The organism is Leucobacter celer subsp. astrifaciens (assembly GCF_001273835.1).
Classification (GTDB): Bacteria; Actinomycetota; Actinomycetes; order Actinomycetales; family Microbacteriaceae; genus Leucobacter; species Leucobacter celer.
Genome location: NZ_JHEI01000144.1, coordinates 1 through 57,671, shown reverse-complemented (window position 1 = coordinate 57,671; position 57,671 = coordinate 1). Strand labels below are relative to the sequence as shown.

At 67.5% G+C, this 57,671-nt stretch carries 48 protein-coding genes, 3 tRNA genes, 3 pseudogenes and 1 other annotated feature (1 of these 55 running past the window's edge); of the genes and pseudogenes, 19 read left to right on the top strand and 35 right to left on the bottom strand.

The genetic code is table 11. The annotated features are described in order from the left end of the window. Window positions 1–658, bottom strand: partial view of a DUF2207 domain-containing protein gene (locus tag AMS65_RS15210; protein ID WP_053385029.1) — the 5' portion only. 2,474 nt of this gene lie to the left of the window's left edge; only the first 658 of its 3,132 coding nucleotides appear in the window; the start codon lies at window positions 656–658; its stop codon lies off the left edge, out of view. A gap of 54 nt (window positions 659–712) precedes the next feature. After that, on the bottom strand, window positions 713–1,273 hold the full coding sequence (locus tag AMS65_RS15205; RefSeq protein ID WP_053385028.1) for an adenine phosphoribosyltransferase: 561 nt from the start codon (window positions 1,271–1,273) through the stop codon (window positions 713–715). 180 nt (window positions 1,274–1,453) lie between these two features. Between AMS65_RS15205 and AMS65_RS15200 the strand changes: the two genes are divergently transcribed. Next, window positions 1,454–1,530, top strand: a tRNA-Arg gene (locus tag AMS65_RS15200). A 779-nt stretch (window positions 1,531–2,309) separates the two neighbouring features. On the opposite strand, the gene AMS65_RS15195 is transcribed toward AMS65_RS15200, so the two are convergent. Both AMS65_RS15195 and AMS65_RS15190 read right to left on the bottom strand, forming a co-directional pair. Next, window positions 2,310–7,355, bottom strand: a complete 5,046-nt coding sequence (locus tag AMS65_RS15195) for an SdrD B-like domain-containing protein (protein ID WP_157502341.1) — start codon at window positions 7,353–7,355, stop codon at window positions 2,310–2,312. A gap of 199 nt (window positions 7,356–7,554) precedes the next feature. Continuing rightward, window positions 7,555–8,772 carry a sigma-70 family RNA polymerase sigma factor gene (locus AMS65_RS15190; protein WP_162231778.1) on the bottom strand — a complete coding sequence of 406 codons (1,218 nt, stop codon included), beginning with the start codon at window positions 8,770–8,772 and terminating at the stop codon, window positions 7,555–7,557. 353 nt (window positions 8,773–9,125) lie between these two features. On the opposite strand from AMS65_RS15190, the gene AMS65_RS15185 reads away from it, so the two are divergent. Next, a complete protein-coding gene (locus AMS65_RS15185; protein WP_053385025.1) occupies window positions 9,126–9,419 on the top strand; it encodes a tetratricopeptide repeat protein in 294 nt (97 codons plus the stop codon). Between the two features lie 92 nt (window positions 9,420–9,511). On the opposite strand, the gene AMS65_RS15180 is transcribed toward AMS65_RS15185, so the two are convergent. Next, window positions 9,512–10,660, bottom strand: a complete 1,149-nt coding sequence (locus AMS65_RS15180) for a carboxylate-amine ligase (protein WP_053385024.1) — start codon at window positions 10,658–10,660, stop codon at window positions 9,512–9,514. 181 nt (window positions 10,661–10,841) lie between these two features. Between AMS65_RS15180 and AMS65_RS15175 the strand changes: the two genes are divergently transcribed. After that, complete coding sequence (locus AMS65_RS15175; protein WP_053385023.1) at window positions 10,842–11,201, top strand: hypothetical protein; 360 nt, start codon at window positions 10,842–10,844, stop codon at window positions 11,199–11,201. A 162-nt stretch (window positions 11,202–11,363) separates the two neighbouring features. Here the strand turns inward: AMS65_RS15175 and AMS65_RS15170 are convergent, their stop codons facing one another. The 6 genes from AMS65_RS15170 to AMS65_RS15150 all read right to left on the bottom strand — a co-directional run bounded on the left by AMS65_RS15170 (window position 11,364) and on the right by AMS65_RS15150 (window position 14,931). After that, window positions 11,364–11,873 carry a DUF6328 family protein gene (locus AMS65_RS15170; RefSeq protein ID WP_053385022.1) on the bottom strand — a complete coding sequence of 170 codons (510 nt, stop codon included), beginning with the start codon at window positions 11,871–11,873 and terminating at the stop codon, window positions 11,364–11,366. 113 nt (window positions 11,874–11,986) lie between these two features. After that, window positions 11,987–13,225, bottom strand: coding sequence for a baeRF2 domain-containing protein (locus AMS65_RS15165; protein ID WP_053385021.1), 1,239 nt, complete (start codon window positions 13,223–13,225; stop codon window positions 11,987–11,989). A gap of 126 nt (window positions 13,226–13,351) precedes the next feature. Then, on the bottom strand, window positions 13,352–13,654 hold the full coding sequence (locus AMS65_RS15160; RefSeq protein ID WP_053385020.1) for a Dabb family protein: 303 nt from the start codon (window positions 13,652–13,654) through the stop codon (window positions 13,352–13,354). Beyond that, window positions 13,651–13,950 carry a glutaredoxin family protein gene (locus AMS65_RS15155; RefSeq protein ID WP_053385019.1) on the bottom strand — a complete coding sequence of 100 codons (300 nt, stop codon included), beginning with the start codon at window positions 13,948–13,950 and terminating at the stop codon, window positions 13,651–13,653. Before AMS65_RS15155 ends, AMS65_RS15160 begins: the two co-directional genes overlap by 4 nt. A 301-nt stretch (window positions 13,951–14,251) precedes the next feature. After that, window positions 14,252–14,350: a 30S ribosomal protein bS22 gene (locus tag AMS65_RS18835; protein ID WP_005504750.1), complete on the bottom strand. Its 99-nt coding sequence runs from the start codon at window positions 14,348–14,350 to the stop codon at window positions 14,252–14,254. A 107-nt stretch (window positions 14,351–14,457) separates the two neighbouring features. After that, window positions 14,458–14,931 (bottom strand): ArsR/SmtB family transcription factor, encoded by a 474-nt coding sequence (locus AMS65_RS15150; protein ID WP_053385018.1) that lies wholly within the window; start codon window positions 14,929–14,931, stop codon window positions 14,458–14,460. A 194-nt stretch (window positions 14,932–15,125) separates the two neighbouring features. On the opposite strand from AMS65_RS15150, the gene AMS65_RS15145 reads away from it, so the two are divergent. Together AMS65_RS15145 and AMS65_RS15140 are read left to right on the top strand one after the other, a co-directional pair. After that, window positions 15,126–16,499 (top strand): TrkH family potassium uptake protein, encoded by a 1,374-nt coding sequence (locus tag AMS65_RS15145; RefSeq protein WP_053385017.1) that lies wholly within the window; start codon window positions 15,126–15,128, stop codon window positions 16,497–16,499. Next, window positions 16,492–17,157 (top strand): potassium channel family protein, encoded by a 666-nt coding sequence (locus tag AMS65_RS15140; protein WP_053385016.1) that lies wholly within the window; start codon window positions 16,492–16,494, stop codon window positions 17,155–17,157. The genes AMS65_RS15145 and AMS65_RS15140 overlap by 8 nt, the downstream gene beginning before the upstream one ends. A 141-nt stretch (window positions 17,158–17,298) precedes the next feature. On the opposite strand, the gene AMS65_RS15135 is transcribed toward AMS65_RS15140, so the two are convergent. After that, window positions 17,299–20,271, bottom strand: a complete 2,973-nt coding sequence (locus tag AMS65_RS15135; protein ID WP_075201035.1) for a cytochrome P450 — start codon at window positions 20,269–20,271, stop codon at window positions 17,299–17,301. A gap of 114 nt (window positions 20,272–20,385) precedes the next feature. Here AMS65_RS15135 and AMS65_RS15130 point away from each other — a divergent pair, with 114 nt between their 5' ends. Together AMS65_RS15130 and AMS65_RS15125 are read left to right on the top strand one after the other, a co-directional pair. Further along, window positions 20,386–20,865: an HtaA domain-containing protein gene (locus AMS65_RS15130; protein WP_053385014.1), complete on the top strand. Its 480-nt coding sequence runs from the start codon at window positions 20,386–20,388 to the stop codon at window positions 20,863–20,865. Beyond that, window positions 20,858–21,781, top strand: coding sequence for a LysR substrate-binding domain-containing protein (locus AMS65_RS15125; RefSeq protein WP_053385013.1), 924 nt, complete (start codon window positions 20,858–20,860; stop codon window positions 21,779–21,781). Before AMS65_RS15130 ends, AMS65_RS15125 begins: the two co-directional genes overlap by 8 nt. Window positions 21,782–21,791: 10 nt before the next feature. Here AMS65_RS15125 and AMS65_RS15120 read toward each other — a convergent pair whose 3' ends face one another. The 7 genes from AMS65_RS15120 to AMS65_RS15090 all read right to left on the bottom strand — a co-directional run bounded on the left by AMS65_RS15120 (window position 21,792) and on the right by AMS65_RS15090 (window position 29,406). Continuing rightward, a complete protein-coding gene (locus tag AMS65_RS15120) occupies window positions 21,792–23,132 on the bottom strand; it encodes an MFS transporter (RefSeq protein ID WP_053385012.1) in 1,341 nt (446 codons plus the stop codon). Between the two features lie 173 nt (window positions 23,133–23,305). Beyond that, window positions 23,306–24,709, bottom strand: coding sequence for an aldehyde dehydrogenase family protein (locus tag AMS65_RS15115; protein ID WP_053385011.1), 1,404 nt, complete (start codon window positions 24,707–24,709; stop codon window positions 23,306–23,308). A gap of 41 nt (window positions 24,710–24,750) precedes the next feature. Then, the gene (dctP, locus tag AMS65_RS15110; protein ID WP_053385010.1) at window positions 24,751–25,908 is read right to left on the bottom strand and encodes a TRAP transporter substrate-binding protein DctP; all 1,158 of its coding nucleotides are present in this window, start codon (window positions 25,906–25,908) and stop codon (window positions 24,751–24,753) included. 120 nt (window positions 25,909–26,028) lie between these two features. Beyond that, window positions 26,029–27,483 (bottom strand): TRAP transporter large permease, encoded by a 1,455-nt coding sequence (locus AMS65_RS15105; RefSeq protein ID WP_053385009.1) that lies wholly within the window; start codon window positions 27,481–27,483, stop codon window positions 26,029–26,031. A gap of 39 nt (window positions 27,484–27,522) precedes the next feature. Continuing rightward, the gene (locus AMS65_RS15100; protein WP_053385008.1) at window positions 27,523–28,068 is read right to left on the bottom strand and encodes a TRAP transporter small permease; all 546 of its coding nucleotides are present in this window, start codon (window positions 28,066–28,068) and stop codon (window positions 27,523–27,525) included. An 8-nt stretch (window positions 28,069–28,076) separates the two neighbouring features. Next, window positions 28,077–28,964, bottom strand: coding sequence for an NAD(P)-dependent oxidoreductase (locus AMS65_RS15095; RefSeq protein WP_053385007.1), 888 nt, complete (start codon window positions 28,962–28,964; stop codon window positions 28,077–28,079). 4 nt (window positions 28,965–28,968) lie between these two features. Beyond that, the gene (locus AMS65_RS15090; RefSeq protein ID WP_083451750.1) at window positions 28,969–29,406 is read right to left on the bottom strand and encodes a carboxymuconolactone decarboxylase family protein; all 438 of its coding nucleotides are present in this window, start codon (window positions 29,404–29,406) and stop codon (window positions 28,969–28,971) included. A gap of 216 nt (window positions 29,407–29,622) precedes the next feature. Here AMS65_RS15090 and AMS65_RS15085 point away from each other — a divergent pair, with 216 nt between their 5' ends. Continuing rightward, window positions 29,623–30,573, top strand: coding sequence for an AraC-like ligand-binding domain-containing protein (locus tag AMS65_RS15085; RefSeq protein ID WP_053385006.1), 951 nt, complete (start codon window positions 29,623–29,625; stop codon window positions 30,571–30,573). 187 nt (window positions 30,574–30,760) lie between these two features. Here the strand turns inward: AMS65_RS15085 and proC are convergent, their stop codons facing one another. Next, window positions 30,761–31,624: a pyrroline-5-carboxylate reductase gene (gene proC / locus AMS65_RS15080; RefSeq protein ID WP_053385005.1), complete on the bottom strand. Its 864-nt coding sequence runs from the start codon at window positions 31,622–31,624 to the stop codon at window positions 30,761–30,763. A gap of 78 nt (window positions 31,625–31,702) precedes the next feature. Between proC and AMS65_RS15075 the strand changes: the two genes are divergently transcribed. The 5 genes from AMS65_RS15075 to AMS65_RS15055 all read left to right on the top strand — a co-directional run bounded on the left by AMS65_RS15075 (window position 31,703) and on the right by AMS65_RS15055 (window position 36,129). Next, window positions 31,703–32,008, top strand: coding sequence for a cation diffusion facilitator family transporter (locus AMS65_RS15075; RefSeq protein WP_053385004.1), 306 nt, complete (start codon window positions 31,703–31,705; stop codon window positions 32,006–32,008). 151 nt (window positions 32,009–32,159) lie between these two features. Continuing rightward, window positions 32,160–33,311 (top strand): ABC transporter substrate-binding protein, encoded by a 1,152-nt coding sequence (locus AMS65_RS15070; protein ID WP_193787037.1) that lies wholly within the window; start codon window positions 32,160–32,162, stop codon window positions 33,309–33,311. Window positions 33,312–33,366: 55 nt separating this feature from the next. Next, window positions 33,367–34,212 (top strand): ABC transporter permease, encoded by an 846-nt coding sequence (locus tag AMS65_RS15065; protein ID WP_053385002.1) that lies wholly within the window; start codon window positions 33,367–33,369, stop codon window positions 34,210–34,212. After that, on the top strand, window positions 34,209–35,066 hold the full coding sequence (locus AMS65_RS15060) for an ABC transporter permease (RefSeq protein ID WP_053385001.1): 858 nt from the start codon (window positions 34,209–34,211) through the stop codon (window positions 35,064–35,066). Before AMS65_RS15065 ends, AMS65_RS15060 begins: the two co-directional genes overlap by 4 nt. Next, a complete protein-coding gene (locus AMS65_RS15055) occupies window positions 35,047–36,129 on the top strand; it encodes an ABC transporter ATP-binding protein (RefSeq protein ID WP_053385000.1) in 1,083 nt (360 codons plus the stop codon). The genes AMS65_RS15060 and AMS65_RS15055 overlap by 20 nt, the downstream gene beginning before the upstream one ends. Window positions 36,130–36,281: 152 nt before the next feature. Here AMS65_RS15055 and AMS65_RS15050 read toward each other — a convergent pair whose 3' ends face one another. Continuing rightward, window positions 36,282–36,716 (bottom strand): nucleoside deaminase, encoded by a 435-nt coding sequence (locus AMS65_RS15050; protein ID WP_053385103.1) that lies wholly within the window; start codon window positions 36,714–36,716, stop codon window positions 36,282–36,284. A 56-nt stretch (window positions 36,717–36,772) separates the two neighbouring features. On the opposite strand from AMS65_RS15050, the gene upp reads away from it, so the two are divergent. Then, window positions 36,773–37,411: a uracil phosphoribosyltransferase gene (gene upp / locus AMS65_RS15045; protein WP_053384999.1), complete on the top strand. Its 639-nt coding sequence runs from the start codon at window positions 36,773–36,775 to the stop codon at window positions 37,409–37,411. Window positions 37,412–37,548: 137 nt separating this feature from the next. On the opposite strand, the gene AMS65_RS15040 is transcribed toward upp, so the two are convergent. Then, window positions 37,549–38,022 (bottom strand): hypothetical protein, encoded by a 474-nt coding sequence (locus AMS65_RS15040; protein ID WP_053384998.1) that lies wholly within the window; start codon window positions 38,020–38,022, stop codon window positions 37,549–37,551. Between the two features lie 124 nt (window positions 38,023–38,146). On the opposite strand from AMS65_RS15040, the gene AMS65_RS15035 reads away from it, so the two are divergent. The 3 genes from AMS65_RS15035 (at window position 38,147) to AMS65_RS20850 (ending at window position 39,571) form a co-directional block, all read left to right on the top strand. Beyond that, a tRNA-Thr gene (locus AMS65_RS15035) sits at window positions 38,147–38,218 on the top strand. Between the two features lie 27 nt (window positions 38,219–38,245). Then, window positions 38,246–38,322, top strand: a tRNA-Met gene (locus AMS65_RS15030). A gap of 688 nt (window positions 38,323–39,010) precedes the next feature. Further along, complete coding sequence (locus tag AMS65_RS20850; RefSeq protein WP_449405306.1) at window positions 39,011–39,571, top strand: transposase-like zinc-binding domain-containing protein; 561 nt, start codon at window positions 39,011–39,013, stop codon at window positions 39,569–39,571. On the opposite strand, the pseudogene AMS65_RS15025 reads toward AMS65_RS20850, so the two are convergent. Continuing rightward, a pseudogene (locus AMS65_RS15025) lies at window positions 39,545–40,781 on the bottom strand (IS3 family transposase). The gene AMS65_RS20850 and the pseudogene AMS65_RS15025 sit on opposite strands and share 27 nt — an antisense overlap. Then, window positions 40,375–40,509, bottom strand: a sequence feature (AL1L pseudoknot). Its footprint overlaps the pseudogene before it by 135 nt. A 364-nt stretch (window positions 40,782–41,145) precedes the next feature. Between AMS65_RS15025 and AMS65_RS19155 the strand changes: the two are divergent. Continuing rightward, the gene (locus AMS65_RS19155; protein ID WP_053384996.1) at window positions 41,146–41,358 is read left to right on the top strand and encodes a hypothetical protein; all 213 of its coding nucleotides are present in this window, start codon (window positions 41,146–41,148) and stop codon (window positions 41,356–41,358) included. Between the two features lie 159 nt (window positions 41,359–41,517). Here the strand turns inward: AMS65_RS19155 and AMS65_RS19150 are convergent, their stop codons facing one another. The 5 genes and pseudogenes from AMS65_RS19150 to AMS65_RS19990 form a co-directional block, all read right to left on the bottom strand. Then, on the bottom strand, window positions 41,518–43,080 hold the full coding sequence (locus tag AMS65_RS19150; protein ID WP_162231777.1) for an S-layer homology domain-containing protein: 1,563 nt from the start codon (window positions 43,078–43,080) through the stop codon (window positions 41,518–41,520). A 385-nt stretch (window positions 43,081–43,465) separates the two neighbouring features. Further along, window positions 43,466–43,684: a hypothetical protein gene (locus tag AMS65_RS15005; protein ID WP_053384994.1), complete on the bottom strand. Its 219-nt coding sequence runs from the start codon at window positions 43,682–43,684 to the stop codon at window positions 43,466–43,468. Beyond that, on the bottom strand, window positions 43,681–44,913 hold the full coding sequence (locus AMS65_RS20485) for a Y-family DNA polymerase (protein ID WP_368664699.1): 1,233 nt from the start codon (window positions 44,911–44,913) through the stop codon (window positions 43,681–43,683). Before AMS65_RS20485 ends, AMS65_RS15005 begins: the two co-directional genes overlap by 4 nt. Continuing rightward, window positions 44,852–44,980: pseudogene (locus AMS65_RS20480) on the bottom strand (Y-family DNA polymerase); the annotation flags it as partial. The gene AMS65_RS20485 and the pseudogene AMS65_RS20480, both read right to left, overlap by 62 nt. Beyond that, window positions 44,960–45,376 (bottom strand): annotated as a pseudogene (locus AMS65_RS19990) (LexA family protein); the annotation flags it as partial. The pseudogenes AMS65_RS20480 and AMS65_RS19990, both read right to left, overlap by 21 nt. Window positions 45,377–45,842: 466 nt before the next feature. Here AMS65_RS19990 and AMS65_RS14990 point away from each other — a divergent pair. Then, the gene (locus AMS65_RS14990) at window positions 45,843–46,136 is read left to right on the top strand and encodes a hypothetical protein (protein ID WP_157502335.1); all 294 of its coding nucleotides are present in this window, start codon (window positions 45,843–45,845) and stop codon (window positions 46,134–46,136) included. 315 nt (window positions 46,137–46,451) lie between these two features. Here AMS65_RS14990 and AMS65_RS14985 read toward each other — a convergent pair whose 3' ends face one another. The 7 genes from AMS65_RS14985 to AMS65_RS14955 all read right to left on the bottom strand — a co-directional run. Then, on the bottom strand, window positions 46,452–50,384 hold the full coding sequence (locus AMS65_RS14985) for an efflux RND transporter permease subunit (RefSeq protein WP_053384991.1): 3,933 nt from the start codon (window positions 50,382–50,384) through the stop codon (window positions 46,452–46,454). Window positions 50,385–51,379: 995 nt separating this feature from the next. After that, window positions 51,380–52,648, bottom strand: a complete 1,269-nt coding sequence (locus tag AMS65_RS14980) for a right-handed parallel beta-helix repeat-containing protein (RefSeq protein WP_162231775.1) — start codon at window positions 52,646–52,648, stop codon at window positions 51,380–51,382. Between the two features lie 152 nt (window positions 52,649–52,800). After that, window positions 52,801–53,991 (bottom strand): Dyp-type peroxidase, encoded by a 1,191-nt coding sequence (locus AMS65_RS14975; RefSeq protein ID WP_053384989.1) that lies wholly within the window; start codon window positions 53,989–53,991, stop codon window positions 52,801–52,803. After that, a complete protein-coding gene (locus tag AMS65_RS14970) occupies window positions 53,988–54,674 on the bottom strand; it encodes a hypothetical protein (protein ID WP_157502333.1) in 687 nt (228 codons plus the stop codon). Before AMS65_RS14970 ends, AMS65_RS14975 begins: the two co-directional genes overlap by 4 nt. 82 nt (window positions 54,675–54,756) lie before the next feature. Next, window positions 54,757–55,929 (bottom strand): HTTM domain-containing protein, encoded by a 1,173-nt coding sequence (locus tag AMS65_RS14965; RefSeq protein ID WP_053384987.1) that lies wholly within the window; start codon window positions 55,927–55,929, stop codon window positions 54,757–54,759. Next, window positions 55,926–56,846 carry a DUF5819 family protein gene (locus AMS65_RS14960; RefSeq protein ID WP_241489470.1) on the bottom strand — a complete coding sequence of 307 codons (921 nt, stop codon included), beginning with the start codon at window positions 56,844–56,846 and terminating at the stop codon, window positions 55,926–55,928. The genes AMS65_RS14965 and AMS65_RS14960 overlap by 4 nt, the downstream gene beginning before the upstream one ends. A 121-nt stretch (window positions 56,847–56,967) precedes the next feature. Beyond that, window positions 56,968–57,671 (bottom strand): LPXTG cell wall anchor domain-containing protein (locus AMS65_RS14955; RefSeq protein ID WP_157502331.1); only part of this gene is annotated, 704 nt, incomplete at its 5' end.

Below are 57,671 nucleotides of genomic sequence, written 5' to 3'. Positions count from 1 at the left end.
TCGTGACGAGGTCGCGCAGCTCGTAGGCGAGCGCGATCTCACGCTCGCCCTCGAGCCGCGCGCCGTCCGGCGGGGAGATCACGACCCGCGTGACCGTGGCGCCCCGTCGCACCTCGACGTCGGCGGGTTCGCCGTCGATCGTCGCCGCGTGCAGCTCGAATCGGGTGTCGCGGCCGTTGAACTCCGTGGCGAACATCCGTTCGACGGCCGCCTCGGGACCGTTCGTGAACCGGGCGGTGTACCGCTCCGCGACGTCGGCGGAGAAGCCGCCGTCCGCCGTGCGCGCGAGCGCGTAATCGATCTGCGCGTCGGTGGCGACCCAGTCGACCTCGCTCAGCTTCGCGGAATCGAGCACGTCGTCGATGTCGAGCGGCGCGTTGATGATCGGGCCGAGGAGCAGGAAGACGCCGACGAGCGCCATGAGGCACCAGAAGTACTTGATGGCGTTGCGCACCGCGGCGTCGCCCCGGGCGCGCAGGCGGGCCTCGACCGCCGTGAGCACCCGCGCGAGCCACTGGAAGAACGGCGTGTGCGCCGGCTGCGGATCGGGAATGCGACCCGAGTTGAGCAGTTCGGGATCCGATCCGGCGAGATCGAAGAAATCGGGCGCGGGCAGCGAGCCGCCCGGCTGCTGCGACCTCCTGCGCTTACCGCTCATGATTCGACCCTAGCGCCGACCTCGGACGTCGAGACCGGAGCACCCGAGGCACCGTCAGCTGCTGAACACCGTGTGCAGCGCGGGATCGTCCACCGTCCGCCGTCCGCCGAGTTCGTCGATCTCGAACAGCACCGCGGTGCCGGCCGCGGCATAGCCGAGGTCGCGCAGCAGCGTGTGCGCCGCCGCGAGCGTGCCGCCCGTCGCGAGCACATCGTCGATCAGCAGCACCCGGGATCCGCGCGGGAAGTCGGCGTGCGCCTCGACCTCGGCGGCGCCGTACTCCAGCGAGTAGCCGACGTTCGCAGCGGGCCTCGGCAGTTTGCCGGCCTTGCGGATCGGCATGAGCCCCGTCCCGCTCGCGTAGGCTGCGGCGCTCGCGAGCAGGAAGCCGCGCGCCTCGAGTCCGGCGACCACGTCGAACGAGCCGAGGAACGGTGCGATGAGCGCGTCCACGGTGACCCTGAAGGCTTCGCCATCGGCGAGGAGCGGGGTGATGTCGCGGAACAGGATCCCCTCCGACGGGTAGTCGGGGATCTCGAGGATCAGCGACCTCGCCCGCTCGAGTTCGGCGCTCGGGGCGGCGGGGGCGTTCGACTGCGGGCTCTGCTCTGGCACGCGTTCCAGGGTACCCCGCGGTGGCGGGCATCGCGCGCGCGAGCCCTGCCGCTCCGAGCGCCGCGAACGCGCTCCAAGCGCTCTCGTGCGCACCCCGCGGTGCGGACACACGCCCGGGCCGCCCTGATTTCTGTTTTCGATCGGAGTCGTGTAATGTCTTTCTGGTTGGGAAACCAACGGGCGCCCCTAGCTCAGCTGGATAGAGCATCTGACTACGGATCAGAAGGTCGGGGGTTCGAATCCCTCGGGGCGCGCCACTCACCCCCGGAACTACCGCGAGATCATGCGGAAGTTCCGGGGGTTTTTCTGTTTCCGGAGCACGACGCGACCTGCCGCAGACACGTCGCAGACCCGAAAGCAGGCTTCGCACACCGAACATGCATCGCATCTGCGAGTCGCTATCGGAATCACGCATTTCGGGTAGCGACTCGGGGCTCGGGTAGCGACTCGGCGGAGGCGAGGCGGATCCACGGGGCAAGGATCCGCGCAGATACCGCGGTCGCGAACCAGTGGGTGCGACCCTGGACAGTCCCCTCATCGGAGGGAGGTTGGGGGGAGAATCGGGAACTGTCCAGAGCCGTACCATGGGGCCGTCGAGCGTGCTGCATTGTGGTTGTCATGACCCGTTGCAGCACATGGTTGGGGATGCTCGACGGTGGGTGCCGTCACCCTGCCCTGCCGATACGAGAGATCCATCGCGGCGCCAAAGGGGGAGGAGCGGCGCAAGGGCTCGTGGTGCAGGGTCTGCGAGGAGATCGAACAGGGTGACGGGCTCGGTACCCGCACCGGATGGCGCGGGCCGTATGGCCCCGGGCATCAATGTCCCCCATGAATGAACGATGCCCAGGGAGTCTGAAGTTGAGATCTGAAATCTGAAGGGAGGTGGATCGTGATGCCCGCCCCGAGCAGCGCTCCCGCACCGAAGGGTTTCGCATTGCTTCCGGGGTGCCAGGGGCGGGCACGACGACTCTCGAGTGGTCTCCCCGGGGTTCCGCCACGGACCTGGTGTCCTGGGACGGAACCCCGAGCGGGCTGCTTAGACCCGGACGGGAAGCGCGGCCTCCTCTTCCTTCCGGCGCCTGCCGCGCAGCACCATCAGCGCGAGACCGACCAGCAGGAGGCCGGCTCCGATGAGGCCGACTCCGCTGAGGATCTGGCCACCGGTCACCGTGAGCACGCGATCACGCTCGGGGAAGGTGTTGGTGACCTTCACCGTGTTGTCAGCGCCGGTGAGGTCGGCGACGATGCCGTCGCTCTCCCCGTCCTCGGTCGTGTCGTCACTGTCGATGATCGTGACCGTCGCCTCTTCGGGCACGTTGGTCTCGGCCACCTGACAGGTCACGCCTGCCGGCACGGTGATCGTGCGGGATTCGCCGTCTTTCAACGTGAACTCAGCGTCTACTTCCGGCAGAACATACTCGGTGTCCACGGCCTCACCGTTCTCATCTGTACCGGGGATGGTGCAGGCGAGGGTGAAGTCATAGTAGCTGCCCGTGCCGGGACCCTCGACCTTCTTGGAGACGGTGAGCTGCGCGTTCTCGAAGGTGTTCACCGCCGAGATGGTCAGCACCTGCAGTTCCTCAGGCGTGCCCGAGACGACCTCCACCGACTTCTCCCACGAGTGGAAGTCGACCTTCGATTCCTGAGCACCGCCAGTGTTGACCTCTTCACCGAAGCAGCGCGCACCCAGCGGGAGCACCCGCGGCTGGTCGCTGTCGTCGACGAGGTACTTCGTCTGGCCGCCCTTGATCTTCACGATGCCGGAGTAAACGTCCGAGATCACGGATTCCTCACCATCCGATGTCTCTTCGTTCTGGCAGGTGACGAGGATCTCGAACACGCGATCCTTCGCGGCCTCGACCGCGATATCGTCGCCCGCAAGGGCCTTCGAGACCTGCACGGAGCCCGCGGAGATGAAGTTGGTCATGGACCCGGTCACGGTTCCCGACCGCTCTTCGACGATGTCCCAGGGCACTGTCACCGTCACCGGCGCGGCCGCCTCGTCGGCGCTGCCGTGGTCGGTCTCGGTGATGGTGCACGACGTGAAGGCGGGCAGCGGACCCAGCACATCGCTCAGGATCGCATCCGCCCCGTTGACGGGGAGGGAGACCTCCTGGTTGAGCACCTCCGTCGGTTCGACGCCGGCGAGTTCCGGGTCGAAGGCGCAGACCACTTGGAACTTCAGAATATCGCTGGCGGCGAATTCGCCCGCCCCGACCCCTGTGAGCGCCTTGCTGATCTGCAGCCCGCCCAGGGGCATGAGACCCGCGTCGATCGTGGGATCGTGGCTGTTTCGTCCGAGCACGACCGCTGAAGCGATGCCCGTCGCGGGATCCGCATTCGAATCCACAGCCCGGTCTTCGCCCGCGGCTTTCATCGTGAACTCCGACCCGTCGGGCTTCGTGAAGGTCACCGTGTAGCCATCGGCGTTCGAGGACCGCAACTGCGAGAAGACGTACTTCCCGTCATCGCCCGTGGTGGTGTCGATATCGACGACGTTGCCGAGATCGTCGGTGCCGGTGATGCGCACCGGGATCCCGGTCGCGGGCCGCTCATCGGCACCCTTGAACTGGTTCTGCACGCCGTCGCGGTTGAGGTCCCACCACACGTAGTCACCGATCGAGGACTCGATCGCGACCTCGGGGCGGCGGATCGGGCCGACCGTGTTGTCCAGCCCCTCAGCAGCAGCCATGGCACGGTTGACGTACACGTCTCCCCCGCGGTTGCCGACTCCGACCATCGACAGCTCGATCTCGATCACGTCGCCCGACAGATAGGCGCCCGAACGCTGGACGCGCAGGCCGGTCACCTCACTCGCGGAGGCGGGGCAGCCGTTCACGCCCGACACCCGGGTGCCGCCCGCGGGCGCGTCGCACCAGGTCGTTGCACCCGTGGCCCCGTTGGAGGGATCCTGCGGGTTCGCCGAGATCGTCGCGTTCTTCGTGTACAGGATGCGCGTCTGCGCACCGCCCTGCGTCACCTCGGCCCCGACGAACGTGAAGGTGCCGCTGAACGAGGTGCCGGCCGCGCCCTGCTTCGGCAGCACGTCGATCACATCAGGATTCGACACCCCCGACTGCTCCGACGCCGGCAGCGTGTTCGTGAGACGCACCGCCCACTTGTTCAACTCGTTCGTGTCCTGGCCGGTTCTGTTGACCTGCACCACCGGAGTGAGCGCGACCTTCTCGAGCTTGATACCCGCGATGTTCGCGATCTGGATCTGCGCCTGATCTCGACGCTGCTCCAGCGGCGAGGCGTCATCCTCAGCCCACACCACGACCGTGTTCGTGTACACCCCGTCTGCGGCCGTCGGCGACACCTCGACCGACAGGATGATCGGCTCGATCACCGCATTCACCTCATGATCGGGCAGCACCCAGCGGATGTAGGTCTCTCCAGCGGCACACGCCGGACGCTGCGCATCACCCGGCGTCGAACCCGGCGATACGACCGCCGGCGTCACCGACGCCGTGTCGTACGACTGCGATGCCGGCAGGCAGTCCTCCACCCACACGTCCTTCAGGATGCCCGGCGTCATCGCGCCGCTCGTGAGGGACGGAGACAGTTGGTACTGCACCAGGTCGCCGCCGGTCACATTGGGCGGCGTGTTCGAGAACGCACCCGAGTCGCCCTTGCGCACCTGCTTATCGATACGTGCCTGCGCGTGGGCGAGGATCAGGCGGTCGCCGCCGGAACCCGCGTGCGTCTCCGAGGTGTAGGTCGCCTGCGACCAACTCTGAGTGTGCGCGAGAAGCTCCTCAGACGTCAGTTCTTCACCGATGACCATCTTCACGCCGCCGTAGTTCGGCAAGGTCGTTCCCGTGGGCATGCCGTTGTCAGCCGCACGAAGCCCGATCGAGATCACGAGATAGACCCCGTCGCCCAGGTACGAGTGGTTGGAGACAGGTTCAGGCAGGTTCACGAAGGCGCGGACCCGAGCCACAGCGGTATAGATCCCGTCTGCGGCAAGTGCGGGATCGTTGCCGGGCACCTCCGACGGGTTGTCGTACCAGGGCCCCTGCGCATCGCCGCACTCAGTAGCCGTGCCTTCAGCGCCAGGAGCAGCCGAGTACTGGAACGTCACGTTCGGCACCTGGCTCTTCTCCGTCGCGAAGTATGTTCCGGGCACATTGTTGTAGCCGGAGACCCAGACCGCTTCGCCTTCGGAAGGCACTCGCTGCATAGCGGAGGTGTATCCAGCGCCGATAGCTGCGGGAGCGTCCACCGCGTGCAGGTTGAGTTTCGTGTTGTCCCACGCATCACAGCCGATCGCGCTCACCGGTGCAGGCGCATCCGGTTTGGTTCCCCGGAAGAACAACTGCGAGGTCACCGTCTGAGTCGGTGCCACAGTGATGCTACCGCTCTGGATCGTGGCTCCCCCGGGAGGGCCCTCACCGTGGATATTGTTCGACGGCGAGAACTCCGTCGAGGTCATGTTGCCCTCGGCACCGGGATGCCCTGCGAACCGTTTCCTGAATCCCCCCGTCAACTCGACGATGGGCGTCGTCGTGCGGTAGTCGTTCCAATGCACGGGGCCAGTGACCCCTGCTGGCAGGCTCGTCGCGTTCTCGCCGGGCTGATCGACCGACGTCTGCACGTCACTGGCCGGATCAAAGCCTCTGATGTCGAGGTCGGTGTATGAGTTGAACGTCGGCAACGTCCAAGAGTTATGTGTCGAGGATTCGGTACCGAAGTCACGGATGACATCCACCGGGGTGAACACGTTAATTGCCTGCGCAACAGCGTAAGCAGCATCCCCGGGCAGAGCGGTCCCGACTGGACGCAGCGCTTCGGTGGGATAGGTGCGCAAACTCATATCTGGCGCCGAAATAGTAATTTCGGCAGTCTCTCCTGGGCCGGGCTGAACGAGACTCATCGTGCCAGAATCACGAACCGAGTTCACCTCGCTACGCGAGGTGGCGTCCTGCGTGCCGGTCGCCTCCGTTCCAGGAACACCGTAACCGGTGCCCCCAACGTAAGCTCGCGAACCGTACTTGTCGAGGTCGGCCTCGATCGCATCGATGTCGGTCCCGGAAAGCGACGGATACATCGCCGCGGGCGAGAGATCATCGGTGAAGGTGATGTCGCCGATCGCAGGCATGGCACCCTTGCCTCCGGCCGGTGCGGAGAACAGCACATGGTAGGTGGTCTGCTTACACGTGCGAGCCGTGTTCCAGGGGCACTGAGTATTGATCGGGCCGTAGTGATATCCGGTGTTCTCCTGCAGCGCGACACTGTTCTTCGAGATGTCCCACATCAGTCTCGCCGAAGCCTTCACCGTCGGCAGCGGCGGCGTCGCCGCGATCGGCTCCTCAACGCCGTCGGCAGTGACCGTCGCAGCGAGGATCGGAAGATCCTGCCCCTGATGAACAAGATTCAACACCTTCGTCGTCACGAACACCTTGTCCGTCGCCACCGAGCGGTTGCCCATGTTGCAGGTCAACGTCTGTTCGCTGAGCTCGTCGATCGAGTCCGCCGTCAACGGCAGCGCGGGCTCGCCCGCGGTCTCGGGCGAGAGCGAGGAGCCGGTCGCCTGGCAGTAGCCGGGAATCTCGGTCAGCTCCATGCCCTTGGGGAACGTCACCGACCAGGTGAGGTTCTCGGCGTCGTTGTTCGTGACGACGTACTCGACCTCGTAGGTGACGGTGTCGTTCACGCGCACGATGCCGTTCTTCGGCCCCGAGTCGTTACCGGCCGTGTCGTCAGCGTCCCACGACTCGGTACCGTCGGACGCGATCCGCATCTGAAGAGCGAGCGAGGGCAGGTCCTCCGAGTCTGCGAGTGGCTGCACGCCCTGCTCACCGCCCCCGGTCCCGTCCGAGCCGCCCTCGGCGTCGTCAGCGCCATCGGCGCCGGTGCCTTCGCCTTCGCCTTCGGAGACCTCACCGGTTCCGGCGCCCTCAGCGCCTTGCTGCGCCTCGGTCGCCGTGTCGGGTTCGTCCGCCCACGACGCGGTTGCTGGGGCGAGGGTGAATGCGAGCGCGATCGCGATCGCGGAGGCGGTGAGCCTCCGTACACCTCCCCCGGAAAACAGGGTTCTCTTCGCCGAGCTGCAGCCCGGCAAACGGTCAACGGTATTCAATGCATCTCCTCTGATTCAAGGGCTGCGGGGCGTCTCCATTCCCCGTCCACGTGCACGCCAACGCACGCGGACTCCTTGCCCTTCGCATCTAAAGACCGCGACGGTCGGGCCGTGTTACAACGACGTCCAAGAAGTTTTCCCGCGCCGGTGCAGAGACGGGGCAGAGCACGCCGTCACGCGCAGTGCCGTCATCCGCCTGCTACTCGTTTCGGAGCTTCCAATTCGGGGTGGTGTCATCCACCGGCACATCGGGCCCTCCCTCGGGAAGCACCGGGGTATCAGCGGGCTCCTCCTCGCGAGGGGTGTGGTCGACGGTTTCGGCTTCCGTTCCGCCGTCCTCCGCGGGGAGGGCCTCCCGGTCGACCGGCGAGGGTGCGGTGCGCTCGCCGACCGGAGCACCGGCCTCCATCGTCCGGGGCGTGTCCGGCGTGCCGGTCGCGTCCCGCGGGAACAGCGCGAACGCTCCGGCGATCAGCAGCGCGACCCCCGCAGCGAGTCCGATCCAAGCCGCGGCCTTCGCACCGTTTCCGCTGGACGCGCCCGCCTCGGAGGGGCGCTGGGGCGCAGCGACCGCGGCCGGCGCATCTCCGCCGAGCACGAACCCCGTAACGGTGCCGCCCGCGAGCAGCGGTGCGCCCCAGGCGCGCAGTTGCCCCTGCAGACTCGCGAGGCGCCGCACCTGACCGGTGCAGTGCACGCAGTTCGGGAGGTGCGCCTCGACCCTGCCGGCGCCGCGCTTGCCGAGTTCGCCGCGCACATGCTCCGCGAGAAGGACCGCGATCTCGGTGCAGGCGGGATCGGACGCCTCGACGTACTGCTGCAGATACGCGGTCGCGAGCTTCTTCCTGGAGCGGTGCGCGAGCACGCGCACCGCTCCAGCGGACATGCCGAGGTGCTCCGCGGCGGCCTCGATCGTGGTCTGCTCCACGTCGAGCAGCCACAGCACCCGGCGCGCATCCTCCGGAATCCGCGCGAACGCGCGACCGATTTGATCCCGCTCGGACAGCGCATCGCTGAAGTCCGGCTCCTGCTCATCGATCATCTCGGCGAGGATCGACGGCTCCACCTGCACGGTGCCGGCCTCCGCCTGACACGTGCGGATCGCCTCGCTCCGCAGCGAGATCAGCAGGTACCCCAGCACGGATTCCTGGGGGCCGTTCCCGTTCGACAACGCCCGCAGCACACGGGCGAAGGTCTCCGCGACGAGGTCCTCCGCCACGGCCCGGTCGCCGGTCATCGAGTACGCCTGCGCCATCACCGTATCCCGGTGGCGCTCGTACAGCTCGGCGAACGCCGCCCGCCCGTCCTCGGTGTCGGCGCCATGACGGACGACCGCGCACAAGCCCTGGTCATCCATCGCAGCGGCAGCGATCCCGCGCGCAGCCGAATCATCGTGCCTGAGTACCGCGTCACTCATCTCGCGGCGCCCCTCTCCCTGATACCCCATGAATCAGACGGCCGTTGTTCCGATCGACGGCTGCTGAATGAGAATGATCATAAGCCTGGCCCGCGCGGTCCCCAAGCACGGATCCGGGTGAAGATTCGGGTGAGGGTCGCGCATCATCCATTGAAAGCTCATCGCGAAACTTTCATCGGCTGTTTGCGGATGTTCGGCGATGAACGACACTCAGAGCGCTCGACGGCGAGCGGCGCGGGCCGTGGGCGGCGCTGCCGTGGAGCATCTGAGGGCCAGGCTGCCGAGGACGATACCCGGCTGCGACGAACACGATTCCAGTGTCGGGATGGAGCCGAACCGCCGATAATGAAGACATGGACTCCGAAGAGTCGGTTCTTCAGGAAGCACTGCTGCTGCTGGATCGGGGCCAACCGAAGAGCGCAGAACCGCTGCTCCGCGCTCTGATCGGGGCTGCGAAGACCCCGGATTCGGCGTTGCTGCTGCGCAGCCTGGTCGCTCTCGGAGAGTGCCTCGCCGTCACCGGCCGGCCCGGCGAAGCGCGGCGTCTGCTCCTGCGCGCGCTCGCGTTCACGGTCACGGTCACGGACGAAGTCGTTCGGTTCGAGCGCGAGCGCGCGCAGGAGATGCTCGAGGAGCTCGACGAGTAGGCGTCCACGCGCGGACCATCGTCTCCTCGAGCCCTCGCCATACAATCGAGGCGGTCGCGACCGGGTGGGCGCTCGTCACGCCGATCCCGCGGTCACGCGATCCCGCGATGCGTGACCTCGATCGCGTCGGCCACGACCGCCCGTAGCTCCCCGCTCTCGCCCAATACGCGCCGCTGGCGCTCCGATCCGGTGCCGCCCGCGAGCATTCCCGAGACGGCCGCCGCGGTCCGCGAGAGATCGCCGCTCTCGCGGAGCGCCGGTGCAGTGTGACGCATGAGCGCGTCGATCACGGCGCTCGCCTCGACTTCGCGGCCCGTGCCGGGCTCGACGAGGGTCTCGCGCAGGCCGTAGCGGCTGGCCGACCACATCGCGAGCCGCAGCACCGCGGTCGGCGTGCGGATCGGCTCGACACCGCGCAGCCAGTCCCGCGCCGCGGTCTCGACGAGTGCGCGCGTCAGCGCGGCGATCGCGACGACGTGCTCGGCGTCCATGCCGACGTCGGGCACCCGGATCTCAACGGTCGGCAGGTGATCGCTCAGCCGCGCGTCGAAGTAGACCATACCCGGATCGCGGACGACACCGGTCTCGAGCATCGATCGCACTCTCCCGCGGTAGGCCGCCGCCGACCCGAACGGCTCGTACGGACCGGACGACGGCCACCTGGCCCAGACCTGATACCGATAGCTGTCGTAGCCCGTGCCCTCGCCGCACCAGAACGGCGAATTGCCGCTCAACGCGAGCAGCGCGTGCAGCCAGGGGCGGATGCGATCGAGCACGGCCACTCCCTCGTCATCGCTCTCCACCCCGACGTGCACGTGGAGCCCGCACGTCAGCTGCTCCCGCATCGTGATCCCGAACTGCGACGACATCGCGAGGTAGCGCGGGCGGAGCGTCAGGTGGGTCTCCCCCGCGACCACGCTCGTTCCGAGGGCCACCGCGCGGGTGCCGACGCGCTGCGCAGCCGCGTCCGCGACGCGCCGCCCCTCGCTGATCGCCTCGGCCACCCGCTCCAGCGCGGTGAACGGCGGCGAGATCACCTCGATCTGCTCCTGCTTCACCTCGCTCTCGAGCAGCGCGGCCCGGCCTGCCTCCACCTCGCGCTGCAGTTGCTCGCTCGCGGCGACCGGCGCACCGGTGCGCGGGTCGACGAGCAGCAGCTCCTGCTCGACCCCGACGGTGCGGAGCCCCGCGGTTCGGGCACCCGCGGCGTGAGAAACTGCTGCGGGAGTGCGTTTCAACATGGGAGCCCCTTCGGTCCGGCTGAGGCGACCGGGCCGCCTGGCGCCTTCACGCTATGCGCCGCGCACGTCCTCCCGCAGCCCCCTTGACAGCACGGCACCGCATCGGAGAGGAGTGGTGCGATAGCAGAGACCGGTTCTGCCGACAACCCCGGTCCGGGCCGGGAACGGCTCGGGTAGCTTCGTGAGGGACGAGGAGGTGCTGATCATGGAACCGCAGCAGACGCACGAGGATCCCGAGCGCATCGAGCCGGGTGAGGACCGGGATCGGGATCGGGATCCGCGCTCTCCGACCGCGACGGCACCCGATTCGGTGGACGCATCCGTGCCGACCGCCGACCAGGCCGGACAGGTCGGTCCGGACGCGGCCGACCCGCCCCGCGCGGCCGGCAAGCACGAGGAGGACGCCCACGGCGACGCCGAACTCGACCCGGACGAGGGCGCCGACGTCTTCGAGACGGAGACCGATGCCAAAGAGGGCGCCCGCACGAGCGAGGCGGAGCGCCAGGACGAGGATCACATCTCGATCGACCCGCCGGACTGAGCGACACCGGACTGAGCGACACCGGACCGGGCGACGCCGGGCTGAACGAAACCAGGCTGAGCATCACCGGGCTGTAACGGCACCGGGCCTCCGACCCCGGAAACGAACGATGGGGTCCTGCGCAGTCACCGGGATCCGGCGGTCACCGGGATCCGACACCCCTCATCGAGATCTGGGCCGGATCCCGAACTTCGGAACGGCGGCCCAGAGCACCACGACCACGAGCGCTCCGGCCCCGAGGGCGGCGAAGCCGGCCGCGCGGCCGAGCGTGAAGTCGAAGATCAGGCTCGTCACCCCCGCGGCGAGCAGCGCGAGCACCACCAGATCGGCCGCGAGCAGCCGGCTGCCGATGCGCACGATGCGCACCTTCTGGCGTCGACCGAAGTGGGTGCGGTGCAGGCTGACGGGGGCGAGTCCCAGCGCCGCCGCGATGCCCGCGAGCGCGACGAGGATCAGATAGAGCGTCAGCTGGTACCGGTCGAGTTCGGTGAAGCGCGGCTGGAATGCCACCGCGAGGAGGAAGGCGCCGAGGATCTGAGCACCCGTCTGCGCGACGCGCAGCTCCTGCAGGATCTCGTTCCAGTTGCGGTCGGCCCGCTCGTTGGCGCTCTCCTCGCGGCCGTCGTCGAACCCGCCCGCCTCGTCGGCGTCCTCGGTCTCCGCTCCCCGCATCCCGCACCTCCGCACTGCTCCGGTGAGGTGGGCGAGCGAGCCGTGGATCGTGATCGATCTGCTCGCCCATCCTCCTGTCTGGCTCTGCTGGCTCCGCCCGTCTGCTGCCGACTCTAGTGCAGAGGCGCGGCGGATCGGGGCGGGTCAGGAGACTCCGGGTTCCCGCTTCCCGCGGCCTCCGCGGCCTCGGGATCCGCGGTCGCGGGATCCGCCCACCGCAGGACCGCAAGGGGCGGTCGCGCCGCTCGATCCGATCGGGCCTCGCCCGGCTCCCGGTCCGGTTCCTCGACGATCCGCACGCTCGCTCCGGTCAGCACCGCGCCCCGCGCGAGGGCCTCTGCGAGCGGTGCACGGCCGAGAGAGGGCGCCGTCCCCGGCGCACTGGATCCATCGGCCACCCAGGGCTCGGCGCCGAGCATCTCGAGGGTCTCCTCGGCGTCGATGAGGCGCGCGTCCAGCAGCAGGGTCTTGACTCGCGCCTGCTGCAGCGCGGCGACCACCTCGGCGGATCCCTCGGCCCGGCGCGCACCGTCATCGGCGCCCGCCTGCGAGAGGGCGTCCTCGATCCGGCGCGTGCTCAGCGCGTCCAGCACGTCGGCGACCGCCCGGTCCAGACGGCCCTCATCGGCGCCCTCGGCGCGCGTGTTCGCCTCCACCTCGACGAGCAGCTCGGCGCTCTCGGGCGACAGCCGCTCGCGCAGCAGCTGCCGAGCGCGCAGGTCGCCGGACATCACGATGAACGCCGGACGGTTCTCGCGCACGAGCCGGTCGACCGCCGCCGCGATCTCGGTCTGATTGTGCTTCCAGACCTCCTCCGAGTGCCGCTGCCACCGGGCGTGCGACCATCCGCCGGCCTGCACCTTGGGCAGCGCGTCGGTGCTGCCCTCGACACTCGCTTCGTGCTCCGTCTCCGCCCTCCCGGCGCGCTCGAGCCGCAGGTCCGCGCCGTCGCGCGTCGTCTCCACCACGAGATAGCGGGGCGAGAAGGTGCGGTGCCGCAGCAGCGGGACGACGGACGGCGCAGCTCCATGGGAGAGCACCTCGGGTCCGCGCCGCGTATCGGCGAACCACTCGTCGAGCACCACCTCGCCGGCGCGCACCAGCAGGTAGCGCGCCGATGGGCTCGGCACTCCGGTCGCATCGCGCAGCGCCCGTTCGACCGCCCGCCGATCATCCTCGGGTGCGCCGGCGTCCTCGAGCCGTCGCACAGCGCTCTCCTGCCTGGCCTCCTCGACGACCCGCGGTTCTCCGCCGGTGCCGTCGACGTAGGCGACGGTCCAGGGGCCCGGCTGCGCGAGCAGTTCTGCCAGATTCGGCCCGTGCTTCGAGTTCCCGCGTTCCGTTCCAGTCATGCGTTCGATCCTCCTCCAGCTCGTCTCACCGTCAGGTGTCAGCCACGATAGGCGGGAGGAGCGGAAGAGGCGATCGCCTTGACGCCGGATAGGCGAGACGCTATGGAGCGAGGATCGAGGGCGCTGTCACACCGTGAAGTCGGTGGCGGTGCGCCCGGCGGTGATGCGCTTCATGAGGTCGATCACGGGCAGGTGCTCGGGATGCGAGGCGTAGGCCGCAAGCCCGTCGGCGTCATCGAAGTCGGCGATGAGCGTGAGATCGAAGTTCTCCCCGTCGAAGAGCTCGTTGCGGTGCAGCGAGAGCGCGCGTACCGAGGGGACGGAATCGCGCAGCGGAGCGATCGCCGCAGCGGCCTCGGCGGCGTGCGCGTCGCGCTCCTCGGGAGTCTCGCCGATGAACTTCCAGCTGACGATGTGGCGCAGGGTCATGGGTGCTTCCTCCAGGGGGTGAATCGGGTGGGTGTCGCGGCCTTCTCGACCGCTGCGGTGAGGCGCTCGGGATCGACCCGCCAGATGGCGTGCCTGCGCCCGTTGATCTGCACCACGGGAATGTCCTCGGAGTGACGGCGGGCGAGCTGCGGATCCTCGAGGATGTCGAGCTCCTCGAGCGCCGTCTCGATGCCGCGCTCTGCGAGCTCGGCCCGCACCCGCGCGATGGCATCGCGAGCCTCGTCGCAGAGATGGCATCCCGGCTTGCCGATGAGGGTGAGCTGCACGACTGTCACGGTCGATCAGTCTAGCCGCCGCGGGCGGTGCCTCCGCCCGCGTCACCCTGCGCGGAGCGAGCACAGCGACCGCAGCGGCCACGAACGCAGCCGCAGGATCCCGCACCCGCCGGATCCCGCACCCGCACCCCTTTTTCCCCTTCGCGCGTCAGTAGATGAATCTGCCGCGAGGCAGCAACTACTGACGCGCGTAGGGAAAAAGTGAGGGAACGAGAAGGGGAGCGTCCGAGATTCCGCGGGCACGAGAAAAGGCGCCGGGCCGAAGCCCGACGCCTTCATCGGTCGCGGTACTCCGCGCCGATTACTTCTTGTTGCGACGCTGGTGACGCGTCTTCCGAAGCAGCTTACGGTGCTTCTTCTTCGACATGCGCTTACGGCGCTTCTTAATAACTGAACCCACGGTCACCTCACAACGTCTTTCGGGCCGAACGGGATCGTGGCCCACAAAACACTGATTTTACACTGTAATCGACCGCAGCGGGAAATCGCGGTGCGGAAAGCCCCGTGTCAGCCCTTCATGCGGAAGCGTGCGACCAGCTCCTTGACCCGGTGCTCGGCGCGCGCGGCGGCCCGCCCGATCCGCTCGGCCGCGGCGGCGGCCTCCTCCGACAGCACCTCGCCGTCGTCCCCGAACGAGTCCTCTTCGGCGGGTCCGGGCACGCGCTCCCCCGCCTCGGAGAGGTACTCCACCGTCACCTCGGTGTCGAAGTCGGCCGAGAGGAACGGGATCACGAAATCCTCGACCATCTCGAGCGGCTCGGGGTCGAGGGTGTAGTAGCGATGCTGCCCCTCCTCGCGCACGCTCACCAGTTCGGCCTCGCGCAGCACCTTGAGGTGCTTGGATACGGTCGGCTGACTGATCTCCAGCTGGCCGACGATCTCGGACACGCTGATCTCGGCATCCTGCTGATAGCGCTCGAGCAGCACCCGCAAGATGTCGCGCCGGGTCGCGTCGGCGATGACCCCGAAAATGTCTGGCATGACCTCAAGGTTAGCCGCAGCGACCCGTCTTGTCTCAACCGCTGACGAGAACGCCGCCTCATGTGTAGCATGAAGGATCGAGCCGAGGCCCATCGCCCCGCTCGCATCACCGCAGGAAAGAAGGCGTCGTGAGGGCACGCACTGCGAGTCGGCGGGCTTCCGCCCCGCTCACGCAGAGATCATGGGTCAACGCCATGATCCAATCGTCGCCTGCGCGATTCGCGCTCATGGTGTTCAGCGGCCTGATCCTGGTCTGGACGGCTCTGCTCTCCCTGCCGTTCTCCAGCAGTTCGGGCCGGGTGACCCCGCTGGCCGACGCGCTGTTCACCGCAGTCTCCGCCATCTGCGTGACGGGGCTCTCGACCGTCGACATGGCCGCCCACTGGTCGCTGTTCGGAGAGATCGTGATCCTCGCCGGCCTGCAGATCGGCGGGATCGGCGTGCTCACGCTCGCGAGCATCCTGGGGCTCACTGTCACCCGCCGCCTCGGGCTGCGGCAGCGCCTGCTCGCCGCAGGCGACACCAACCCGATGCGCATGAGCCGCGACGCCTCCGCGAGCCAGGCCGTGGGGCTCGGCGAGATCGGTGGCCTGCTCGCGGCCGTGGCGACCAGCCTCGTGGTGATCGAGCTCGCGCTCACCGCGCTCATCACGCCCCGCCTGATGGTGGCGGGCTACGACTTCTGGCACGCCCTGTGGAACGGCTTCTACCTGGCGGCCTCCTCCTTCACCAACACCGGCTTTGTGCCCCTCCCCGGCGGGCTCGCCCCGTTCGACACCGACCTCTACCTGCTGAGCGTGCTCGCGGTGGGCGTCTTCCTCGGCGCGATCGGATTCCCGGTCATCTTCGCGCTCTACCGCTACGTGACGGGCGGCGGCTGGCGCGCCCATAAGCGCCTCGGCCTGCACGCCAAGCTCACGCTCAGCACCACGCTCATCTTCGTCGTATTCGGGTGGCTGGCCATCGGCGCACTGGAGGCGAACAACCCGAGCACACTCGGCGGCCACAACTTCTGGGAGACACTGCTCAGCTCGGGCTACATGTCGGTGATGACGCGCTCGGGCGGGCTCGGGATCATCGACCCGAGCGACATGAACGGCTCGACCCTGCTGGTCATGGACATGCTCATGTTCGTAGGAGGAGGATCGGCCTCGACCGCCGGCGGGATCAAGGTCACGACGCTCGCGGTGCTGTTCCTCGCGGCGTACGCCGAGGCACGCGGCTACAAGGACATGCAGGCGTTCGACCGCAGCATCCCGAACGAGGTGCTGCGAGTGGCCGTCTCGATCCTCATCTGGGGCGCGACCATCGTGCTCGCGGCGACGGTCGCGCTGCTGCACATCACCGGCGATCCGCTCGACACGGTGCTCTTCGAGGTGATCTCGGCGTTCGGCACCTGCGGGCTCTCGACCGGCCTGTCGGGCGAGGTCTCCGACCCCGGCAAGTACATTCTCGCCGCCACCATGTGGGCGGGGCGCGTCGGCACCGTCACGCTGGCCGCAGCCGTGGCCGCCACCAGCCGATCCCGCCTGTTCAAGTACCCTGAGGAAAGGCCGATCGTTGGTTGATATTCGCAGTGATGCCCCGGTTCTCGTCATCGGACTCGGCCGCTTCGGCGCCGCGACCGCCGGGCAGTTGGATCGCCAGGACCGCGAGGTGCTGGTGGTGGACACCGATCCGCTGCTCGTGCAGAAGTGGGCGGATCGGGTGACGCACGCGGTGCAGGCCGACGCGCGCTCCATGGAGGCGCTCAAGCAGATCGGCGCCGACGAGTTCCAGATCGCCGTGGTCGCGACGGGCGCCTCGATCGAGGCGAGCGTGCTCATCGCCGCCAACCTCGTCGACCTCGGCATCCCGCAGATCTGGGCGAAGGCGATCTCGACCTCGCACGGCAAGATCCTCGAGCGCATCGGCGTGAACCACGTCATCTACCCCGAACGGGAGGCCGGCGAGCGCGTCGCCCACCTGCTGAGCGGCAGCATGCTCGACTTCATCCAGTTCGACAACAACTACGTGATCGCGAAGATGTACCCGCCCCGCTCCATCCGCGGCCGATCGCTCACGGAGAGCGGGGTGCGCACCCGCTACCGGGTCACGGTGGTCGGCGTGAAGACGCCGGGCCAGCCGTTCACGCACGCCACCCAGGACACGGTGATCTCCCCGCACGACCTCATCATCGTGAGCGGCACCGCCGCCGATGTGGAGCGCTTCGCCGCGATCGGCTAGGCCGACTCCGCCGGTTGAGCGACCGACGAAGGAGGGAGTCGAAACCTCTTCCCGGGCTTCGACTCCGCTGCGCTCCGCTCAACCGGCGGACGGGCTTCGACTCCGCTGCGCTCCGCTCAACCGGCGGACGGGCTTCGACGGCTATCCCCTCACCGCCGCGGCCGACACCTCCGCGAAGACCCCCGCAGCCCAGTCGCGGGCCGCATCCGCTGCGGCGATCGAACCGCCGGCGTCGTGCCGCCCGTACTCCCCCAGTCGCGAGGCGCCGCACGCCTGCAGCGCCTCGTCGACGAGCTCGCTGCCGCGCGAGTAGGTGCGCTCGTAGCTGCGATCCCCCATCCCGAAGACGGCGTAGCGCACCCCGGTCAGGTCGGGGCGGTCCTCGCGCAGATCGCGGTGGAAGGGCTGCGCGGCGCTCGGCACCTCGCCGTCGCCGTAGGTGGAGCAGACGACGAGGTGCAGGCGCGAGGGATCGAGCCCGGCCGCACTCGTCTGCGCGAGATCGCGCACCTCCACGTCGGCGTCCTCGCCGAACATGCGCGCGAGCTCGTCCGCCACGAGCTCCGCACCGCCCGACTCGGATCCGAAGAGAATGGTCGTGGGAACTCCCGCGCCGATCGCCGCGGCCGAGCCCGCCTGGAGGGGCGGCAGCTCGAGACTCTCGTCACCCGCGGCCGCGAGCTGCGCCTCCCGGCTCGGCAGCTTCGCGCGCTCGCGGCCCGGAGCCGCCGTGAGGCGCTCCCGCAGGTCGATGCGGCGCCACCCGTCGAAGTCGGTCTCGCCCGCCACCTCGGGCAGCCCGGGCGCCGTCACCGCGACCGCACCCGACTGCAGGTCGGCGGAGATGATGCGGGCGAGGTCGCGCGCGTCGGCGCGCTGGTCGGGAATGGTGCCGCGCGGTCCGCGACGCAGCCACCCCGCGGTGTAGAGCCCGGGCGAAACCCGGCCGTCGGGGTGCGAGCCCGGCTCGACCGGGGTTCCCTCGTCGGCCGCGAATCCGATGGCGGTGATGACGTCGGCCGCGGGGATCCTCACCTCGCCGTCCGCGCCGCGGAACACCGCGGCCTCCACGCGCTCCTCTCCCTCCAGCCGTTCCGGGGACAGGCCGAACCACCACTCGATGCTGATGCGGGGCACGGCCGAGGAGGCATCGCCACCGCCCGCGGAGAGGGCCCGCACGGCGTCGATGCGCGCATCGCGGCCGTCATCGGGCAGCTCGCCCGCGCCGTGCACGATGTGGCGCACGCCGGGGAGACCGGCGAGCTCGCGCACCATCACCGGGTCGAACTTCGCGGCCGCCGGGGCGCTGCGCCCCACCAGGTGCACGGTGCGCACCCGCTCGGTGAAGCTCCGGTGGGCGGCGTCGTCGATGTCCGAGCCCTCGAGTCCCGCGGCGTCGCGCGCGATGAGCCGCGTGATGTCCATCGCCACGTTGCCGTGTCCGACCACGACGACGGTCTCGTCCAGCGGTTCGGGCACGGCCTCGTCGGGATGGCCGTTGAGGAAGCGCGTCACGGCTCCCGCGCCGCGCACACCCGCGAGCCCCGCCCCGGGGGCCGGCAGCCGCGCGTCGCGGTGCATGCCGGTCGCGAGCACGACGACGTCGTACGCCCGTTCGAGTTCTTCGAGCGAGACGTCGGCGCCGAGTCGGCAGTTGCCGCGGAAGCGCACGCCCTCCTCCGTGAAGAGGCGGTCGAACTGACGTGCGACGGCCTTGGTGCCCTGGTGATCGGCAGCGACGCCGTAGCGCACGAGCCCGTACGGAGTGGGGAGTTCGTCGAACACCTCGATCGGCGCGGCCGGAAAGGTGCGTCGCAGCGTCTGCGCGGTGAAGCTCCCGGCGGGGCCGGATCCCACGATCGCGATGCGCGGCGCAGCCGCTTCGTCCCCGCGGTCGGCGGGAGCGACGCCGCTCGCGGATCGGCGGCCGCTCCATGTCACGGGGAGCTTCAGCATGCCTCGGAACACCCAGCCGCCGACCTCCGCAGGGTCGTCCTCGGCGATCGACAGCCCCTCGAGCGAGGAGAAGAGCAGCGGGAGCGCCACCTCCGCGACCTCGGCCCGGGCCACCCAGGCTCCGAGGCACACGTGCACGCCCTTGCCGAAGGCGAGGTGCGGTTTCGCCTCGCGGCGGATGTCGAAGACGGCGGGGTTCTCCCAGACCCGCCCGTCGCGATTGGCGGAGAGGATGCAGATGCCGAGCCTGGCCCCCGCCGGCAGTCGCACGCCGGCGAGCTCAGTGTCCCGCGTCACCTGGCGCGAGTAGAGCCCGATGGGTGCCACCCAGCGGATCGTCTCGTCGAAGGTCGCCTGCCAGAGCGACGGGTCGTGTTCGACCGCCGCCCGCTGCTCGGGGTGCGTGAGCAGCGCCCACGCGGCCACGCCGAGTGCGTCGCGGGGCTCGTTGAGCCCGCCGCCGATCGTCATCTTCACGTTGGCCCTGATGCGGTCGAGCGGCATGCGGTAGTCGGGGATCTGCAGCAGCTGGGACAGCAGCGACTCGTTCGGGTTCGCCGCGTGCCACGCGAGCATCTCGTCGAGCGCCAGGTCGACCTCGTCGAACGACTGCTTGCCGAGCGCCCACACCTCGGGATCGTCGGCGTAGTTGCCCGTCGCGTCGATCATGGTCTGCGACCAGCGCTGCAGGTCCTGCTGCGTGGCGTTGTGCAGGCCGATGAGCTCGCGCAGGCTCTCGGCCGCGAACGGGGCCGCGAAGTCCCAGATGAGGTCGGCACCGGGTCCCTTCGCGATGAGCTCCTCGAGGTAGTGCTCGGCGTTGCGCTGGAACTTCGACTTCCAGATGCGCTGCACCGCGCCGGGTCTGAGCGCGGGTTGCCAGGCCTTGCGCTCGATGTAGTGCTCCGGGTCGTCGCGCCGCAGCATCGAGTGCCCCATGGCCCGGATCTGCAGCGACCCCTGTTCATCGGCGGAGAAGAGCTCCTGATCGAGCTCGGTCTCGTGCACCGCCTCGTAGGAGGTGATCAGGTAGCGGCCCACCTGCGGCACCCAGTGCACACCGCCCTCGGCGCGGAGCCGCTCGTAGATGGGGAAGGGATCGCGGTAGAGGTCGGGAATGGTCACCCAGTCCGCGACCGGAGCCTCGTTGCTCGTCATTGCACACCTCATCGTTCTGAACTGCCGTACGCCTTCGAGTATGCGGGCCGCATAAAGGAAACAAAAACGGAATTATCTGCATTGATTGTTCGATCCCATGCGATAATAGGGTCCATGATTCGCACGCATCCTCACCGAAGCGCGCTCGAGTGGGGCATCAAGCGCTCGCTCGTGCAGTACGTCCTCGGCATGGACGACGGCGCCGCCGAGGTCTCGCCGCCCGCGCACGCGATCGACGATCGCTTCCGATTCCCGGCCGCGGAGCACGATCCGGCCCTCGACTCCGACGCCCTGCGATTCACCGGCACCGTGACGCTCAGCGGCCACGGCGGCATGCTGAAGCTGGTGTTCGCCGACCCCTGGCTCGTGCCGGGCGCGAGCCTCGACGACGCCTGGACCCTGACGATCGCGGACGCGTACGACCCCGGGCGCCGCATCGCCTTCGCCACCGTCTCCCGCGTCGCCCTCGACCTCGCGGGCGGGGCGACGACGAGCGGCACCCGGCTCACCGCGGACGGCGCCGATCTCTTCTTCGCCGGCCCCTACTCCGCGGGCACCGATCTCGACGACCCCGTGGTCATCGCGCATGACTGAGCCGCTCGACGCTGCGCTGCCCGCGTTCACGCTGCGGCAGCTGGCCTATCTCGTGGCGGCCTCCGACGAGGGCACCATCACGGGCGCCGCCGAGCTGCTCCACGTCTCGCCCTCGGCCATGTCCGACGCCATCACCGAGCTCGAGTCGGTGATGCGGGAGCGTCTGTGCGTGCGCCGCCGCGCGCACGGTCTCACGCTCACCCCGGCCGGCGAGCAGCTCGTGCACCACGCGCGGCGCATGCTGGCGGAGGCGGAGGAGTTGCGCCGGTCCGTGGGAGGCGGCGGGCAGCTGTCGGGGCCGGTGGTGATCGGCTGCTACCCCACCCTCGCGCCCACGATCCTGCCCCCGCTGCTGCAGGACTTCCCCGCGCTGCACCCCGACATCGAGCTCTCCATCCGCGAGGCGACGCAGGACCGCCTGGCCGACGACCTCGCCTCCGGGCGCATCGACGTCGCCTTCGTCTACGACATGCTCGTGCCTGGCGACACCGAGCGCGCCCGGCTCTACGAGCTGCAGGCCCACGCGATACTCGGCGCGGGGCACCCGCTGGCCGGCCGGAAGACCGTGCGGCTCGAGGAGCTGGTGGATGACGACCTGATCCTGCTCGACGCTCCGCCCTCGAGCGAGCACACGCTCTCCGTGTTCGCCGAGCGCGGTCTCCGCCCGAGCATCCGGCACCGGACAGCCAGCTACGAGGTAGTGCGCACGCTCGTCGCGCGCGGGCTCGGCTACGGCATCCTCGTCTCCCGCGTGGCAAATCCCAACAGCTACGAGGGCCTGCCGCTCGTCGAGAAACCGCTCGCGCCGGCGGTGCGACCGGTCGCGGTCGACATGATCTGGGCGCCGGACCGGCCAGTCCCCGCGCGAACTCGAGCCTTGATCGAGTTCGCGCGGGGCATCGCCTGGCCCGCGTGACGCGCGCCGGTCAGGCCGCGGCGACCGGCTCCCGCGCTTCGGAGTCCTCCCGCTCGATGAGCGGCGTGCCCCAGCGGTCCTTGATGATGAGCACGGCGGCGATCGAGATCGCCGCCATCAGCGCGAGGTAGAGCGACACGGAGCCGATCCAGCCGGTGGTCTGCTGCAGCCAGGTGGCGATGGTGGGGGCGAACGCACCCCCGAGGATCGCGCCGAGCGCGTACGAGAGCGAGACGCCCGAGTAGCGCACGCGCGACGGGAAGATCTCTGCGAAGTACGCGGCCTGCGGGCCGTAGGTGAGACCGGTCGAGACCATCCAGGCCGAGAGCGAGATGGCGATCATCACGACGATCTGCGTGTCGACCAGCAGGAAGAGCGGGAACGCCCACAGGATCTGCAGGGCGTAGCCGACGAGGTACACCTTGCGGCGGCTCCGCCAGCGGTCCGACAGCCAGCCGCCGAGGAGCGTGGTGCAGGCCCAGACCGCTGAGGCGAGCGTGACGCACCACAGGATCTGGGTGCGGTCCATGCCGTGCACCGTCGTCGCGTACGAGAGCACGTAGCCGCCGGTCGACATGTAGCCCGCCGCGTTGTTGCCCGCGAAGGTGAGCGCCACGAGGATCACGAGCCACCAGTGCTTCTTCATCAGTTCCACGAGCGGCATCTTGGAGCGGGCCTTGCTCTCGCGCAGCTCCAGGAACACCGGGCTCTCCTCGACCGAGCGGCGGATGATGAAGCCGACGACCAGCAGCACGACGCCGATGAGGAACGGGATCCGCCAGCCGAACTCAAGGAAGCCCTCCGGGCCGAAGGCGGCGGTGGTGATCGCCAGCACGCCCGAGGCGAGCAGCATGCCGAAGGGCACGCCGAGCTGGGGCGCCGAGCCGAACAGCCCGCGCTTGCCGTCGGGGGCGTGCTCCACGGCCATGAGCGCAGCTCCGCCCCACTCTCCGCCGGCGGAGAACCCCTGCACGATGCGCAGGAGCACCAGCAGGATCGGGGCGAGGATGCCCGCGGACGCGTAGGTCGGCAGCAGGCCGATCAGCGTGGTGGCGGCGCCCATCAGCACGAGCGTCATCACCAGCATTGCGCGGCGACCGATGCGATCGCCGAGGTGGCCGGCGACGATCGCGCCGAGCGGACGGAACAGGAAGCTGATGCCGACCGTCGCGAACGAGACCAGCAGGGCCGCCTGGGCGCCGAGCGGCTCGAAGAAGAGCTGGGCGAACACGAGCGCCGCCGTATTCGCGTAGATGAAGAAGTCGTACCACTCGATGGTGGTGCCGACCATGGTCGCGATCGCAACGCGCCGGCCTTCGCGGCGCGGGCGGCTCGGTGCCGTCGTAGACATGACAGACTCCCTTGTCCGTAGTGAGTTCCCCCGCGCGTCTGCGCGAGGCCACACACATCATCGGCTCGCGCCAATGCACGGGTCAAACGGATTTAGCTGCATATCAAATGCTGCAAATCCGAACAAGACGAGGGAGGCGGCGGAGGGACCCGGGTCCCTCCGCCGCGGGTGGGTTACACGGTGATGACTTTAGGTGCGGCAACAGCTTTGAGGCCGTGCGCCCCGAACTCGAGCCCGTACCCCGACGCCTTCACACCCCCGAACGGCACCATCGGGTTCAACGTGCCATGCTGGTTGATCCACACCGTCCCCGCGTCGATGCGCTCCGCAACCCGGCGCGCCTCCACCGGGTCCCCCCACACCGACGCCCCGAGCCCCTGCTCCGACGCATTCGCACGCGCGATCGCGTCCTCCAGATCCGTGTACCGGATCACCGGGATCACCGGCCCGAACTGCTCCTCGTCCACCAACGCCGCACCGTCCTCGATCTCCGTCACGATCGTGGTGCGGTAGAACTGCGCCCCCAACTCCGGCGCAGCCTCGCCCCCGGTCACGACCCTCGCACCCCGCGCCCGCGCATCCTCCACAAGACGACTCACGATCTCGAACTGCTGCGGCGTCGAGAGCGGACCCAGCAGACTCTCCTCGCTCGTACCCGCCCCCATCGGCACCGACTCCGCCAACGCCCCCAACGCGGCAACAACATCGTCGTACACCGAATCATGCACGTACAGCCGCTTCAACGCCGCACAGGTCTGCCCCGTATTGATGAAAATCCCCCAGAACAAGCCCTCCGCGATCGCCGCGACATCCGCACCCGGCAGCACGATCCCCGGATCATTGCCCCCCAGCTCCAGCGTCAACCGGGCCAGATTCTCCGCAGAACCCCGCACGATCTCCCGCCCCGTCTCCGTCGACCCCGTGAACATCACCTTGTCGATCCCCGGATGCTTCGCGATCGCAGCTCCCACCTCACGGTTCCCCGACACGACCGTCAGCACGCCCTCGGGCAGGTGCCGGTTCATCAGCTCGACCACCGCGAGCACACTCAACGGCGTGAAACTGCTCGGCTTCACCACCACCGTGTTCCCCATCCGCAACGACGGAGCGATCTGCCAGATCCCGATCAGCGCCGGCCAATTCCACGGACCGATCGCCGCCACCACACCCAGCGGCACATAATGCAACTCCGAACGCGTCCCCTCCGCCTCGAACAGCACCTCCGGCTCGATCACCGTGTCCGCCGCACTCCGCACCCACACCGCGCACCCCGCCGCCTCGAACCTGGCACCCGCCCCGTTCAACGGCTTGCCCTGCTCCCTGGCGATGATCCACGCAAGCTCCTCCGCATGCGCATCGATCTCATCCGCCGCGAGATGCAGCACCCGCGACCGCTCCGCATGCCCCAGCGCAGCCCACCCCACCTGCGCCGCACCCGCCGCAGCAACCGCCGCGTCCAGATCCGCCACAGTATGCACCGGCGCACATCCAACCGTCTCACCCGTCGCCGCATCCGGGATCGCGCGTCCGATGCTCGCGTCCACCGTGATCGCGTCAAGCACTGCATTGCCAGTCATCTGATCTCTCCTCATCCTCTTCGAACCGTGCCGGGCGCCGGTCATCGACCCGCGAACGATGCCACGCAGGCGACCGTCGCATCGTCGTAGGCCACGTCGTCGTAGGTCTCGAGGCCGTCGATGTACCGCTCGAGCACACCCTCCGCGTCTTCGAGGCCCTGCTCGGTCGCGAGCTTGATCCACATCTCCTCGCCCGAGTCGCCGAGCGCGTCCTGCCATGCCCGGGTGTCCTGCTCGTCCCAGGCAGTGAGCGACTTCACCGTGGGTGCGTCTTTCATCTGCTGGCACTGGCCCGCTGCGACCTCGTTGAACGCGGCGATGCCGGCACCCGTGTTGAGTTCCTCGGCCACCTGATCGAACTGCTCGCGCAGGTCATCGGGCAGTGCGGCGTACGCGTCCGCGTTCACCCACATGCCAAACGTCGAGTACTGGCCCACACCGGGGTCGCTCCAGTCGGACAGCAGCTCCATGATGCCGTAGTTCACGGGGAAGTCGATGGCGCCGCCGATGGTGGATACGACGCCGCGTTCGACGGCCTCGTAGGTTTCGGGGGCCGTGACGGCGACGATGTTCGCGCCCTGGTCTCCGATCGCCTGCTGGATGATGGGGCCGGAGACCCTCACCTGCGCGTTCTGGAACTGCGCGACGCTCTCGATCGGTTCGTGACCGCCGAGCAGGAAGCGGCCGACCGGCCAGGTGGCCACGTGGTGCAGGCCGTTGCGATCCATGATCGCCTTGGCGGGCTCGTAGTCCTCGTGCAGGTCGTAGATCGACTGCATCGCGGCCTGGGCGTTCTGGCTCAGGAACGGGATGCTCACCATGCTGGTCGAGGGGAAGTACTGCGGAGTGTAGTCGGGCACCGTCACCCCGATCTGGGCGCGTCCGTCGCGCACGCAATCGGCGACTTCGGGCGCCTTGCAGAGCGCCTCGGTCGCGGTCCGCTCGAAGCTGATCCGGCCATCGGTGGCCTCCTCGACGCGGTCGAGGAACCAGTTCTGCACCGCTGCGTTCGGAGTGTCCGCCTGCGCGCCCGTCACGAGCGTCCAGGTGACCGTCTCACCGCCGTCGCCGTCGCCGTCGCCGGCCGGCGCGTTGTTGATGCCCGAGCAGCCGGCGAGCGCGAGGCTCGCAGCCGCGGCAAGAGCGATCCCGCCCGTGACTCGAGCGAATCGTCGGGAATGCTGGTGTGTGGAGAACATCGTTGTCCTTTCTGGATATCCCGCTGCCGTACGGAGCGAGTATGAGTTCATTGTTCAGTGGCGTTTCTGCGCTGTCTTTGGCGAGCGGCGCAGACGGGTGAGGCATTCGCGCAAGGAGCGTCAGCCCGCCCCTTGCGCGACGAGGGACGGCAGGAACAGGGTGATCGCCGGCACGAAGAAGAGGATCGCCGAGACCACGAGGTCCATGAGCATCAGCGGCAGCACGCCTCTGAACACCGTCTCGGTGCGCACCCCCGTGGCGCCGGAGACGACGAAGCAGGTCATACCCACCGGCGGTGTCACCATGCCGATCGCCGTGAGCTTCACGATCATGAGGCCGAGCCAGATGCCGTTGAATCCGAGTTCCATCGCGATCGGGTAGATGATCGGGATCGTGATGATCAGCACCGATATCTCGTCGAGCGCGGTGCCGAGCGGCAGCAGGAGCAGGAGGAGGAGACCGATCGTCAGGAGCGGCGGCACGTCGAGTCCCGCCACCCAGTTAGTCACGGTATCGGGCACGTGGGCCGCGATGAGGAAGGTCGAGAACACGCTCGATCCGACGAGGATCATGAACACCATGGAGGTGGTCTGCGCCGTATCGAGCAGAGCTCCCTTCACATTGCCCCACATCGTCGCCCAGCCGTCGCGACGGAACTCCCAGAGCAGGATCACGAGGGCGACGAACGCGGCGATCGCGGCGGACTCGGTCGAGGTGAAGATGCCCGAGAACATGCCCCCGAGAATGATCAGGAAGATCATGCTCAGGCGCACGAGGCCCCGCCAGGGCAGCGTGCGCAGCGTGCGGCCGTAGACCTGCTGCACGGCTTCGGTGTTCGGCGTGCCCGGGGGCAGCGGTGCCGCACTCGCACCGGACTCGGTCGAGGGCGAACGCCTCGTTCGTGCCTCGGCCGCATCGGCGTGGGCCACCGCGACGGCCTCGACGAGCGTCGCCTCAGGGCGCACGATCTGCCGGTGCCCCACGACCAGGATGTAGACGATGTAGCCGAGCGCCGAGAGGATGCCCGGGATGATGCCCGCGGCGAGGATCTGGGCGACCGATTCGCCGGTCATGATCGCGTACAGCACGAGGAAGGTGCTGGGAGGGATCACGACGCCGAGCGTGCCCGCGATGGCCACGATGCCGGTGGCGAGCGCGGCCGGATAGCCGTAGGCGCGCATCTGACCGACCGACAGCTTCGACATCGTGGCGGCCGTTCCGATACTCGATCCCGAGACCGCCGAGAAACCCGCGCACGCCATGACCGTGGCGACGCCGAGGCCCCCGGGGAACCGGCTGACCATGTGGTTCGCGACCGCGAACACGTGCTCCGCGATCCGAGCCCGCATCGCGAACATGCCCATGAGGATGAACATCGGGATGATCGTCAGCGAGAAGCTCGCAGTGGCGCTGAACGGCACCGAGCCGAGCACATTGGTGGTGTAGTCGGTGCCCTGCAGGATGCCGAGCCCCAGCGCACCCGAGAGGCCGAGCGACAGGGCGACCGGCATGCGCAGCATCAGCAGCACGATCAGCAGGACGACTATCGTGAGCACGATCATCGTGACGAGCATGAGGACCTCCCGGTCTGCGCGGTGAACTGGTCGCGGGTGCTACGCATCGAGCACCACCTCCGTGTCTTCCCCGTATGCGGTGCGGCCGCGGATCACGCGGACCAGATTGACGATCGCCACGACCGTCCAGAACAGCAGGCCGACCGCGATGATCCAGCGCAGCGGCCACACCGGCCACTGCACGAGGCCGAAACGGGTCTCGCTCATGCTCGTGGACTGCATGGCGCGCATGAACAGCGCGGCCGTCATCCAGCCGAGGATCGCGGCGTTCAGGGCCCAGATGAGCACCGAGACGGCTCGGGCGTGGCCCGGCTTCAGGCGATCGGTGACGATCGTGACCGCGACGTGCCCGCCCTGGATCGAGGTCCAGGCGAGGCCGAGGAACACCGAGGCGACGAGCGCGGTCTCCGCGATCTCCATCATGCCGGGCAGACTCGCCCGCGTGATCCAGCGCACGAGCACGTCGAGCACCGTCGCGAGCATGAGCACGACGAGCGCACCCGCTGCGATGACGCCGAGGGCTGCGCTGCACCGCTTCAGCCAGCGGTCGAAGACCGACCCTCCGGGTTCTGCCGATATCTCCACGGCGCTGCCTACCGGTCCCGCCAGAACTCGAAGGCGCGGGTGTGATCCACGTCTCCGAGCGCATCGAGCGCCTCGCCCATCGTCGCGGCCACGGCGTCGCACACCGGTGCCTCGTGTCCGGCGGCCTGCTGCACCCGCTGCGCGATCCTCACGTCCTTCGTGAAGAGCGGCAGGGCGAACCCGCTCGCGTACTCCCCGTCGACGATGTGGTCGGGCAGCACATGGGTCGTCACGAAGCTCTGGCCCGTCGATGCGTTGAACACCTCGACCATCACCCCCGGATCGAGGCCGAACCGGCTCCCCGCGACGAGGGCTTCGGTGGAGGCGGTGAACGCCGCCGCCGCCACGAAGTTGTTGAGCGCCTTCATCGCGTGGCCGGTACCGAGCCCGCCGGTGCGGAAGATGTGCGAGCTCATGGCGTCGATGACCGGGATCGCCCGCTCGGCGGCCGCGTCGTCGTCGGCACCGAGCATGATCGACAGAGTGCCCTCCACCGCGCGCTGACGGGCGCCGGAGACGGGGGCGTCGACCATCGCGTACCCGGCCCGCTGCAGCGCCTCGCCGGTCTCGACGGTCTCCGTGGGATCCGACGAGCTCATGTCGACGAATACGGTGCCGGGAGGCGCGGGGATGCGGGGCTCGCCGTCCTCGCCGAGCAGCGCCTGGCGCACGATGGCACTGGTCGGCAGCATCATCACGATCACCTCGCGGTCGGCGAGCTCCGAGATGCGCTCCACCGCGGTGGCCCCGATCCGGTCGGCGAGTATCCGCGCGCGCTCGTAGTCCACGTCGAAGAGCGCGAGGTCGAACTCGCCGGAGGCCGCGATGTTGCTCGACATCGGGTCCCCCATGGTGCCCAGGCCGATGAAACCGACCCGCGTGATCCGCTCGTTCATACCGTCATTCCTTTCCGCGCGGTGCTCGCCGCGCACGACCGGCCTCACCGTCGAGATCCAGCGCGATCCCCTGCTCCTCGAGGATCTCCTCGACCGCGCGCAGACCCTCGACCGCGGCGGGGATGCCGCAGTACAGGATCGAGTGGACGACCACCTCGCGCAGTTCCAGCGGGGTGACGCCGTTCGCGAGCGCACCCCGCGCGTGGATCCGAAGCTCGTGCGACTTGCCCTGCGCGATGAGCATCGCGAAGGTGATCCTGCTCCGTTCGGCGTACGAGAGCCCGTCGCGCTGCCAGATGTCGCCGAAGCAGTATCTGGTCACGAAGTCCTGCAGCTTGTCATTGAGATCCGAGGTGTGCTCCACCTGGTCTTCCGCTCCCTGCGGCCCGAACATCGTGCGGCGCTGGCGCAGGCCGACGTCGTACAGCTCGTCTTGGATCACGATCCACTCCTTTGAAGATTCCGCATCGCGGCGGCGTCGCCGCGCATGCCCTTCAGTGTGCCCGACCCTCCAGCCGCCGCACTTGTTCACCGCCGCAGGCGCGATGGCAGTTCGCGCACGCGTCCCGCCGAACCCCATTACCAGGTGGAGGAGTCGCACCGATGTCCGTATTGTTAAGGGCGGACGACGATGTTCAACGTGCAAGGAGGCAGGCCGATGTCGGCGCACGATCACCAGTATTCGATGGAGTCCCACGAGTCGGTCGGGTTCGACGAGTGGGTGCGGCTGGTCGGCAACCGCTTCGTCCCCCTCGCACTGTCGACCGGATCACCCGACACGTTCACGGGCACACTGCGCAGTCGCACCATCGGCGGCATCTGCATCACCGACATCGCCGCGTCCTCACACAGCGTGCACCGGCTCTCGAACGCCATCCGCAGGGACAAGAACGACCATCTCAAGCTGAGCATGCAGCTCGAGGGCGCGGGTCTGGTGCTGCAGGACGGCCGTAGCGCGCACCTCAGCCCCGGCGACGCCGCGATCTACGACACCTCCCGCCCCTACACCCTCGAGTACGGCGGCCCCATGCGGTCGCTCGTCATGCTCTTCCCCCACTCGATGCTCGGGCTCTCGGCGAGCATGGTGCACACCGTCACCGCGACGCGTCTCGCGGGCGACTCCGGGATCGGCCGGGTCATCTGCCCCTTCATGCAGCACATGGCCGAGAACCTCGACCAGCTCGAGGGGGTCAACGGTTCGCGCATCATGCACAGCGCGTTCGAACTCATCACCGCGCTGCTCTCCGCCGAGATCCAGGCGAGCTCGGCGAAGGACGAGCACGGGGTGGCGTTCGAGTCGGTGCGCATGTACATCGACTCGCACCTCTCCGATCCCGACCTCAACACCGACGCGATCGCGAAGGCCCACTTCGTCTCCACCCGACAGCTGCAGTACCTGTTCCAGGAGGAGGGGCTCACGGTCTCGGGCTACATCCGCTCGCGGCGTCTCGAGCGATGTCGGATGGACCTCGAGGACTCGGCGCTGCTGGAGCGCACGGTGCTGCAGATCGCGCAGGCCGGCGGTTTCGTCGACCTCAGCCACTTCAGCAAGCTCTTCAAGTCGACCTACGGCCGCACCCCGCGCGAGCATCGGCTCGCGCACGTCTGAGCCGCCCGCCGAACGCAGCCGCCGGTTGAGCGAGGAGCGCAGCGACGAGTCGAAACCGCATGCGGGTTTCGACTCGCTCCGCACGCTCAACCAGCGGAACGGTCAGGCTTCGACTCCCTCCGCTCGCTCAAGCAGCGGAACGGTCGGGTTTCGACTCGCTCCGCACGCTCAACCAGCGGATCCAGCCCTACTCCCCGCGCTCCAGCTCCTCCGAGCGGCGCACGTTCGCGGCGAGCGCACGATCGAACAGATCGCCCCACTCGGCGGCCTGCAGCACCGCGATGGCCTGCTCCGTGGTGCCCTTCGGGCTCGTCACGTTGCGACGCAGCTGCGCGGGATCCTCGCCGCTGGCCTGCATGAGCTCGGCCGCGCCCACGATGGTCTGCTGCACGAGCAGTCGCGCCTGATCCTCGTCGAATCCCAGCCGGCCGGCCGCGGCAGTCATCTCCTCCGCGTACAGGAAGAGGTAAGCGGGACCCGACCCCGACACCGCGGCGACGTCGTTGATCTGCTCCTCGCGCACCACGAGCACGATGCCCACCGTTTCGAACAGCCGTCGCACCGTGTCGACCGCCTCCGGGCCGGCAGAGGCTCCGGGGGCCACGCCGGTCGCCCCGCGCCCGATGTGCGACGGCGTGTTCGGCATCGCCCGCACCACGGAGATGCCCTCGGGCAGCAGCTCCTCGATGGCGGAGCTCGGCACGCCCGCCGCCACGCTCACCACGATCGCACCGGGTTCGAGGTCGTCGGCGATCTCGCGCACCACGTCGGCGATCATCCACGGCTTCACCCCGAGGATCACCAGCCGGGCCCCGCGCACCGCGTGCCGGTTCGCCTCCGGGTCGCTCTCCGCGGCGAAGGCGATCACGTCCTCGGCCCCCGAGAACGGCTCGGCGCTCGCGACAGAGCGCGTGGTGACCGTGATGGGGCCGTCGATGCGCACCCCGGGTGCACGCAGACCCGAGAGGATCGCGCCCCCCATCGATCCCACGCCGATCATGGCGGTACGGGGCAGCGCGTCGCTCTCTGCCAGGTGCTTCGTCTCGTTCATGCCGCCAGTCTAGAAGTGCGCCGCGTAGAATGTGGCAGAACAGGCCACACGAGCCGATGTCCGGGAGGCAATCGAGTCATGAGCGCACAGCAGCACGAGCACACCGCCGAGATCACAGCAGCACTGCTGGAGAGCACGCACGTTCGCCGTGTGCTCGATCTGGACGTCCAGGGTGCCGACGACGCGCTGTTCGTGGGGGCGAAGATCGACATCGACCCCGACGCGACCATGCGCGAGGTGTCGGTGATCCTGTACCAGGCCAAGCGGCGCGTACTGGCCGCCGTCCCCGCGGTCGAAGCCATCTACATCGAGCCCGACGTGTACCTCGATCCCAACGCCAAGACGCCCTCGACCAGCTCGATCGTGATGCTCTCCGAGGACTGACGCTTTCACCTCCCATTCATTTTCGGTCCACCCGTGGGCCGCTTCCGGGATACCCCGCCCGAATAGCGTGGGCATAGGATCAGGCCCCTTCCCGTGAGTATCGGGATCGCAGGGGCCTGCGATCCGCATGCACTCATCGGAAGGAAATGAAGTGACTTCACGCGCGATCCTGCGCTCAGCAGCGCTCACCGCCGCACTCGTTCTCGGGGCTTCGCTCGTCGCCTGCTCCGGCAGCGCCGACGGCGGCTCGTCCGACGGCGGCTCGTCCGACGGCTCCGGAGTCGATGCGGCCACCGCCACCAGCGCCGCCGATTTCGGCGGTCTCGACGGCCTCATCGCGGCCGCACAGGAGGAGGGCGAGCTCAACGTCATCGCCCTGCCCGAGGACTGGGCCAACTACGGCGCGATCATCGCCGGCTTCGAGGACGAGTACGGTATCACCGTCAACTCCGCCTCGCCCGACGCGTCGAGCGCCGAGGAGATCCAGGCGGCCGAGAACCTCAAGGGGCAGGACACCGCACCCGACGTCTTCGACCTCGGCACCGCCGTGGCGCTCGAGAACACCGACAAGTTCGCCCCGTACCGGGTCGAGACGTGGGACGACATCCCCGCCGAGAACAAGCACCCCGAGGGCCTCTGGGTCAACAACTACTCGGGCATCATGTCGCTCGGCTTCGACTCCGACAAGCTGCCGGAGCCCCAGGAGCTGCAGGACCTGCTGAGCGACGACTACCGCGGCGCGGTGGCCCTCAACGGCGATCCGACGCAGGCGGGCGCGGCGTTCGCGGCCGTCGGCTGGATCTCGGCGCTGAACGGCGGCGGGGTCGACGACTTCGGCCCCGGTATCGACTTCGTGGGCGAGATGCGCCAGGCCGGCAACTTCCTCACCCTCGATCCGACCCCCGCCACGATCGCCTCGGGCGAGACCCCGGCCGTCTTCGACTGGTCGTTCAACAACGTGGCGGCCGCCAAGGACAAGCCGAGCTGGCAGACCACCGTGTTGCCCGGCGCCGCGTACGTCTCCTTCTACAACGAGGCCATCAACCAGGACGCACCCCACCCCGCGGCCGCACGCCTCTGGCAGGAGTGGATCTTCTCGGACACCGCCCAGGCCCTGTTCCTCGAGGCCAACGCGGTCCCCGTGCGCGTCGAGGCGCTGAAGGCCGCCGGCGCGGCGGACGACCAGCTGATCGCGCAGGCCACCTTCGGCACCGACGGCGACGACTGGATCTCGCCCGACCAGGACCAGGTCGCAGCCGCGAACGCGGTGCTCGCGGAGCGCTGGGCCGCCACGATCAAGTAGCGATCGCGGGGGTGCCGGCAGTGCCGGCGCCCCCGTCTCGGTCTGCGATCCGATCATGAAACGTCTGCTTCCGGCACTGGGCCTCACCCCATTCGCCGCCTACGTGCTGCTCTTCCTCGCGGTGCCGACTCTGCTGGCCATCGGCAGCGGCTTCAGCGGGGCCGACGGCTTCACCCTCGCGGGGCTCGCGGTGCTCACCTCCCCCGCCACGCTCGAGGCCTTCGGCGCGAGCATCTGGGTGAGCGCGCTCACCGCGGTGGTCGGCGCGCTCGTCGGCGCCGTGCTCTGCTGGGCGCTCGCCGCCCTGCCTGAGAACGGCCCCCTGCGCCGCGTCGTCGACGCGGCCAGCTCGGTGCTCGCCCAGTTCGGCGGCGTGATGCTCGCCTTCGCGTTCATCGCCACCATCGGCATCCAGGGCATCGTGACCGTGATCCTGCGCGAGCGGCTGGGCATCGACATCTTCGCGGGCGGGGTCTGGCTCTACGAGCTCCCCGGCCTGATCCTGCCCTATCTCTACTTCCAGGTGCCCCTCATGGTCATCACCTTCCTGCCCGCGGTGGCGGCGCTGCGGCCCGGCTGGGCCGAGGCGGTGGCCGCACTCGGCGGCTCGAGCTGGTCGTACTGGACCCGCGTCGGACTGCCCGTGCTCGCTCCCTCCTTCCTCGGGTCGCTGCTGCTGCTCTTCGCCAACGCCTTCTCGTCGTACGCGACGGCGGCCGCGCTCATCAGCCAGGGATCGCAGATCGTCCCGCTGCAGATCCGCGCCGCGCTCATCGGCGAGACCGGTGGCAGCAGCACTGCGACGGCGGGCGTGCTCGCCCTCGGCATGATCGTGGTCATGACGGCCGTGATGCTCGTCTACGGCCGGCTCATGGCGCGCGCCGCGAGGTGGCAGCGATGAGCGCCCGCGTGCCGGGCCGCCCCTCGAAGGCCCTCGCCTACGCCGTGATCGCGGTCATCGGCGGCCTCTTCCTCGTGCCGCTCATCGCGATGCTCGAGTTCACGCTGCGCCAGACCGGCGGCGGCTACGGCCTCGAGCACTGGGCGGCGCTGTTCGACCCCGAGCAGGCGCGCCGCTACCGCGTGCTGTTCCAGGGCATCGGCAACTCGTTCGTGCTCGCCGCATTGACGCTCGGGATCGTGCTGCTGCTGTTCTTCCCCACCATCGTGCTCGTGCACTTGCGGTTCCCTCGGCTGGAGCGCGGGCTCGATCTGCTGACAGTGCTGCCGATCGCGATCCCCGCCATCGTGCTGGTGGTCGGCTTCGCCCCGATCTACCGGATCATCGGCACGACCCTCGGCTCGGGCGTATGGACGCTCAGCCTCGCGTACGGCGTGCTCGTGCTGCCCTTCGTCTACCGCGCCATCGTGGCCGACCTGCAGGGCATGGACGCGCGTGTGCGGGCCGAGGCGGGCCGGTCCCTGGGCGCCGGCTGGGGCACCGTGCTCGTGCGCATCATCGCTCCCGGGGTGCGCCGCGGCCTGCTCGCCGCGTCGCTGCTCACCGTCGCCATCGTGCTCGGCGAGTTCACCGTCTCGTCGCTGCTCAACCGCACCACACTGCAGACCGCCCTGCTGCAGATCTCCAAGTCAGACCCCTTCGTGGCCGTCGCGGTCTCGCTGCTCTCGCTCGTCGGCGCATTCGCCGTGCTGCTCATCGTGAGCAGCACCGGATCCGCCCCGAAGCGCCGCAGGCCTCGCGCCGCCCGGAACGCCCGCCCCCAGGAGGCCCCACGTGCCCATCTCCCCCGCTAGCTCCGGATCCTCGGTGCGCCTCGACCGGGTCACCAAGGCCTACGGCAGCACCACCGTGCTGCACGGCGTCGACCTGGCCCTGGCGCCCGGAGAGCTGATCTGCCTGCTCGGCCCGTCCGGCTGCGGCAAGACCACCGCGCTGCGCTGCATCGCCGGGCTCGAGCAGGTCTCGGGCGGACGCGTGCTGATCGGCGACGAGGACGTGACGGATGTGCCCGTCAACCGCCGCGACATCGGCATGGTGTTCCAGCAGTACTCGCTGTTCCCGCACCTCACCGTCGTGGGCAACGTCGAGTTCGGGCTCGAGATGCGGCGCGTGCCCAAGGCCGAACGCGTCGCCCGCGCGGGCGAGATGCTCGAGATCGTGGGGCTGTCGCACCTCGCCGAACGCTTCCCGCACGAGCTCTCGGGCGGCCAGCAGCAGCGCGTGGCCCTCGCCCGCGCCCTCGTCACGCGGCCGCGCGCACTGCTGCTCGACGAGCCCCTCTCGGCGCTCGACGCCAAGGTGCGCGTGCGGCTGCGGGAGCAGATCCGCGCCATCCAGACCGAGCTCGGCATCACGACGGTCTTCGTGACCCACGACCAGGAGGAGGCGCTCGCCGTCTCCGACCGCGTCGCGGTGATGGAGGGCGGCCGGATCGCGCAGCTCGGCACCCCGGAGGAGCTCTACCGGCGCCCGGCCTCGCCGTTCGTCGCCGATTTCGTCGGCCTCTCGAACCGGGTCGAGGGGCGGCTCGACGGGGACCGCGTGACCGTGCGGGGTGCGCAGCTGCCGGCGCTCGCCGGCGAGCACACCCGCGCGAGCGCCGGAGCCCCCGTCACGGCGTACGTGCGCCCCGAGCATGTGCGCCTCTCGTCGGCCGCGCAGCGCGGGGCCCCCGGATCGCTCAGCGCCGTCGTGGTGTCGAGCGGCTTCCTGGGACCGATCCGGCGCACCGTCGTGCAGTTCTCCGACGGCGACACGATCGCCGCCCAGCACGCCGCCGACGCCGCGTTCCGCGCGGGCGACACCGTCGAGGTGTCGTTCGCCGACGAGCCCGTCACGGTGGCCCCGCGGGCCTGATCCTTCGCAGCCCCCGCCCGCCCGTCATCCTGCGCGGAGTCGCAGGATCCACCGCTCCGCCGGTTGAGCGACCGACGCAGGAGGGAGTCGAAACCGAGATCCGTCCAAGCCGCGATCCCGGCTCGCCTCGCTCGACCGGCGAAGCCCGCGCCCTACCTGCGCGCCTCGAAGAACTCCCGCAGCAGCGCTGCGCACTCCTCGGCGCGCACGCCCGCGACCACCTCGGGCACGGGATGCGGCAGCCGGCCATCGCGCAGCAGATCGTAGACGCTGCCGACGGCGCCCGCCTTCTCGTCCCACGCGCCGAAGACGAGCCGCGGCACCCGCGCGGCGAGAATGACTCCCGCGCACATCGCGCAGGGCTCGAGCGTCACCACGAGCGTGCAGCCGTCGAGCATCCGGTCACCGCGCCGGCTCGCCGCCTCCCGGATCGCGAGCACCTCGGCGTGGGCCGTGGGATCCGGAACCGCCTCGCGGGCGTTGCGGCCCGAGCCGATCACCTCGCCGGCGGCGTCGAGCAGGATCGCCCCCACCGGGATCTCCCCCTCGGCCGCGGCACGACGCGCCTCCTCGAGCGCGCGCCCCATGGCTGCGAGCTCGGCCTGCGATGGAGGGATCAGGGTCACGGCAATAGGATAGGCCCATGCGAGTCTTCGTTGCGGATCATCCCCTCATCACCCACAAGCTCACGGTGCTTCGCGACGCCAGGACTCCTCAGCCCACGTTCCGGCTGCTCATCGAGGAGATCATGACGCTGCTGGCCTACGAGGCCACTCGCGAGGTGCACGTCGAGCCGCACGAGATCCTCACCCCCGTAGCGCCGACCACGGGCGTTCGCCTCAGCGAGCCGCTCCCCCTCATCGTGCCGATCCTGCGCGCGGGGCTGGGCATGCTCGAGGGCATGGTCAAGCTCGTGCCCACGGCCGAGGTCGGTTTCCTCGGCATGGTGCGCGACGAGCAGACGCTGCAGCCCACCACCTATGCCGAGCGCCTGCCCGAGTCGCTCGCGGGCCGTCAGTGCTTCGTGCTCGATCCCATGCTCGCGACGGGCGGATCGCTCGCCGCCGCCATCCAGTTCCTCTTCGACCGCGGCGCCGACGACGTCACCGCCATCTGCGTGCTCGGCACCCCCGAGGGCGTTGAGGTGATCCGCGAGGCCGCGGGCGACCGCAACGTGACGCTCGTGCTCGGCGCCGTCGATGACGGCCTCAACGACCAGGCCTACATCGTGCCGGGGCTCGGCGACGCCGGCGACCGCCTCTACGGCACCGTCGACCACTGATCGGGCCCGTTCCGCCCTGCGCTCAGGGCGCGAGCAAGCCCCACCCTAACCTCGTTTTCGCGCGTCAGTAGATGTCGCCAAACCGGCCGCGAGGCGACAGCTTCTGACGAGTTTGGCGGAGGAGCCGAGCAGACCGCCTACGCCAGCGGATGCGGGGCCATCTCGGTCTCGCCCGGGTACTCGTCTTCCTCGGGCTTCGGGTCGCGCGTGTCGGCGTACGCGAAGCCGAGCGAGGCGATGGCCAGGGCGAAGGCGAGAATGCCGAACGGGTTGCACAGCGCGATCGACATCTCAACCGAGAACGCCGATCCCGAGGCGAGGCTGAGGATCGAGACGAGGCCGTCGGCGGTGAGATCCGGCACCGTCAGCCCGAAGGCGACCGCGCACAGCCATGCCAGGATCAGGGTGACGATCGTGCTGCGGCTCGTGCGACGACCGCGATCCCGCGTGACCCGCAGCCGCCGCGCCAGCCAGATCTGCAGCCACACGAACACGAGCCCGATAGTGGGCAGATACCACCACGTCAGCGATCCCCCGATGCCGAACGCCCAGCGACCCACGGCCATCCACAGCGCCAATACCACCCCGACGATCGCCACGATCCGGCTCACCAGAACTCCTCTCCTCGACCCCCTCTAGCCTAGGCCCAGCACCGAACATGCCCGGCGCTCGCGGATTTCGCATCGCCCCGCAAAAAGTGCTATTCTCTAACGGTTGTCACCGCAGGGTGGCCGCGCCCCGATAGCTCAGTGGTAGAGCACTTCCATGGTAAGGAAGGGGTCGCCAGTTCAATCCTGGCTCGGGGCTCTGGCTTGTTTTCCCCTTGGGGAGCATGGCTGAGTAGCTCAGCTGGTTAGAGCGCACGACTCATAATCGTGAGGTCGCGGGATCGAGCCCCGCCTCAGCTACCAACGAGTCACCAGGGGGAGTAATGAGCCCCGCAGAAACCCCCGTCGCGGAAGCGGCGGGGGTTTCCTGGTTTACGGGAACCGCGGATTCCAAAGGCTCTCGACCCACAAGGTAGTCGAGACTCACGCCGAAGAGATCACTTAGGCGAATGAGATCTTGCGCAGTCCACCTACTGCCGCCGAGCTTGTTGTTGAACGACGTATGCGAAATTCCAATCGCGAGCGCGACCGACCTACCCGAGACGCGCCTGTTGATAAACATCAAGTGGTTGACGCGATACGAGATCTGTTGATCTTCTGAGGCTTCATACTTCGGCTCACCCATACCCCCAGAATAGCTGCGCCAATGGAAGGGTCCGAGTGAAATACGTAAATCTGCACTATTTCATTCCGTTGGCACGACATCGTTCCACTTATGCTACGGTTTGAACATGCCCCCCTCAAACGATGAAGCCCGAACGGAGCTTCAGGCATTGCTGAAACGCGAAGACCGTGATCCAGCCTGGGTCGCGCGCCGAATCGGCAAGTCATATCTGTGGGTGTGGCGCCGGCTTGCCGGCGAAACCCCCATGAAGATGGATGACTATCGCCTGATTCACGGGTTATCGGCAGAAACGTGTGGATGGAATCCTGATCTAGCCGCATAATCACGCGATAAAACCAGGATCACTATGCTCCGACACCCTTAACTGTGCCGGAATCGTCAAACACGACCCACTGCCTGCTATGCGCAACCAAGCTCGTGAAGAACGGAAGAACCGCGGCCGGCACCCAGCGCTGGCAATGCCCACACTGCAAAGCCTCTTCCGTCCGGAAACGCAACGACGTGACCCGCAAACACCAGCTCGACAAATTCCTCACCTGGCTCCTCGGGAAACATTCCCAAGCAGAAACCGACGGCCTCACCGGCCGTTCCCTCCGCGACCAAACCGGCTGGTGCTGGAACATCACCCCTAGACTGCCCACGGTCACGATCCCACCGAAGTACGTCCTGATCGATGGCACCTACATCGGGTCCTGGTGTCTCCTGATCGCGACCGACGAACAGCACACCCCGCTAGCGTGGCAATGGTGCTCGGCCGAGTCACAAGCCGCATGGGAAGCACTCCAGCGTCAAGTCCCCGCCCCACTCGTAGTGATCTGGGGTCTGGTGCACGTTGAGGTGACAACTGTGTCAGGCAGCGAGTGCGACCTGTGTCAAGTGTCGGGTTTTGTAGAGAGTGTTTTAGTTGGTTTGGGACAGAGCAAGTGAGGGCTGGCAGATCACCCAGTAGTCAGCCTCGACCTCGGCCGGTGGTCGCTGATCGAGCTCCCCGTGGAGTCGGCGCTCGTTCCACCAGTCCACGTATTCCGCGGTCGCGATCTCGAGGTCATTGATCGAGGCCCAGGGTCCCCGGTTACGCACCAGTTCAGCTTTGTAGAGCGAGTTGAGCGCTTCGGCCATCGCGTTATCGTACGAGTCACCTCTGGAACCGACTGACGCGACCGCGTCGCATTCAGCGAGCCGTTCCGTGTAGCGAATGGCTCGGTATTGCACGCCCCTGTCGCTGTGATGCGTGAGCCCTGCGAGGTCGTGACCGGCGCGTTCGCGTCGCCAGATGCCCATGCGGAGCGCGTCGAGCGCGAGATCGGTGTAGAGGCGAGTGGAGAGCTGCCAACCGACGATCATGCGCGAGTACACATCGAGCACGAACGCCGCGTACACCCACCCCGAGAACGTTCTGACGTAGGTGATGTCGGCAACCCAGAGCTCGTTCGGGCGGTCCGCTACGAACTGTCGATTCACCAGATCCAGGGGCCGGCCGGTTTCTGGCGCAGGCTTCGTCGTTCTGGGCCCCTTTGCTCGCGAGATACCTCGCAGACCGAGTTGCCTCATCAGCCTGCGCACAGTCGATTCCGCGACACGTTCACCCTCCCGCCGGAGCGCGGCATGCACTTTCCGTACCCCGTATACGTCGTAGTTCTGGGCATGGATACGAGAGATCTTCGTGCAGAGTTCTGCATCACGTTTGGCCGCGCCGACGGCGGTCGTGTTTTCACGGCGTAGTAGCTGGACGGGGCGATCTGGGCCGGTGTCTTTTCGAGGGCCCGGCAGATCGGCTCGACCCCGAACCGAGCGCGATGCGCGTCGATATACGCGGTCTTCTCGGTTATCGTGAGGGGCGGTCGAGCTCCGCCGCGAAGAAAGCCGACGCGCTCTTCAGAATCTGGTTCGCCCGACGCAGCTCACGTACCTCACGCTCGAGTTCCGTGATCCGGGCCGCATCCTCACTAGTCGTGCCGGGTCGGATGCCCTCGTCGATCTCGGCACGGCGTACCCATTTCCGGACCGTCTCAGGGAGGAGGTCGAGTTGCTTCGCGATCCTCGTGATCGCACCATCACGGGTCGCGGGGTTCTGCCGGGCTTCAATTACGAGCCGAACCGCGCGTTCACGGAGTTCTGCTGGGTAGGGGACGGGCATGATGCCGGGGGTTCCTTCCGGATAGATTCACCCTCCATCAAACACGACACGATTCACCCGACGCGACATCAGGAACGGAACGCGACATGAGCAGCATCCCAACGATCTTCGCCATCACCCACAAGTGCGGACACCAGGGGGACCGCGACCTCTCCGACGTGCCGGCCGGCAGCGCGCAGGGAAAGCGGAATGGTGGGCATCCCGCCCCTGCTTCGACTGCTACCGGAAGTCGTCCAAGCGGAAAGTCTCCACAGAGATCCAGAACGAACGCGACGCCCTCGCCCAAGCCGCGGCCGAGGACCAAGAGCGCTCCCGCCTCCCGATCCTGCGCGGCAGCGACAAACAAGTCCCGTGGGCGACACGCGTGAGATACGAACTCCTCCGCGACGCCTACACCGGTCTCGTCCAGGAAGGCGAGCACAGCGAGGACGACTTCGAGGACCAAGTCCTCGAGCCCGCACGGAAGATCGGGCGCGCGAAATGGTGGATCGACAACCGAGACTCCACGTCGGCCATGCTCATCGAACTCCTCGCAGACCCCGGTACCGAACCCGACGAGAACGAGAACCCCTGGTAAACACAATCCGGGGTACAGAAGCGCCCCTGCATCTCACAGAATGCGGGGCGCTCCGTTGCACCAGCGGCCTCCCATCAGTTACCGTCGCCGCCCTCGACGTGCAGCCGCCGGCGCTTCGGCTCAGTCGTATCCTTCAGGAAGAGCCGGGTGAGACCGGGGTTACCTGGCTCTGTAGAGGAACGCTGCCATCGCTTCTCGCGAGACGCGTTTCTTGGGCTGGTAGGCCTTACCACTGGACGTGTTCACGCCTGTGGAAAGACCGCTCGATTTCATCCAGGCGATCTCTTTCGCAAACTTATGGGTGCGTGCCACGTCAGTGAACGGTGCCTTCGAAGGCGCTTTACCTGTTTTCGGACCCTGCAGACGATACATGAACGCGGCCATCGCTTCACGGGAGACGTTGTCCTTAGGTTTGTAGACACGTTTTGAGCCCTGCTTGATGCCGGTGGAGAGACCCGAAGTGTACATCCACTCGATCTCCTTGTAGAACTTGTGGCTCTTGGGCACGTCGGCGAAGTGCTGGCCCTTCGGCTTGTAGTTTTTGGGTGCGTTCTGGCGATACAGGAACGCCGCCATCGCCTCCCTGGTCACCTGGGCCTTGGGCAGGTAGGCGAGCCCTTTCCTCGTCTTGATGCCGGTGCTTGCGCCGCTGTCGTACATCCACTGGATCTCGGTGAAGAACTTGTGGCTCCTAGGAACATCGACGAATCTGACCGGCGCTTGCAATCCCAGTGTCAACGCGTATCGGCGGTCATTGATCTGTGCAGAGGGACTGCTCGAATTGATCCTGACGAATACCTGCCCCTTGGGGAAGTGAATGTCTTGCGATGCGAGCCATGCGCCGCTCGCGTGACTGCCGTTGAGCTGGAAATACTTCAACTGGTTCTGGGAAGCGTCGAAGATCTCGACCTGGTAGGTGTTTCCCGAAGCGCTCTTCGGGAAAGTGAGTTTGACGAGTCCGTCGCCACTTCGGGGAGTGTTCATGACAAAGGTATCTTCGTCGCTCCAGTTGACCGATCCATAGATGGTGGATCCGGGGCTCACGAAGTCTGCTTCGCCGAAGTCGTTGTTGCCTTCGGTCTCAACCTTCGACAGCGGCGAGTGTGTTGCGCTGAGTTGATAGGTCTTGCCCCACACCGAACTGTTGATGCTCCCGGGCTCGACTTGAATGTAGGCCCTCCCTGGGGGCAGCAGCGTGGCGGGCACGGAAGTATTCTTGCCCGTTGAGTCGCCTCCGTCGAAAAGGTGTTGGTAACTGTTGTCAGAAGTAGCCGAATGGACGAGCACTCGATAGGCCGCTCCCGAGACATTCGACGGGAAGGTGAACTTGAGATTGAGTTGTCCATCACTCGGGATAGTGGTGTAGAACCAATCGGAGTCGTTCCATCCTGAGAGTGACCCTTTCATGGTGTCGCCGAGGGGGAGGCTGTTGGCCCGGTTGCGGTCGTTGTTCGGCTCCTTCTCGTTGCGGGTTGTTCCAGCACCGGCCGGAGCGTTGAGACTCAAAGAAGCGTCACCATGGTTGTCGTTCATCCCCACGATGCTTTCCTCAGCATCGTCTGGCTCAGCGGCGTCTACAGAACCGGTGCCTGGCGCAGGCGTCTCGATCTGAGTCTCGGATTCCTCGAACGGGGCGGCCTCGTTGAGCGGTGCCTGATCCTCTGATGATGCACCCTCGGGCTGCGTCGACTGATCCGCCGATGGTTCCGTCCCGCTGGTCATGGATGGCGCTGTCGTAGCAACCGGACCGTCCTCTGCGTGGGCCGCATTCTCCGTGAACGTCATCCCCGATAACACGAGCGCAGCTGCAACTGCAAGCGCTGGAATCCTCGTTCTGGCGTGGAACAGGGCGGACAATACTGACAAGGGCGTACTCCCTCTGACATGGATGGTTGGGCGGATCGTGCGCGAGCGTGAAGATGCACACGTTTCTCGACTGAACTTTAAAGCTCGGGGTACGGGTTCGAAAAGCAATCGATCCGAATCCGGAAAAATCGAACAAGCCTATCCGCTCGGTGGTGAGTTCTTTGCGCGACGGCACCCTGCTAACAAGTCACACCGCTCTACTTACAGTCCCGGGCGCCCGCGTTGCACCGGCTAGATCCCATCAGTCGCCGTCGTAGTTCTCGACGTGTCGCCGCCGCTTCGGCTCGGTCGTGGCCTTCAAGAAGAGGCGGACGAGGCCGCGTTTCTTCTCGAGGTAGGCGTGGCGTTCGATCTCGCCGCGCGCGTACTGGGCGTCGAGCTCCGCGATCACCTGCTCCGCGTGCTCGGCATAGTATCGGGAGCGCTGTTCCCCGAAGTCGCTGCTTGATCGGATCCTCATGCTCGGGCCTCGCAGAGTTCGTCCCAGTGGGTGGTGGCTCGCCGGGAGAGCATCTCGCGGCGCATCGTCCACACCGGCGCGCCCTTCAGTCCGCCGAGGCCGACGCCGATCGTGCCGGGGCCGAGCTTCTGGGTGATCGCGTCGAGGGTTTCCCCGATGCGGCGCCCCTCGAACTCCGGCTCGAAGAGCGAGAGCGGGGTGCGAGCGTCCTTGGGGCGCAGCGCCGTGAGAACGACGCCAGCGCGCACGTAGGCGACACCGGGCTGCAGACGCTTGAGGAGCGCGCCCGCGGCCTTCGAGATCGCGATCGGCTCGTCGGACTCCGTGGGCAGGCCGACGGCGACGTGCGGGGAGTGCGAGGGGCCTTTGGAGTGCCAGCTCGTCATCGCCCAGGCGGACACGACCCCGGCGACCTGGCCCTGCTTCCGCAGCCGGCTGCTGACCTGCTGCGCGTAGATGGAGAGCACCTGCTGCATCTCGTCCCGCTCCGACACTGGGCGGGAGAACATCCGGCTGTAGATGAGCTGGTCCTTGTAAGGGCGCTGCTCTTCGAGCGGGATGCAGGAGATCCCGCGCAGCTCCCACACGGTGCGCTCGAGCACAACCGAGAACTTCTTCCGGATCCACTTCGGTTCCGCATCGCGGAGATCTCGTGCGGTGTGAATGGTCATGGCGGCGAGCTTCTTCCCGGTACGGCCGGCAACGCCCCACAGGTCGGTGACCTCAGTACCCGCCATGATCCGGTCGAGCCACTCGGGCGGGTAGGCGCCGAGGTGGCAGACACCGCCGAGCGAGAGGTCGGCTTTCGCACCGCGGCTGGCGAGCTTCGCCTGCGTCTTCGACCGGCCGATGCCGACACGCACCGGGATCCCGGTGCATCGGAGCACCTCGGCCCGGATCTCGTGCCCGATCGCGACGAGCTCGTCGACGGTGCCGCGGAGCCCGATAAAGGACTCGTCGATCGAGTACACCTCCTGCCAGGCGGCGTACCGGCCGATGATCTCTAACACCCGCGTCGACGACGACCCGTACAGCTCGTAGTTGCTCGAGCGGGCGACAACGCCGGCGACGCGGGCGTAGTTCTTCAGCTGAAACGAGGGCGTCCCCCATCGGGATATCGCGGTCCTTCGCCTCGCGCGACATGGCAACGACGCAGCCGTCGTTGTTCGAGAGCACCACGACCGGGCGACCGTCGAGCGACGGGTCGAAGACCCGCTCACAGGACGCATAGAACGACTCGCAGTCCACGGGCGCGATCATGCGTTCACCCTTGAGGACACGGTGCAGGCTCCTCATCACCACACCCCACACCCGAAGGTCCGAGAGCGCAGCGATCTCGATGTCGGGATGCCGGCGGTTCTCGGCCGACAGCACCACTCCTCCGCCACCATCGAGGATGCGGAGCCGCTTCACGGTCATCTCCCCGTCGACGACCGCGACCACCGCATGCCCGTCCTCTGGCCGGATCGACCGGTCGACAATGAGCTCGTCACCGTCGAAGATCCCGGCCCGCACCATACTGTTCCCGCGCGCCCGGATCAGGAACGTGCTGACCCGGTTCGGCATCAAATGTTCGTTGAGGTCGATCTCGCTCGTCTGGTAGTCCTGCGATGGCGAGGGGAACCCGCACGCCACGTCGACGCCGGCGACCGCGACAAGCGCGGGCACCGCGCTCTCCGAGAGCTCCCGGATCTGATCGACGTACACCCCAACCCCGGGTGACCCCGACCCGGCTGCGCACGCTGCGCCGGCAGGGACGACTTCGTTCTCAGCTGCGACATACGATGGCTCTGAGGCCGGGTTTTGCTTTATGATATCGCTGGGGTCTCCGGAGCTACGGCTCAGGAGACAGGGAGTAGAACCGCGGATACCCATCGAAAGGCAGCTCCCACCCCGCCATGAACCCCACTCCTCAGTTCGAGCGTCTCCCCCGCAACCGGGATTACCCGCTCCATTCGCATGAGATCGACGCGGCCGCTGCGGTCGACGGCACGCTTCAGGGGCCCTGGCGAGTACTGACGTGGCGCATCTGAACCCCCAGTCCCGGAGCTCGCAGAAGATTCTGTACACGGGCGAATTTCTCGATCAGTGGACCGACGACTGCTTGGGGGTCCTCTCGGCGTCCACCGCCGACCCGTGGTGCAGGCCGGTGGTCCTCTTGCCCAATGACATCCAGGCGGAGGACTACGCTCCCTACTGCGAGGTGCGGGTCGGCTTCGAGGCGAGCAGAGCACTCGAGCACCTGACGCATCGCGACGTCCCGATCGGCCTGAACTGCATATTCATCGACTTCGCACCAGACCTGTTCCCTGATCACGACATCCTGCTCCCAGTCCTCAACGCGTGTCTGCAGGGCGACTGGCCGCAGCACCTGGCACTCGTCGTGTTCTCGCCTTCGCTCGCGGGTCTGCACGTCGAGGGGTTCGACGCACTGCGCCGACTGCCGTCGTGACCTCAGCGGAGGTCGGCCCGCTCCGCAAGGACCTATAGCCCGAGGGTTTCTCGTAGATGAACGATGCCGATGGAGGTTCTCGGCGTACTGCACTGTCTCTTCGCACTCACACGGGGTCTTGCCGATCAAGCCGGCGCCGATTCAGCGGAGCATAGCTGCGCGGCAGACAGCGGCGCAGCAGTCCTGGCCGGTCCTATCTGGACACATCGCGATCCCACGCCTGCGCTGACCCTGTCGAGCCGAACCTCGACACTCAACCCGCAAGACCTTTTGCGGAGCCTCTTACAGTTCATCAAGGATCGCCCCAGGAGGCCTTCATACTGCGCGACTCGGTGCCGCTGCGAGGACTTCGACACGCATCCGTGACTCACCGATCTGGATATCGGCTCCACTCGGAAGGATCGTAGGCAAATGGGGCAACAGCTGTCGCCCGCCGGCCCAGGTGCCGTTCGCTGAGTCGAGGTCGGTGATACAGAGCCTCCCGAGCGCATCTGCTTCGACCAACAGATGCGTTCGCGAGACCACTTTCTCAGGGCTCGGCAGGTGCACGGCAGAGTAACCCGCGGCTTCCGCCGGAGCCCGCCCGACGAGTGCAGGTGCCATGGATAGAATCGGTTCATTGCCTTCCAAACGGAAGAGAAGGCCGTGGCGCGACTCCTGCTCGTAACGCAAGAGCAACTCGGACTGCCCCGGCCGTTCGGGCTCCTCGGCTGCCTCGTCGAAATTTGACGGCTCAACTTGGGGCACAGGTGTCTCGCGCAGCACAGCCCATATCGCTTGTCCGGACTGGTCCGAAACGAATTCAATGTCGGCGAATGCACGATCAGGGCTACTCTGGCGAGGGGCCTGCCCGCCAGATTCAACCGGCTGCATGTGCGAACGCGCGCCAGCGCTCTTCTCCGGAGTCACGGGCGCTGAACCACCGCTGATCTCGCGCATCGGCCCGAGCGCTTCTTCGAACCGCAATCCCAGCATCCGACGCGCTTCACGGTGGCTGATACGCATCCCGACAGTGCTCTCTTCGAGCACCTCACCGTGCAGGAGAAGCAGATCGTATTCGCCTGCAGCGGTACGCATCCGCCATCCAGTCGCCTTCTGCGAGTCATCCGGGCCGCGGCCCCGGTAGATGAAGCAGGTACGACGTACGAGCGCTCGCCTTCGCCTCTGTGAGACCCGATGCCGCCCTGATGAGAATCGCGTTTCGCCAGGCCCCGCGAACCGCAATGATTCAGTTCGACTCAGCAGCGCGGGTAGCACCACGAGTGTCAGGGCAGTCGAAGACACCATGCCGCCGATCACCACGATGGCGAGCGGCTGGGCGACGAGGCCGCCGTGACCCGTGATGCCCAGCGCCATCGGTCCGAGCGCCAGAACGGTCGCCGCGGCCGTCATGACGACGGGGCGCATGCGCGCGGTCGCCCCCTCGACCGCGGCCTCGTCGGGCGCGACGCCCTCCGCACGCAGCTGGTTGAAGCGGTCCACGAGGACGATGGCGTTCGTCACGGCGATTCCCACCAGCATGAGCGCGCCGATGAGGGACGACACTCCGAGCGTTCCTCCCCAGAGACGCTGTGCAATGATCACGCCTGTCACCGCGAATGGCACGGAGACGAGCAGCACGAGCGGTTGCAGCAACGACCGGAACGCGGCGACCATGATCACGTAGACGATCAGCACCGAAGCCCCCAGCGCGAGCATCAGCTGCGTGAACGCGCGGCTTTGATCCTTCGCCACACCAGCCACCTCCGAGACCGTGCCGGTGGGCAGCGAGAGGCCGTCGATGACCTCCGCGATCGCTGCGGCACCCCCGCCGATGTCGGCGCCCGAGAGCGTCACGAACACGCTTCCCGAGTCGAGCCCGTTCGAGCGCTGGAGCACAAGGGGCGCATCGCGATACCGCACCTCGGCGATCTCCGAGAGAGCGATCGACCCCCGCGGGCTCGGCACCACGAGCTTCTCGATCTCATCCGCGCTCGCGACGGGCTGCGCGGGCTCCACCATCACAGGAGTGAGCGTCGCGTCGATCGTGGCGTCCATGACCTCGCGCCGATCGATCGCCGCATCGAGAAAGGCAGTCACGTCAGCCTCGGAGAGCCCGGCCTTGCGCGCCGCGGCGCGGTCGACGTCGACCACGATGGAGCTGAGGACGGGCGAGCTCGTGTCGCTGACGGAGTGCACCCCGGCCACCTCGGCCACCGCCTCGGAGATGCGGGACGACGCCTCGGCGAGGTCCGCATCATTCAGCGCCGTGACCTTCACCTCGATGTCCGAGGCGAACCCGACCTCCTGCGCCACCGCGCTGCTGAACGTGCCGAGATCCTGCGTGTCGTCCAACGCGGATTGCACGTCGGCCGAGACTGCGGCGGGGTCGGCGTTCGCCTCGATCGTAAGGGCGTAGCTCGCGAGACCGGCGCCGCCGCCGAGCGCAGCGTCCTTGAGCGGGTTGCCCGAGGTGCCGATCGACGTGCGGATCATCGTCACACCGTCCACGCTCGAGAGCAGCTTCTCGACCCGCGCCGCGTGCTCCTCCTGTGCGGTGACCGCGAGATCGGGCCGCTCCTGCTGCACCACCGTCACATATGATTGCCCGACGCCCGTGAGGTAGGAAGTCGGCAACCCCGGCACGAGCAGCAGCGCGACGAGCACCGTCACCGCGCCGAGCGCGAGCACGACGGGCGCACGGTGCACCGAGAACCGGGCGACCGGGCGGTACGCGCGCTCGATGACCAGGCGCATGCGTTCGGCCACCGGAGGCCGAGGAACCGCGCGCGCCGGGTCGATCGGAGAGACGCGCAGGAACCAGAAGGCGAGCACGGGCACGACCGTCAGGCTGACCAGCAGCGACGCAAGCAGCGCGACAGACGCGGTCAGCGCGAACGGCCGGAACATCGCACCGGTCGGCCCCTCGACGAACAACAGCGGAAAGAAGACGGCAACGGTCGTGAGCGTCGATGCGAGCACTGCGCGCGCGACCGCGAGCGTACCCGAGACCACCGCGCTCGTGCGATCTGCGTTGGTGCGCAGTTCCCGTTCGACGCTCTCGACCACGACGATCGAGTCATCCACAAGGCGCCCGATGGCGAGGGTCAGCGCGCCGAGGGTCAGCAGGTTCAGGGTGTAGTCGAGCCCCTGCATCACGAGGGCCGCAGCAAGCAGCGATAGAGGGATCGATATGAGAGCGATAAGGGTCATCCGCACGGAGAACAGGAAGAGGAGGACGACGAGGCCTGCACAGACCAGGCCGATCACACCCTCGACCGACGTGGATCCGACCGCCTGTTCGATCGCGGGTGCCTGGTTGAACGTCGTGCTGCTGCGCACAACGCCGTCTTCCTCGAGCTCGCCGAGCGCATGCTCGATCGCTCGCGCGACCTCCACCGTGTTCGCCTCGGGCACCTTGTCGACCGAGAGCAGCAGCGCGGGACTGCCGTCGACACGGGCGATCGTGCGGCGCGGGGCGTCCTGCAGCGCGACGTCGGCAACGTCGGAGAGCGCGATCGTTCCACCGCCCGGCGTCTCGATCGGGATCTGCTCGACGTCCTCGACCGATCCGAGATACTGCCCCGATTCGATCGGGGTGACGAGCCCATCGGACCGCACCTCTCCCGTGGACACCGCGCGGCCCGAAGCGAGGATCGCGCGCGAGATGTCGATTCCGGTGAGTCCCCGCGCGCGCAGGTCGTCGGAGCGGGGATCAACCGAAATCTCTCGCGCCACCGCCCCGATGAACGTGGCGCTGCGCACCCCGTCGAGCTTTCCGATATCGGAGAGTACACGCGCCCGGGCGCCTGCCGAAGGTGCGGAGTCGTCGGGAGCGGTCACTGCGGCCTGCATCACCGGCAGATCGTCGATCGAGCCCGTGCGCACCCGCGGGTCGGCCCCGTTAGGAAGCGATTCTCGCACCGAATCCACCTCACGCTGCACCTGCTGCAGCGCCTTCGCGGGCTCGGTTCCGGTCGCGAATGAGACCGCGACGACCGAGAGCCCGGAACCACTCGTGGTCGTTGTCGACGCCACACCCGGAACCGCCCGGATCGCCTGCTCGATAACCGCGGATACATCATGATCCACGACGGCGGTGCTGCCGCCTTCGAAGGACGTCACCACCGCGAGTTCTGGAGTGGGGATCGGCGGCAGCAACTCGCGCGGCAGTTGCGCGAGCGCGAACGCGCCGAACAGGGCAGTCACGACACTCACGAGCGCGACGAGCGCCCGTGCGTTCAGACATCCTCGAACGAACGCGTTCATTCGTTCCCTCTTCTCTTCACGTGGCCAGGAGTACGCGGCCGCACAAGCTGCGACCGCGCACCCTCGGGGTGTGCTTACCAGCTGACGCCTAGGGTGACGCCGCAACCGGTCAGCGCTACCGCCATCAACGCCGCTCCGGAAGCGACAAACGCAACTCGGCCGGCAAATGACCTGGTGAACGCTTTCATGTGATCTCCTTTGACTGAACTGTCGACTGACTGCGGCTCATCGCCTTGTCAGACACCAGTGATTCCAGAGTGGGACGACTACCAGGTAGCTCCGACGGTCGCGGACCCACCGCAGGCAGTGAGCGTCACCGTTGAGACGGCGACCGCAGATACGGCGAGGAAGATTCGTCCGCGTACCGATCGAGTGAACTTCTTCATGAGTGCTGTTCCTTTCTATGCGAGCGAGTTCGCCCCGCTCGACGCAATGTGCATAATCTGCGGGTCAGAAAACAGCAATGGGTTGAAAAAGCAACTCCTTTGCGTTTCCCAACCCATTCAATAGAATAACATATTAAAGAATAAGGAGTATTCTTTTTATAGTTCGTGTGGAATGGTCGAGAGGCGGGATCACTTATTAACTCCCCGAGATCTGGGATTCATGACGCACGGATCGAAGAATATTCACGCGACTTTCAGTCGATCCCAAGATCCGGCTCGTCGGGACCGCGCTCAGGATGCAAGACGGAGCGAGCGACGAACCCACGGCGAACATGTCAGGAGAGGAATAGGCCGAGCTGGGGTGTGACTGAATCGGCCTGGTTCGAGTTCCGATCTTTCTACAAGGATGGAACCATCATGCCCAGCACATACGGCCCCGAGTGTCGGCAGCGCGCGAGCGGGTGTGGCGGTGGAACCATGAGTGCCTCCACGGGGAACTGGAAATACGAGCCCCGTTCGCGCTTGAGCAGGCGCACGACGCTGAGACCGAGACCCTTCTGCCACCGACCGGTTGACAGAAAACCCGGCCGGAACCCTCACCCGTCCAATTCAGATAGAGGCCAGACGAGGACGATCGACAGTGTTCGGCAGCGCCGGCGGCACCGAGTCAGTCGCACGCAGACTCTCCTGCTCTGGAGGGAGAGGCACCTCGAGGTAGCTCATCCCCGGCGGCGGCTCCGGCCTGGACTCCTCCCCCTCGGTGCTCGGCTGCGCGCGGGAGCAGTCGAGCAGCAGCGCGGCCGGGAGCGTGGTCACCTCACCATCGACGCAATTGCCGTGTGCGGCTGCACGCCGGCTCGACGCATTGAGCAGGTCGACACCGTTCTCCTCGAAGTTATTCGCAGTGAAACGGTTGTCCGACGAGGCGATGTCCTCTGCGCTGGAGAGGCTGATCCCGGCCACCGGGTTGCCTGTGATGACGTTGCGTTCGAAGACGTTCTCACTCGCCCCGCTGAGACCGACCCCGATCCCCCACCCGCCCTGCGCATGGGACGGCGATCGATCTGAGATGTTATCGGAGATCGTGTTCCCAGCGATCCAGTTGGCCTCCTGCGGGGCGAAGGCTTCTTGATAGTTCGAGAGGAACGTCATGCCGATACGGTTCCTGCTGAAGTCGTTGGACACGATCCACACACTGTCCGATGCGTTCGCGTTCTCGAATCCCACCGCATTGTTCTCAGCGGTATTGCCTTCCACGAGGATCCCGCATTCGCGGCACTGACCGACGTAGATCCCGCTGTCCGCGGACCCCGAGGCGTAGGAGTCCCGGATCACGCCGTTCTGCGCGTTGAACGCGTAGATGCCGTACAGCCCGTTATTCGTCGCGGTGACGTGATCGACCAGGAAACGCTGCAGAGGCGGGAACTCCTCCGGGTCCAAGGTCGTGTAGCCGGCGTTCTCGCGCGCGGAGGGGCCTCCCTCTTCGGTGAACATTCCCGTCACGAGCACCCCGTAGAAGGTGGCGCGCGTGACGGTGAGGTTCTCGACCGTGATCCCGGACGCGACGCCCACGACCCCGTAAGGGCGGCGACCTTCCCCGTCGATGATCACCTCGTTGCGGTCCTCGCCCCGCAGCGTCACACCGTTCTTCTTGATGAGGACCTCCTCATGATAGGTCCCCGGAGCCACCAGCACGAGTCCACCCTCGGCCACGAGTTCCATCGCTTCCGAGATGGTCGCCGCTTCCTCCGGCACCCGCACCACATCCTGCGTCGGTGGCGCGGCACAGGAGACAAGGCCCAGCACCGCGCTCGAGATCAGCATCAGCACCGCGGCCGGCACACCCCGCTTCAATTTGCTTCCTCGCATATCAGTCATCTTTTCCTTCATCCCTCAATTGCTTCTGCAGTGTCGGCCGCACTGCACCGTTGCAGCGTCGGGTGAGCACCGCAACACCGGAGGATTCCCCGCGCTCTCCACCCGTATCACCGGACGAACTCCGCGCAGCCGCATCACTCGCGTCGCTCGGGTCACTCGTCGGCATGGAGCGTCTTCCCCAACGGCCGGCGTTGCGTGAATCCCGGCAAGACCAAGAACGTCGCACTCGCGGTGGCACGAGCGAAGCTCATGAGTTCATCACCGACCTCGTCCATGCGTCGTTGCGTCTCCACGTAACTCCGCAGGTCCCGCTGGTAGGAGATGAACAGCAGGCCCGCATCATCAGCACCGTCGTCATACGCGTAGCTCCGGCGCAGCATCAAACGACTCCCCGTGAAAGAGGGATGGGCCGCTCGCAGATGAGATCGCGCTGGGATCACGAATTCTCCCTCGGGGGTCTTCGCCTGCAGGTCTCCCTCCGCGAAGGGATCTCCGCCCGTGAGCGGAACCCCCGAGAGATCCCGTCCGATCGCACGCTCACGGTCAGGAAGCGGCAGAGCGGCAAACCCCTGACGATCGAGCCGGAAACGTCGAATCACGCAGATGGTGGCGCGTGCATCCCGCGGCCCGAACCACACGTTCTCGGTGAGCTCGTCCTCACCGTGCGGCACGATGACACCGTCATGGAACCCGAGGGGGTTCCGAGCCCGGGGTCCGTCCGAGGGCGACCGCGCACCCCGCTGCTTCCAGCGCAACTCGGCCCCGGGGATCGTTACGCGCAAGGCGTCTGCCACAGGGTCGAGAGCACCGGGATCATCGGCCGCGATCAGCAGCATCAGGTCTCCGCCGAGTCGTTGCGGCTCGATCCTCTCGTCGTCTCGGAACAGGGGCAGAGGCTCACCTCCGGGCAGCGACGCTCCGTAGATCCTCACCAGTTCGGGGCCGAGTCCGACCGTGACAGTCAGATCGCCAGCACCATCAGGCAGGATAGGATTTCCGGCGCCGGAGCCGGTAAGCTCGAGGATTCGCTCTCCCAGAGCCGCGAGTTCCGGAGCGGGCTCCTGGCTTTCCCACCCGAGCACGAGCAGCAGGGCATGACGCTGTGGCGCCCAGGGACGGTCCACACCTGCCTGGGACGCCCCCGCGCACTCGACGCGGGCTGCGGCTCCGGGCGGCTCCGAACCACCGGAGTTTTCGGTGGGCGACGCCAGCGGAGAAGAGACGTCCCGCTCCAGCGCCCGCGCTGCGGCTGCCCCGAGTGCTGCACCGCCGAGCGCACCGCCACCGAGCGCACCGAGCACTGTCCGGCGGCTGAGGGCCGGACTCGATTCGGATCCCGTCACTTCGCTTCGCCTCCTTCAGCCGGCGCCGGACGGGGTACCCTCAGCGTGCTCGAAGCCCCGTACCGGATCGTCGAAGAACTGTTCTCGGAGCGACCGATGCGGGCTTCTTCCACTCGCCCCTCGGGGGAGATCCGCACCGAGGGCAGCAGCGGGTTCTGCGCGGGGACCGATCCCGCTGCACGCACCTCGTCAGCCGAGGGGAGCTGCACCCAGATGCCGACCTCGGTGGCTTCCAACCACACGGCATCGGACTGCTCGATGAGCTTCGGATTATCGGGTCGATCGAATCCATACCCGGCTACGAACACGAGCACGGCCCCGATCGGCCCACTCACCGCATCCTCGCGGGCCAGAAAGCGCCAGTCCTTCCGCGCTCCGAACTCATCGATGGCCTCAGCCAGGTCGATGTCGTCGTCCTGCAGGCCGAGCTCACCAAGCACATCGTAATCCCACCAGACCACCGACGGCGCCTCCCCCTCAGCCTCGAGCCTGGCGATACCCGCACCTGACACGTAGTCGAACACTCCGCTGCCGGCGATCTTCCTCGACTCGAGCGACACCTCGAATTGGAATTCACGTGCACCTTCGGAGAAGTTTGCGAAGCGGGACACCGCGACGAGCTCTGCCTCGTCGCTTGTCAAGAACCTCGGCGCGGACGGCTTCAGCAGGGTGTTCCAGGTCACGACGCCCCCAACCCCCAATGCCGCGACAAGCACGGCCGCCCCCAGCAGGAGTCGCCATCGCGTCGGTTGCGCGCCCGTCATCTCACGCTCCCGAAGCGGCGCCCGAGCCGTTGCGTTCCAGGGCAGGCGGCTCCACCGTTACTTCCAGGCGCTGTTGACCGGACGAATCCGAGCCTTCACCGAGACCTGCGCCGACTCTCGTGCGCGCACTCCCGACCCAGAGGCCGCGTATCCCCGCGCATACACGTTGCCAGCTCCGATCCCGGATGAACACGGAATCGATGGCGATCATGGTGAGGGAGAACCAGGGCAATCCCATGAGCACCGCGATGCCGATGTGGAACGAGAGAATCCCGAACAGTGCGATGATCCTGGTGACGCGGTTGAGCAGCATCCACGGGAATGCGGCCTGAATGAACACCGACCCGAGTGTGAACATCGCCACCAGGGGACCCCACGCAGTGAGGAAGTCGGCCAGAACGGGCCAGGTGCCGAAGCGCTGGGTGGCGAGGGGATCGTAGACCGCGGTCCCCTCCCGCCACGGCGCGCCTCCGGCTTTGAAGAGCGCGCCGGAGGTGTATACGAAGACCACCTGTGCGATCAATGCGACCAGCGCGAGATTGTGAATGACCGTGGCGATCTGGTTGGGCACGCCTCCTTCGGCAAACCAGGGCTTGCGAGCCCGCCGCCGGGAATCGAGGGACCAGTGGCACGCCGCATCAGTCAGCAGGAGAAGCAGGAACGCGATCCGGAACATGTTGTCGCCCTGATCACCGAGCATGTCGTTGGACTCGATGAAGCTCACCCACATCACCCAGAACACCGGCCCCACGATCCGGAACCGCCATCCGAGGATCACCAGAACCGCAAGCGCGGTGAGGCCGAGGTAGCTCAGGGTGAAGAGCAGATTGTTCCCCATGATCCTGGGGAAGTAGCTGAACACCCACATCTGGGCGAAGTCCGTGACGGGTGCCGCGAGTTCTCCGTTCCATGCGGCTCCGGCGCCGAATGAGTACAGGCGTGTCGACCAGTTGCTCAGCAGCAGTCCGAGTGCGCTGCACCCCATGAGCACCCGGGTGACCGCGAGACCGTACTGGGCGCGTTTCGCGTCGAACAGCCATGAGGTCGCGCCGCGCCAACCAATCAGCATCGCGATCAGCGCACGGTGCGCGACGGCGCTGACGAGACGACCGAAGAAGACGAAACCGCGCGGCACTGCAACGGTCTCACCGACGGTCTTCGTTGTATCGTTCATCGACTTACCTTGACTCCCGTGTCGCCCTCGTACAGTTTCTGGAACACCCGCGCGAATGCTTCTTCGTCCTGCCCCTCCACGACGTGCGGCTCTCGCCAGCCCGGGAGCACGATGCTCGGTTCCGGACGTTCAGCACCGGGATCGTTGCGCTCCGCGAACGGCACGACATTCTGGCGGCTGACGCGGAACTGCACGCGGATCACGTCATCGCCCCACATGGCCTTCGCCACCTGCGTTGCGTACGCCATGGCTTTCCCTTCGACCTTGAGAAACTTCTCGACGACGACCGGGCTCTGTACCGCATCGGTCTCGGTGCTCGTCTCATCAACGCTCAGAGCCTCGAGATCATTGGTGAGCATGAGCCGCCATTCTTCTCCCAGCAGATCATCTGCAACCACGTCACGCTGCCGACCGTTCAAGTTGCGCCACGCATTCATGTAGTCCGACGCCAGTTCTTCCGCTTGGATACCCGCACGCGGAGGGAAGAGGTTGTTGATCACAGACGAGAGTTCGGCGCCGTTCGCGGAGACCCACTTCGTCTCGGCCTTTTCTCCGCCAGTGCCCGCGATCACAGCGCGCACGTTGAAGTGGTAGTCGCCATTGATCGGCTCTGGAGCGAACACCGTCCACGACTGCCCGAACATGGGCAGCATGTAGGACGACAGAGCACCTGTCGGCGCGAGCTGCCGAAGGGGCGAAGGCGGGAAAATCCACAGGAACGACGCGAATACGTGCCAGGCGGTCAACACCACCGCCAGCACTGCAAAGACCTTGACGACGATCGGCCGCTTGCGAAGAACCGGCGGTGCGCCCCGCCCGAGCGCTGCAGTTGTGTCGTTCTGCTCGCTCTCGCCTGGAGAGTCCGCGTCAACGTTGGCGATGAGTTGCGGTGACGGAGAGATATCTGTAACGGTCATGGGCCCGACTCGATTCAGCTGGTAGGAAAACGGCGTACGTGCGGTCCTCCGTCTTGCAGGACGGAGGACCGCACGCGGTCACAAGTGGGCGCCTACCCTGGTGGGGTGCCCACCCGAGCGATCACTCCGAGGATTCCGCGGTGATCACCGGGTTCTCGGAACGACGGCGCTTCAGGAAGAGCACCGAACCACCCGCGAGGGCGACGATCGCCGCAGCGATAGCAGCCCAGAGGCCGCTGCTGCCGGATCCGGTCACCGCGAGTGCTCCCGCTGCCTTCCCTTCGGCGGACGAGTTGGCTCCGCTGGAGATGTCGGCCGACGCGTTGGCCGAGGCCTGCTCGTCGGCAGCAGCCTTCGCCGCAGCCTCCGCACTCACATCCGCCGCAGCCGATGCCGCCGACTCCGCATCGGGACGCGCCGCAGCCTTCGCCGCAGCCTTCGCCGCGGGATCGGCGTCAGCGCTCGCCTTCGCCGAAGCGGAAGCGGTCTGAGCTGCGTTGGCGTTCGAATCACTCTCAGCGCCCGCCGATGCGTTCGCAGTCGCGGCGGCCTGAGCAGCCGCAGCAGCCTGAGCAGTCGCGGCGGCCTGAGCAGCCGCAGCAGCCTCGGCGTTCGGATCAGACGTCGCATCCGCAGACGCCGACGAAGACGCCGCAGGGTCGGCCGCAGCCTCAGCCGCAGCCTCAGCGTTCGGGTCAGCGGCAGCCGACGCCGCCGACTCCGCATCGGGACGCGCCGCAGCCTTCGCCGCAGCCTTCGCCGCGGGATCACCATCAGGATCGGCCGCAGCCGTCGCAGCCGCGGTCGCCGAAGCACCCGCATTCG

Excerpts from the sequence above, each read along its gene's own strand:
- AMS65_RS15190 (WP_162231778.1), bottom strand. The coding sequence starts at position 8,772 with ATGAGTGACGCGGTACTCAGGCACGATGATTCGGCTGCGCGCGGGATC.
- AMS65_RS15185 (WP_053385025.1), top strand. The coding sequence starts at position 9,126 with ATGGACTCCGAAGAGTCGGTTCTTCAGGAAGCACTGCTGCTGCTGGAT.
- AMS65_RS15180 (WP_053385024.1), bottom strand. The coding sequence starts at position 10,660 with ATGTTGAAACGCACTCCCGCAGCAGTTTCTCACGCCGCGGGTGCCCGA.
- AMS65_RS15170 (WP_053385022.1), bottom strand. The coding sequence starts at position 11,873 with ATGCGGGGAGCGGAGACCGAGGACGCCGACGAGGCGGGCGGGTTCGAC.
- AMS65_RS15165 (WP_053385021.1), bottom strand. The coding sequence starts at position 13,225 with ATGACTGGAACGGAACGCGGGAACTCGAAGCACGGGCCGAATCTGGCA.
- AMS65_RS15160 (WP_053385020.1), bottom strand. The coding sequence starts at position 13,654 with ATGACCCTGCGCCACATCGTCAGCTGGAAGTTCATCGGCGAGACTCCC.
- AMS65_RS15150 (WP_053385018.1), bottom strand. The coding sequence starts at position 14,931 with ATGCCAGACATTTTCGGGGTCATCGCCGACGCGACCCGGCGCGACATC.
- AMS65_RS15145 (WP_053385017.1), top strand. The coding sequence starts at position 15,126 with ATGATCCAATCGTCGCCTGCGCGATTCGCGCTCATGGTGTTCAGCGGC.
- AMS65_RS15135 (WP_075201035.1), bottom strand. The coding sequence starts at position 20,271 with ATGACGAGCAACGAGGCTCCGGTCGCGGACTGGGTGACCATTCCCGAC.
- AMS65_RS15130 (WP_053385014.1), top strand. The coding sequence starts at position 20,386 with ATGATTCGCACGCATCCTCACCGAAGCGCGCTCGAGTGGGGCATCAAG.
- AMS65_RS15125 (WP_053385013.1), top strand. The coding sequence starts at position 20,858 with ATGACTGAGCCGCTCGACGCTGCGCTGCCCGCGTTCACGCTGCGGCAG.
- AMS65_RS15120 (WP_053385012.1), bottom strand. The coding sequence starts at position 23,132 with ATGTCTACGACGGCACCGAGCCGCCCGCGCCGCGAAGGCCGGCGCGTT.
- AMS65_RS15115 (WP_053385011.1), bottom strand. The coding sequence starts at position 24,709 with ATGACTGGCAATGCAGTGCTTGACGCGATCACGGTGGACGCGAGCATC.
- dctP (WP_053385010.1), bottom strand. The coding sequence starts at position 25,908 with ATGTTCTCCACACACCAGCATTCCCGACGATTCGCTCGAGTCACGGGC.
- AMS65_RS15105 (WP_053385009.1), bottom strand. The coding sequence starts at position 27,483 with ATGCTCGTCACGATGATCGTGCTCACGATAGTCGTCCTGCTGATCGTG.
- AMS65_RS15095 (WP_053385007.1), bottom strand. The coding sequence starts at position 28,964 with ATGAACGAGCGGATCACGCGGGTCGGTTTCATCGGCCTGGGCACCATG.
- AMS65_RS15085 (WP_053385006.1), top strand. The coding sequence starts at position 29,623 with ATGTCGGCGCACGATCACCAGTATTCGATGGAGTCCCACGAGTCGGTC.
- proC (WP_053385005.1), bottom strand. The coding sequence starts at position 31,624 with ATGAACGAGACGAAGCACCTGGCAGAGAGCGACGCGCTGCCCCGTACC.
- AMS65_RS15075 (WP_053385004.1), top strand. The coding sequence starts at position 31,703 with ATGAGCGCACAGCAGCACGAGCACACCGCCGAGATCACAGCAGCACTG.
- AMS65_RS15065 (WP_053385002.1), top strand. The coding sequence starts at position 33,367 with ATGAAACGTCTGCTTCCGGCACTGGGCCTCACCCCATTCGCCGCCTAC.
- AMS65_RS15060 (WP_053385001.1), top strand. The coding sequence starts at position 34,209 with ATGAGCGCCCGCGTGCCGGGCCGCCCCTCGAAGGCCCTCGCCTACGCC.
- AMS65_RS15050 (WP_053385103.1), bottom strand. The coding sequence starts at position 36,716 with ATGGGGCGCGCGCTCGAGGAGGCGCGTCGTGCCGCGGCCGAGGGGGAG.
- upp (WP_053384999.1), top strand. The coding sequence starts at position 36,773 with ATGCGAGTCTTCGTTGCGGATCATCCCCTCATCACCCACAAGCTCACG.
- AMS65_RS19150 (WP_162231777.1), bottom strand. The coding sequence starts at position 43,080 with ATGACCAGCGGGACGGAACCATCGGCGGATCAGTCGACGCAGCCCGAG.
- AMS65_RS15005 (WP_053384994.1), bottom strand. The coding sequence starts at position 43,684 with ATGAGGATCCGATCAAGCAGCGACTTCGGGGAACAGCGCTCCCGATAC.
- AMS65_RS20485 (WP_368664699.1), bottom strand. The coding sequence starts at position 44,913 with ATGCGTCCTGTGAGCGGGTCTTCGACCCGTCGCTCGACGGTCGCCCGG.
- AMS65_RS14985 (WP_053384991.1), bottom strand. The coding sequence starts at position 50,384 with ATGAACGCGTTCGTTCGAGGATGTCTGAACGCACGGGCGCTCGTCGCG.
- AMS65_RS14980 (WP_162231775.1), bottom strand. The coding sequence starts at position 52,648 with ATGACTGATATGCGAGGAAGCAAATTGAAGCGGGGTGTGCCGGCCGCG.
- AMS65_RS14965 (WP_053384987.1), bottom strand. The coding sequence starts at position 55,929 with ATGAACGATACAACGAAGACCGTCGGTGAGACCGTTGCAGTGCCGCGC.
- AMS65_RS14960 (WP_241489470.1), bottom strand. The coding sequence starts at position 56,846 with ATGACCGTTACAGATATCTCTCCGTCACCGCAACTCATCGCCAACGTT.